This is a genomic window from Streptomyces sp. SID12501 (assembly GCF_010550245.1).
Classification (GTDB): domain Bacteria; phylum Actinomycetota; class Actinomycetes; order Streptomycetales; family Streptomycetaceae; genus Streptomyces.
In genome coordinates this window covers 57,345-115,015 of record NZ_JAAGLU010000024.1, presented here as the reverse complement: position 1 = coordinate 115,015, position 57,671 = coordinate 57,345, and the positions used below count along the sequence as shown (strand labels likewise).

42 protein-coding genes and 1 pseudogene (2 of these 43 cut by a window edge) are annotated in these 57,671 nt (G+C 70.3%); 12 read left to right on the top strand and 31 right to left on the bottom strand.

The window, feature by feature from the left end; all coding sequences use genetic code 11:
* A protein-coding gene (locus G3I71_RS27485; protein WP_164318413.1) for a DNA topoisomerase (ATP-hydrolyzing) subunit A crosses the window boundary here: on the top strand, positions 1 to 1,444 show its 3' portion. 1,013 nt of this gene lie to the left of the window's left edge; 1,444 of the gene's 2,457 nt are visible here — the last part of the coding sequence; the start codon falls outside the window, past its left edge; the stop codon is at positions 1,442 to 1,444.
* Position 1,445: 1 nt separating this feature from the next.
* Here G3I71_RS27485 and G3I71_RS27480 read toward each other — a convergent pair whose 3' ends face one another.
* The gene (locus G3I71_RS27480) at positions 1,446 to 2,573 is read right to left on the bottom strand and encodes a GTP-binding protein (RefSeq protein WP_164318411.1); all 1,128 of its coding nucleotides are present in this window, start codon (positions 2,571 to 2,573) and stop codon (positions 1,446 to 1,448) included.
* 132 nt (positions 2,574 to 2,705) lie between these two features.
* Positions 2,706 to 3,893 carry a citrate synthase/methylcitrate synthase gene (locus tag G3I71_RS27475; RefSeq protein ID WP_164318409.1) on the bottom strand — a complete coding sequence of 396 codons (1,188 nt, stop codon included), beginning with the start codon at positions 3,891 to 3,893 and terminating at the stop codon, positions 2,706 to 2,708.
* A 98-nt stretch (positions 3,894 to 3,991) separates the two neighbouring features.
* Here G3I71_RS27475 and G3I71_RS27470 point away from each other — a divergent pair, with 98 nt between their 5' ends.
* From G3I71_RS27470 to G3I71_RS27450, 5 genes are all read left to right on the top strand, one after another.
* Positions 3,992 to 5,248 carry a citrate synthase gene (locus G3I71_RS27470; RefSeq protein WP_164318407.1) on the top strand — a complete coding sequence of 419 codons (1,257 nt, stop codon included), beginning with the start codon at positions 3,992 to 3,994 and terminating at the stop codon, positions 5,246 to 5,248.
* Positions 5,249 to 5,322: 74 nt separating this feature from the next.
* Entirely contained in the window at positions 5,323 to 6,261 is a 939-nt protein-coding gene (locus G3I71_RS27465) for a sucrase ferredoxin (RefSeq protein ID WP_164318404.1), read from the top strand.
* Positions 6,262 to 6,409: 148 nt separating this feature from the next.
* Positions 6,410 to 8,149, top strand: a complete 1,740-nt coding sequence (locus G3I71_RS27460; protein ID WP_164318402.1) for a sensor histidine kinase — start codon at positions 6,410 to 6,412, stop codon at positions 8,147 to 8,149.
* Entirely contained in the window at positions 8,146 to 8,826 is a 681-nt protein-coding gene (locus G3I71_RS27455) for a response regulator (protein ID WP_164318400.1), read from the top strand. Before G3I71_RS27460 ends, G3I71_RS27455 begins: the two co-directional genes overlap by 4 nt.
* A gap of 213 nt (positions 8,827 to 9,039) precedes the next feature.
* Positions 9,040 to 9,732, top strand: coding sequence for a response regulator (locus G3I71_RS27450; protein WP_164318399.1), 693 nt, complete (start codon positions 9,040 to 9,042; stop codon positions 9,730 to 9,732).
* 48 nt (positions 9,733 to 9,780) lie between these two features.
* Here G3I71_RS27450 and G3I71_RS27445 read toward each other — a convergent pair whose 3' ends face one another.
* The 6 genes and pseudogenes from G3I71_RS27445 to G3I71_RS27420 form a co-directional block, all read right to left on the bottom strand.
* Entirely contained in the window at positions 9,781 to 11,373 is a 1,593-nt protein-coding gene (locus G3I71_RS27445) for a cation acetate symporter (RefSeq protein ID WP_164318397.1), read from the bottom strand.
* On the bottom strand, positions 11,370 to 11,936 hold the full coding sequence (locus G3I71_RS27440; RefSeq protein ID WP_203731533.1) for a DUF485 domain-containing protein: 567 nt from the start codon (positions 11,934 to 11,936) through the stop codon (positions 11,370 to 11,372). The genes G3I71_RS27445 and G3I71_RS27440 overlap by 4 nt, the downstream gene beginning before the upstream one ends.
* 69 nt (positions 11,937 to 12,005) lie before the next feature.
* Positions 12,006 to 12,689 (bottom strand): response regulator transcription factor, encoded by a 684-nt coding sequence (locus G3I71_RS27435; RefSeq protein ID WP_164318393.1) that lies wholly within the window; start codon positions 12,687 to 12,689, stop codon positions 12,006 to 12,008.
* A complete protein-coding gene (locus G3I71_RS27430) occupies positions 12,686 to 13,837 on the bottom strand; it encodes a histidine kinase (RefSeq protein ID WP_164318391.1) in 1,152 nt (383 codons plus the stop codon). Before G3I71_RS27430 ends, G3I71_RS27435 begins: the two co-directional genes overlap by 4 nt.
* Positions 13,838 to 14,016: 179 nt before the next feature.
* Positions 14,017 to 14,469 (bottom strand): annotated as a pseudogene (locus G3I71_RS27425) (DUF1453 domain-containing protein); the annotation flags it as partial.
* Positions 14,470 to 14,674: 205 nt separating this feature from the next.
* Positions 14,675 to 16,795, bottom strand: coding sequence for a DNA topoisomerase IV subunit B (locus G3I71_RS27420; RefSeq protein WP_164318387.1), 2,121 nt, complete (start codon positions 16,793 to 16,795; stop codon positions 14,675 to 14,677).
* Between the two features lie 450 nt (positions 16,796 to 17,245).
* Between G3I71_RS27420 and G3I71_RS27415 the strand changes: the two genes are divergently transcribed.
* Positions 17,246 to 17,476 carry a hypothetical protein gene (locus tag G3I71_RS27415; RefSeq protein WP_055532400.1) on the top strand — a complete coding sequence of 77 codons (231 nt, stop codon included), beginning with the start codon at positions 17,246 to 17,248 and terminating at the stop codon, positions 17,474 to 17,476.
* A 167-nt stretch (positions 17,477 to 17,643) separates the two neighbouring features.
* Here G3I71_RS27415 and G3I71_RS27410 read toward each other — a convergent pair whose 3' ends face one another.
* From G3I71_RS27410 to G3I71_RS27375, 8 genes are all read right to left on the bottom strand, one after another.
* Positions 17,644 to 18,510: a trypsin-like serine protease gene (locus tag G3I71_RS27410; protein WP_164318385.1), complete on the bottom strand. Its 867-nt coding sequence runs from the start codon at positions 18,508 to 18,510 to the stop codon at positions 17,644 to 17,646.
* Positions 18,511 to 18,733: 223 nt separating this feature from the next.
* Entirely contained in the window at positions 18,734 to 20,269 is a 1,536-nt protein-coding gene (locus G3I71_RS27405; RefSeq protein ID WP_164318383.1) for an RNA polymerase sigma factor, read from the bottom strand.
* Positions 20,270 to 20,791: 522 nt separating this feature from the next.
* On the bottom strand, positions 20,792 to 21,679 hold the full coding sequence (locus G3I71_RS27400) for an FCD domain-containing protein (protein WP_343243094.1): 888 nt from the start codon (positions 21,677 to 21,679) through the stop codon (positions 20,792 to 20,794).
* A 162-nt stretch (positions 21,680 to 21,841) separates the two neighbouring features.
* On the bottom strand, positions 21,842 to 23,944 hold the full coding sequence (locus G3I71_RS27395; RefSeq protein ID WP_164318380.1) for an ATP-binding cassette domain-containing protein: 2,103 nt from the start codon (positions 23,942 to 23,944) through the stop codon (positions 21,842 to 21,844).
* A gap of 84 nt (positions 23,945 to 24,028) precedes the next feature.
* Positions 24,029 to 24,787: an NUDIX domain-containing protein gene (locus tag G3I71_RS27390; protein ID WP_164318378.1), complete on the bottom strand. Its 759-nt coding sequence runs from the start codon at positions 24,785 to 24,787 to the stop codon at positions 24,029 to 24,031.
* A gap of 130 nt (positions 24,788 to 24,917) precedes the next feature.
* Complete coding sequence (locus tag G3I71_RS27385) at positions 24,918 to 26,834, bottom strand: glycogen debranching N-terminal domain-containing protein (RefSeq protein WP_343243096.1); 1,917 nt, start codon at positions 26,832 to 26,834, stop codon at positions 24,918 to 24,920.
* Positions 26,835 to 27,649: 815 nt separating this feature from the next.
* Positions 27,650 to 29,236, bottom strand: a complete 1,587-nt coding sequence (locus tag G3I71_RS27380) for a DUF4192 domain-containing protein (protein ID WP_164318376.1) — start codon at positions 29,234 to 29,236, stop codon at positions 27,650 to 27,652.
* A 648-nt stretch (positions 29,237 to 29,884) separates the two neighbouring features.
* A complete protein-coding gene (locus G3I71_RS27375) occupies positions 29,885 to 32,044 on the bottom strand; it encodes a RecQ family ATP-dependent DNA helicase (RefSeq protein WP_164318374.1) in 2,160 nt (719 codons plus the stop codon).
* A gap of 490 nt (positions 32,045 to 32,534) precedes the next feature.
* Here G3I71_RS27375 and G3I71_RS27370 point away from each other — a divergent pair, with 490 nt between their 5' ends.
* The gene (locus G3I71_RS27370; protein ID WP_164318372.1) at positions 32,535 to 33,176 is read left to right on the top strand and encodes a hypothetical protein; all 642 of its coding nucleotides are present in this window, start codon (positions 32,535 to 32,537) and stop codon (positions 33,174 to 33,176) included.
* Between the two features lie 378 nt (positions 33,177 to 33,554).
* Here G3I71_RS27370 and G3I71_RS27365 read toward each other — a convergent pair whose 3' ends face one another.
* The 3 genes from G3I71_RS27365 to G3I71_RS27355 form a co-directional block, all read right to left on the bottom strand.
* Positions 33,555 to 34,241: a hypothetical protein gene (locus G3I71_RS27365; RefSeq protein ID WP_164318370.1), complete on the bottom strand. Its 687-nt coding sequence runs from the start codon at positions 34,239 to 34,241 to the stop codon at positions 33,555 to 33,557.
* 68 nt (positions 34,242 to 34,309) lie between these two features.
* Positions 34,310 to 35,011, bottom strand: a complete 702-nt coding sequence (locus G3I71_RS27360; RefSeq protein ID WP_164318368.1) for a ribonuclease HII — start codon at positions 35,009 to 35,011, stop codon at positions 34,310 to 34,312.
* 105 nt (positions 35,012 to 35,116) lie between these two features.
* A complete protein-coding gene (locus tag G3I71_RS27355) occupies positions 35,117 to 35,740 on the bottom strand; it encodes a TetR/AcrR family transcriptional regulator (protein ID WP_164318366.1) in 624 nt (207 codons plus the stop codon).
* A 226-nt stretch (positions 35,741 to 35,966) separates the two neighbouring features.
* Between G3I71_RS27355 and G3I71_RS27350 the strand changes: the two genes are divergently transcribed.
* On the top strand, positions 35,967 to 37,523 hold the full coding sequence (locus G3I71_RS27350; protein WP_164318364.1) for a DHA2 family efflux MFS transporter permease subunit: 1,557 nt from the start codon (positions 35,967 to 35,969) through the stop codon (positions 37,521 to 37,523).
* A 199-nt stretch (positions 37,524 to 37,722) separates the two neighbouring features.
* Here the strand turns inward: G3I71_RS27350 and G3I71_RS27345 are convergent, their stop codons facing one another.
* From G3I71_RS27345 to G3I71_RS27335, 3 genes are all read right to left on the bottom strand, one after another.
* A complete protein-coding gene (locus G3I71_RS27345; RefSeq protein ID WP_164318362.1) occupies positions 37,723 to 38,652 on the bottom strand; it encodes an ADP-ribosylglycohydrolase family protein in 930 nt (309 codons plus the stop codon).
* Positions 38,653 to 38,664: 12 nt separating this feature from the next.
* Positions 38,665 to 39,324: a histidine phosphatase family protein gene (locus tag G3I71_RS27340; protein ID WP_164318360.1), complete on the bottom strand. Its 660-nt coding sequence runs from the start codon at positions 39,322 to 39,324 to the stop codon at positions 38,665 to 38,667.
* Between the two features lie 129 nt (positions 39,325 to 39,453).
* Complete coding sequence (locus G3I71_RS27335; RefSeq protein ID WP_164318358.1) at positions 39,454 to 40,059, bottom strand: YdbC family protein; 606 nt, start codon at positions 40,057 to 40,059, stop codon at positions 39,454 to 39,456.
* 154 nt (positions 40,060 to 40,213) lie between these two features.
* On the opposite strand from G3I71_RS27335, the gene G3I71_RS27330 reads away from it, so the two are divergent.
* A complete protein-coding gene (locus G3I71_RS27330) occupies positions 40,214 to 40,747 on the top strand; it encodes a TerD family protein (RefSeq protein WP_164318356.1) in 534 nt (177 codons plus the stop codon).
* A gap of 114 nt (positions 40,748 to 40,861) precedes the next feature.
* Here G3I71_RS27330 and G3I71_RS27325 read toward each other — a convergent pair whose 3' ends face one another.
* The 3 genes from G3I71_RS27325 to nrdR all read right to left on the bottom strand — a co-directional run bounded on the left by G3I71_RS27325 (position 40,862) and on the right by nrdR (position 45,159).
* Positions 40,862 to 41,431, bottom strand: a complete 570-nt coding sequence (locus tag G3I71_RS27325) for a hypothetical protein (RefSeq protein WP_239149387.1) — start codon at positions 41,429 to 41,431, stop codon at positions 40,862 to 40,864.
* 105 nt (positions 41,432 to 41,536) lie between these two features.
* A complete protein-coding gene (locus tag G3I71_RS27320) occupies positions 41,537 to 44,440 on the bottom strand; it encodes a vitamin B12-dependent ribonucleotide reductase (RefSeq protein ID WP_164318354.1) in 2,904 nt (967 codons plus the stop codon).
* Between the two features lie 167 nt (positions 44,441 to 44,607).
* Positions 44,608 to 45,159, bottom strand: a complete 552-nt coding sequence (gene nrdR, locus G3I71_RS27315; protein WP_164318352.1) for a transcriptional regulator NrdR — start codon at positions 45,157 to 45,159, stop codon at positions 44,608 to 44,610.
* A gap of 543 nt (positions 45,160 to 45,702) precedes the next feature.
* Here nrdR and lexA point away from each other — a divergent pair.
* On the top strand, positions 45,703 to 46,482 hold the full coding sequence (gene lexA / locus G3I71_RS27310; protein WP_164318350.1) for a transcriptional repressor LexA: 780 nt from the start codon (positions 45,703 to 45,705) through the stop codon (positions 46,480 to 46,482).
* Between the two features lie 146 nt (positions 46,483 to 46,628).
* Here lexA and G3I71_RS27305 read toward each other — a convergent pair whose 3' ends face one another.
* The 4 genes from G3I71_RS27305 to G3I71_RS27290 all read right to left on the bottom strand — a co-directional run bounded on the left by G3I71_RS27305 (position 46,629) and on the right by G3I71_RS27290 (position 53,074).
* Positions 46,629 to 48,641, bottom strand: a complete 2,013-nt coding sequence (locus tag G3I71_RS27305; RefSeq protein ID WP_164318348.1) for an ATP-dependent DNA helicase — start codon at positions 48,639 to 48,641, stop codon at positions 46,629 to 46,631.
* A gap of 84 nt (positions 48,642 to 48,725) precedes the next feature.
* Entirely contained in the window at positions 48,726 to 49,487 is a 762-nt protein-coding gene (locus tag G3I71_RS27300) for a GNAT family N-acetyltransferase (protein ID WP_164318346.1), read from the bottom strand.
* An 87-nt stretch (positions 49,488 to 49,574) separates the two neighbouring features.
* A complete protein-coding gene (locus tag G3I71_RS27295) occupies positions 49,575 to 51,497 on the bottom strand; it encodes an IucA/IucC family protein (RefSeq protein ID WP_343243093.1) in 1,923 nt (640 codons plus the stop codon).
* A 155-nt stretch (positions 51,498 to 51,652) separates the two neighbouring features.
* Entirely contained in the window at positions 51,653 to 53,074 is a 1,422-nt protein-coding gene (locus G3I71_RS27290; protein ID WP_164318514.1) for a diaminobutyrate--2-oxoglutarate transaminase family protein, read from the bottom strand.
* Between the two features lie 356 nt (positions 53,075 to 53,430).
* On the opposite strand from G3I71_RS27290, the gene G3I71_RS27285 reads away from it, so the two are divergent.
* Positions 53,431 to 54,666: a hypothetical protein gene (locus tag G3I71_RS27285; protein ID WP_164318342.1), complete on the top strand. Its 1,236-nt coding sequence runs from the start codon at positions 53,431 to 53,433 to the stop codon at positions 54,664 to 54,666.
* Between the two features lie 136 nt (positions 54,667 to 54,802).
* On the opposite strand, the gene hflX is transcribed toward G3I71_RS27285, so the two are convergent.
* Complete coding sequence (gene hflX, locus G3I71_RS27280; RefSeq protein WP_164318340.1) at positions 54,803 to 56,299, bottom strand: GTPase HflX; 1,497 nt, start codon at positions 56,297 to 56,299, stop codon at positions 54,803 to 54,805.
* 179 nt (positions 56,300 to 56,478) lie between these two features.
* Positions 56,479 to 57,671: the 3' portion of a M1 family metallopeptidase gene (locus tag G3I71_RS27275; protein WP_164318338.1), read on the bottom strand. 262 nt of this gene lie beyond the right edge of the window; 1,193 of the gene's 1,455 nt are visible here — the last part of the coding sequence; its start codon lies off the right edge, out of view — the gene reads right to left on this strand; its stop codon occupies positions 56,479 to 56,481.

Here is a 57,671-nt window from a genome sequence, read left to right as displayed (position 1 = left end):
GGAGTCCTTCGGCATCAACAACGTGGCACTGGTGGACGGTCAGCCCCTCACCCTGGGGCTCAAGGAGCTCCTCGAGGTCTATCTCGACCACCGCTTCGAGGTCGTACGGCGTCGCTCGGAGTTCCGCCGCACCAAGCGCCGCGACCGGCTGCACCTGGTCGAGGGCCTGCTCACCGCGCTGGTGGACATCGACGAGGTCATCCGGCTGATCCGTTCCAGCGACAACTCCTCGCAGGCGAAGGAACGCCTGATGGAGCGGTTCTCCCTCTCGGAGATCCAGACGCAGTACATCCTGGACACCCCGCTGCGCCGACTGACCCGGTTCGACCGCATCGAGCTGGAGTCCGAGAAGGAGCGGCTGGCCGCCGAGATCGCGGAGCTGACCCGGATCCTGGAGTCGGACGCGGAGCTCCGCAAGCTGGTGTCGAACGAACTGGCCGCGGTGGCCAAGAAGTTCGGCACCGAGCGGCGTACGGTCCTGCTGGAGTCGGCCGGCGCCGCCCCTGCGGCGGGCGTCCCGCTCCAGGTGGCCGACGACCCGTGCCGGGTCCTGCTCTCCTCGACGGACCTGCTGGCGCGTACGGCGAACGGCGAGCCGTTCCCGGCGGACGAGGACGGTCGGCGCGCGAAGCACGACCTGATCGTCTCCGCGGTCCCGGCGACGGCACGGGGCGAGGTGGGCGCGGTCACGTCGGCGGGCCGCCTGCTGCGTATCAACGTCATCGACCTCCCCCGGCTCCCCGACACGATGGCGGCGCCCAACCTCTCGGGCGGCGCCCCGCTGTCGGAGTTCCTCTCCCTGGAGGACGGCGAGACGGTGGTCTGCCTGACGACGCTCGACGAGTCGTCGCCGGGGCTCGCGATCGGCACGGAACAGGGCGTCGTCAAGCGTGTGGTCCCCGACTATCCCTCCAACAAGGGGGAGTTGGAGGTCATCACGCTCAGGGACGGCGACCGGATCGTCGGTGCCGCGGAGCTGCGCACGGGCGAGGAGGACCTGGTCTTCATCACGGACGACGCCCAGTTGCTGCGCTTCCAGGCCGCCCATGTCCGCCCTCAGGGCCGCCCGGCCGGCGGTATGGCCGGCATCAAGCTCACGGACGGCGCCAAGGTGATCTCGTTCACGGCGGTGGACCCAGCGGTGGACGCGGTCGTCTTCACGGTCGCCGGCTCGCGGGGCACGCTGGACGACTCCGTGCAGACCACTGCGAAGCTGACGCCCTTCGACCAGTACCCGCGCAAGGGCCGCGCCACCGGCGGTGTCCGCTGCCAGCGGTTCCTGAAGGGCGAGGACTGTCTGTCCCTGGCCTGGGCGGGCCCCACGCCGGCGCGGGCGTCCCAGAAGAACGGCACCCCGGCGGAGCTCCCGGAGATGGACCCGCGCCGCGACGGCTCGGGCCTCTCCTTGCCGAAGACGGTGGGGGTGGTGACGGGCCCGGTGTAGGTCAGCCGACCTCTCCCGAGCCCTCCGGGCTCCGCTCCTGTACGTACCTCAGGACGCCCCACATGCTGTGCTCGTCGGCGTGTGGGGCGTCGTGCGTGCAGGCCTCCAAGTCCTTGCCGAGGAGAGGCAGTTGGATGCCGGACCCGATGAGGACGAGCTGGCTGAGCCGCTCCTCGCCGTCGGCCCAGGGCTCGGGATAGAACCGCAGGAACCGCCCGACGGCATGCACGGCGTACCGGTTGCCCGGGTCGTGCGGTCCGAAGTCGACGTACCCCTTGATGCGGTAGAGCCCTTCGGGCCGGCTGTCGAGGAAGTCCATCAGCCGACGCGGATGGAGGGGGGTCGAGGAGCTGAAGGAGAGACTGTCGTAGGCGGCGTGCAGATGCCCGGAATGGTCTCCCGCGCCGTCCTCATGACCGTCTTCGTCGTCCCCGTGCTCGCCCTTTCCGCGACTGTCCTTCGCGTGATCGTGCAGGTCGTCGAAGGACAACTGCCCGATGCGCTCCTGGGTCGGCCGGCAGTCGAAAAGGAACTCGGGATCCACGCGCCCGTAGTCGGCGGGGACTACGGCGGCACGGTCGACCAGCCCGCGGACGGTCTCCAGGATTCGCTCACCGCCGTCCGCGACCCGCCCGACCTTGTTGACGACGACGAGATCGGCGAGGGCGAGATGCCGGTCGATCTCGGGGTGCTTCACCCGCGTGTCGTCGAACTCGACGGCGTCGACGACCTCGACGAGTCCCCCGTACACGACCCGGGGATTCTCACTGGCGAGCACCAACCGAACGAGTTCCTGCGGTTCGGCGAGCCCACTGGCCTCGATGACGATGACGTCGATCCGGGCCGAGGGTTGAGCGAGTCGATCAAGGTAGACATCGAGCTCGCTCGTATCAACAGCGCAGCACAGACATCCGTTGCCCAGCGACACCGTGGAGTCCCCCAACGCCCCCGCGACGGCCATGGCGTCGATCTCGATCGCGCCGAAGTCATTGACGATGGCCCCGATACGACTGCCACCGCCGCGGTGGAGGAGATGGTTGAGGAGGGTGGTCTTGCCGGAACCGAGGAAGCCGGCGAGGACGATGACGGGGATCTGCCGAGGGCTCTGGCTCGGACCCGGCTGACTCAATCTGCGACCTCTCTCACGCCGACGCGCACACGGGGACTCACGGCCCCGAGCGCGTACGGGAACGAATGCCGCTCCAGGATACGAGCCGGAGGAATCGTCGCCGGGTGAACGGCCGTCAGCGGCCGGTCCCTGTCAGACCATCGACGGCACCATCGACGGCACCGGCACCGGCGGTACGGGCCCCACGTACCGCGCCGCCGGACGAATGATCTTCGAGTCCTCCGCCTGTTCCAGGATGTTGGCGCTCCAGCCCACCACACGGGCCGCCGCGAACGTCGGCGTGAACATCTCGCGCGGCAGGCCGCACAGTTCCATGACCACGCCCGCGTAGAACTCGACGTTCGTGTGCAGTTCGCGGCCCGGCTTCAGTTCGGCCAGGATCGCTTCCACCCGTCGTTCGACCTCGACCGCCAGATCGACCAGCGGACCGCCGAACTGCTCGGCGATGCCCCGGAGCATGCGGGAGCGGGGGTCCTCGGTGCGGTAGACCGGGTGGCCGAAGCCCATGATGCGGTCGCCGGCGAGAACCCGTTCGCGGATCCAGGTGTCGATGCGGTCCGGCGTCCCGATCGCGTCCAGGGTGTCCAGTGCGCGGCTCGGAGCGCCGCCGTGCAACGGGCCCGACAGTGCTCCGACGGCTCCGACGAGACAGGCCGCCACGTCCGCCCCTGTGGACGCGATGACCCGCGCCGTGAAGGTTGACGCATTGAATCCGTGATCAATGGTTGAGATCAAGTATTGCTCGATCGCCCTGGCGTGCAGCGGGTCCGGCTCCGACCCGGTCAACATGTACAGGTAGTTGGCCGCATACGGGAGGTCGTCCCGCGGCTCCACCGGATCAAGGCCCCTGCCCAGCCGATGCAGCGCCGTCAGCACGGTCGGCACGGCAGCCGAAGCGACCAGGGCGTCCGCGCGCCGTTCCTCCGCGTCGATGTCGTACACGGGACGGAAGCCCTTCGCCGCACCGAGCAGCGACAGCGCCGTGCGCATGCCGGCCAGCGGTCCGGACCGTCCGCTCGCCGCCGCGATCGCCGGCAGTGCCGCGCGCACCTCGTCCGGCAGCCGCCGCAGCGCCGCGGTCTGCGCGGTGAAGGCGGCGAGACGGTGCGCGTCCGGCACCTCGGCGTGGACCAGGAGGTGCCAGACATCCTCGAAGCCGCGGGTCTGCGCGAGTTCGACGGCGGAGTACTGGCGGTAGTGGTAAAAGCCCTCGCGCCCTCTGACGTCACCAATTCGGGTGTCGGTGACGACGACGCCCGCGAGCCCTCGCGGTACGTCGACAACGGTGGTTACGGCTGTTGAGGCCCGATTGTTCGGCATGTTTCCTCCCTGAACTTGATTCGACTGTCCATGATTGACTGAAGCGATGTCAATATTGATTGAATCAATGCACAGTCCACACGGATACGGTGATCTCCATGCGCGATCAGGAACCCTCCCCCGACCACACCAGCCGCCGGCTGAGCACCAAGGAGACCGCCGAACTGCTCGGCGTGAAGCCCGAGACCGTGTACGCGTACGTGAGTCGCGGTCAGCTCAGCAGCCGACGCGACCCCGGGGGCCGAGGCAGCACCTTCGACGCCACGGAGGTGGAGGCGCTCGCCCGCCGCAACAAGCGGGAGAGCGGCGGGAGTTCACCCTCTGGCGGCGAGCTGTCCGTACGGACCCGGCTCACCCTCATCGACAAGGATCGGTACTACTACCGGGGCGTCGACGCCGCCGAGCTGGCCGCACGCCACTCCTACGAAGAAGTCGCCGAATGGCTGTGGACCGGCACCCTGCGCCCCGGGGCCACCTTCACCGCGCCCAGGGCCTCCGTCGCCGCCGCCCGCCGCTCCGTCAACGCGCTGCCGGAGCACAGCGACCCGGTCGACCGGCTCCGGGTCGCCGCCATCGCCGCGGCAGCGGTCGATCCGCTCCGCTTCGACCTCTCCGAGGGCACCGTGCTGGGCACCGCCCGCACCCTCATCCCCACCCTCGTCGCCGCCCTGCCGCCACGTGCGTCCGGCCACCGTGAGGACGGCCCGCTGGCCCACCGCCTCTGGGCCCGGCTCACCGTCCGGATCGCCGACGAGGCGTCACTGCACGCCCTGGACACGGCACTCGGCCTCCTCGTCGACCACGACCTGGCCGCCTCGACCCTCGCCGCACGCGTCGCCGCGTCCGCCCGCGCGCACCCCTACGCAGCCGTCTCGGCGGGACTCGGCGTCCTCGAGGGCCCCCTCCACGGCGCTGCGAGCGGCCTGGCCCACCGGATGCTCCTCGACGTGCTCGACGAGGGCGACGCGGCTCCCGTGGTCGCGGACGAGCTGCGCGCGGGCCGCCGCGTCCCCGGGCTCGGCCACCGTCTCTACCCCGGCGAGGATCCGCGCGCGCGCGCCCTCTTCGCCCTCCTCGACGAGATGCCGCACGCCGCACCCGCCCTCGCCGCGGCCCGGGACGTCGTGACGACCAGTGCCCGCCACACCCCCCTGCACGCCAATGTGGATCTTGCCATCGCCGTGTTCACCGTCGCCTGCGGCATGGGAGCGTCGGCAGGGGAGACGATCTTCGCCGTCGCCCGTACGGCCGGCTGGATCGCACACGCCCTGGAGGAGTACGGCGAGCGTCCGCTGCGGATGCGCCCGTCCGGAACCTACGTGGGTGAGCGACCTCCGCAACCACTCCCGGAGTAGCCCGACAATGCCGGAACCAACCGTTCCGCGCGGCTGGAAGTCACCTTGCGGCGAGTCAGGTTAGGCTCACCTCTGTGAGTAGGTGCGCAACCGTCTCCAGGGACCTCGACGAGCCCATCGCGGGAACCGCGGCGACCGCGAGGACGTGGCTGCTGCTGGAGCAGCCGGGCCCGTGGGGTGCCCAGGCGCTCACCATGAGCCACCTGGAGCCCGCACTCGGCCGCGCCCTGGAGAAGGCCGCGGAGGGCACCGGCGTACGGATCGCACTGATCCGCCGCCCCGGCCGCCACGCCGACTTCGGGCCACCCGCCGCACGACAGGTGTACGCGGCCCACACCACGCCCGGGAACGTCTGGCTGCACAGCGCCACGACCCGCGCCCCCGAACAGCTGCTCGACCTCGACTTCGGCGCGCTCGGCAAGGGCGCTCCCCAGACCTTCGACGCCGCACTCCAGGGGCGCCCCCACACCGGGGACCCCCTCGCGCTCGTCTGCACCAACGGCAAGCGCGACCGCTGCTGCGCGTTGCTCGGCCGTCCCCTCGCCGCCGAACTGGCCGCCTCCGGGGTCGAGGGCGCCTGGGAGGTCACACACCTCGGCGGACATCGATTCTCCCCGACGCTGCTCGTCCTGCCGTACGGATACGCGTACGGCCGCGTCCAGGCCCCGCACGTCAAGGAGGTCCTCCAGGGCGTGCGCGAAGGGCGTGTCGTCGTGGAGGGCTGTCGCGGCGGATCCGCCTGGGAGCGGCCCGGACAGGCCGCGGAACTGGCCGTCCGCTCGGCGGCGCGCGAGTACGCGGCGGACACGCTGAGCGTCATGCGGACGGACGGCTCGGCACCGCACTGGGAGGTGACCGTCGCTCACACGGACGGGCGCCGGTGGAGTGTCTCGGTGGTCCAGGGCGCCTCGCTGCCGCCTCGCCCGGAAAGCTGCGGATCGGCGTTGGGTTCGCCTGCGCGGATGGATGTGGTGGCGGTGCGCGAAGTGGTGTCCACGGCTCCGCCGCGCTGACCGCACGACATCATCCCGTCCATACGGACCGTGGCCCACCCTTCAAGCACCCCGTACACGCCCAGGCACGCCTGTACACACATTGATCAAGAGATCCGCGTAGCACCCCACTACGGCACAGGCACCTCATCCCCGTACCGTCATGGGTATGAGCCCCACTCCCCCTGGACGCCGCCTGCGCCTCGGTCTGCCGCGGCGGATGTTCTCGCAGGTGCTGCTGATGCAGGTGGCGATCGCCGCGGGAGTCGCGGTGCTCGCGACCGGGCTGTTCCTCGCCCCGCTCAGCGATCAGCTGGACGACCAGGCGATGCGCCGGGCGCTGGCGATCGCGCAGACCACCGCGGCCCAGCCGCAGATCGCCGAGGACCTGCAGGGCACCAGGCCGTCGGTCGACGGGCCGGTGCAGGTCGAGGCGGAGCGGATCCGGAAGGCCAGCGGGGCCGAGTACGTCGTGGTGATGGACATGCGAGGCGTTCGCTGGTCGCACACGGATCCGAAGGAGATCGGCCGGGTCGTCTCCACCGACCCCCGCCAGGCCCTGGCGGGCAAGGAGGTCATGGAGATCGACAGCGGCACCCTGGGCCGCTCGGCCCGCGGCAAGGTGCCACTGCGCGACACCGGCGGCAGGGTCGTCGGGGCGGTCTCGGTCGGCATCGAGTACGACAGTGTGCGCGCCCTGCTGTTCCACGCGATTCCAGGGCTGCTCGCGTACGCGGGCGGAGCCATGGCCGTCGGTGCCCTGGCCGCCTGGCTGATCTCCCGGCGGGTGCAGCGGCAGACCCGGGACCTGGCCTTCTCGGACATCGCGGCGTTGCTCGCGGAGCGCGAGGCCGTGCTGCACGGCATCCGCGAGGGTGTCGTCGCCCTGGACCGCGCGGGCCGCATCCGGCTCCTCAACGACGAGGCACAGCGCCTGCTGGGCATCGGCGAGGAGGCTGTCGGCCGTTCCCCGGACGAGGCGCTCGGTGCCGGACGTACGACCGATGTGCTGGCCGGACGCGTGACCGGAACCGACCTGCTCACCGTGCGCGGCCAGCGTGTCCTGGTCGCCAACCGCATGCCCACCGACGACGGCGGTGCCGTCGCCACCCTGCGCGACCGCACCGAGCTGGAGCAGCTCGGCCGCGAACTCGACTCCACACACGGTCTGCTCGACGCCCTGCGCGCCCAGGACCACGAGCACGCCAACCGCATGCACACGCTCCTGGGGCTGCTCGAACTGGAGATGTACGAGGACGCCGCGGAGTTCATCGGCGAGGTGGTGGGCGACCATCGGGCCACCGCGGAACAGGTCGCCGAGAAGATCCGCGATCCACTGCTCGCCGCACTGCTGGTCGGCAAGGCCACCGTGGCGGCGGAGCGCGGTGTCGCCCTGTGGGTCTCGGACCGGACCCTGCTCCCGGACCGGCTGATCGATCCCAGAGGGCTCGTCACGGTCGTCGGCAACCTGGTCGACAACGCGCTGGACGCCGTCGCCGGCACCGCGCACGCGCGCGTAGAGGTCGAACTGCGCGCGGAGGGCCGGACCGCGGTCCTCAGGGTGTGCGACACGGGACCCGGAATCCCGGTGGAACAGCGCGAGTTGGTCTTCACGGAGGGGTGGTCCACGAAGAAGCCCCCGGCGCACGGCAAGCGCGGAATCGGTCTCCCCCTGGTACGTCGGCTCGCGGAGCGGCAGGGTGGCAGCGCGCGCGTGGACGAGGCCGAGGGCGGGGGCGCGGAGTTCACGGTCGTACTGCCGGAGGCACTCGCGGAACCGGACCCGGCGGTGGAACCCCGGCACACCCACGGCCCGGAGACGGAACACGTGCGTATCCCGGACACGGAACCGACCCCGACCCCCGCCCCGGCCACCGGCGCGCGCCCCGCACAGGAGGAGTCGAGATGATCGAGGTCCTGGTCGTGGACGACGACATCCGGGTGGCGCGCGTCAACGCCGCCTATGTGGAGAAGGTGCCCGGTTTCCATGTCGCGGGAGCGGCGCACAGCGCGGCCGAGGCACTGCGGCAGTTGGAGGCGCTGCCGCATCTCGATCTCGTCCTCATGGACCACTACCTGCCCGACGGCACGGGCCTCTCGGTCGTCCAGGAGATGCGCCAGCGCGGCCACGAGACCGACGTGATCATGGTGACGGCGGCCCGGGACGTGTCGACCGTACAGGCGGCGATGCGGCAGGGAGCGCTGCAGTATCTGGTCAAGCCGTTCGCCTTCGCGGGGCTGCGCGCCAAGCTGGAGGCGTACGCGGAGCTGCGCCGCACCCTCGACGGCGGCGGCGAGGCCGAACAGGCCGAGGTGGACCGGATCTTCGGCGCCCTGTCCTCCGGGCCCGAGCCCGAACTGCCCAAGGGGCACTCCCCCACCACCTCGGAACTCGTGCGGCGGGCCCTGGTGAACGCCGAAGGCCCCCTCTCCGCCCAGGAGATCGCCGAGCGGACCGGGGTGAGCCGCCAGACCGCCCAGCGCTATCTGAAGCTGCTGGAGCGCACGGGACGGGCCAGGCTGACCCTCAAGTACGGTGACGCGGGCCGCCCGGAGCACCGTTACGTGTGGGCGACCCGCCCCTGAGAGTGGGCACGGCGGAGTTGTGAAGATCTTGCTCGCGCCCCGCTGTTCGATGGCGGGAGACATGGCACATGCCACAACATCGGACTTCGGCGCGCAAGCCGTTCTTCTGCTTGCGAAAATCTGTTCTGCTTGTTCCGCGCGCCAACGCAGCGGAGCCGCAACACGGGTTCACCGCACGGGCTTGCCGCTCGTCGGCCCTGAGGGAGAGGCCCGATGATTGACGTCCTGGTAGTGGACGACGACTTCCGTGTGGCAGAGATCAACGCCAGGTACGTGGGCAGGGTTCCCGGATTCAGGGTCGCCTCCCGCGCGCACAACGCAGCTCAGGCCCTGGCCGCCGTGCAGCAGGGCACCATCGACCTGGTCCTGCTCGACCACTACCTGCCCGACCAGACGGGAGTCGAACTCGTTCACCGTATGCGGGAACAGGGCCACTGCACCGACGTCATCATGATCACGGCGGCGAGCGACGTGGTGACCGTACAGGCCGCGATGCGCGTGGGCGCGCTGCACTACCTGGTCAAACCGTTCACCTTCGCCGCGCTGCGCACCCGTCTGGACTCCTACGCCGCCCTGCGCCGCACCGTCGACCACGTCGGGGACCGGAGCCACGCCGGGCAGGAGCAGGTCGACCGGATCTTCAGTGCTCTGCGCACGCCGCCCGCCCCCTCGTCCCCCGGGCTGCCGAGCGGCCACTCGGAACCGACCACAGACCTCATCTGCGGCGTGCTCCACCGCGCCGGCCACCCGCTCTCGGCTCACGAAGTGGCAGCCGAGACGGGCCTGAGCCGCTCCACGGCCCAGCGCTACCTCCGCCATCTGGAACAGGCGGGCCGCCTCCGCCTCTCCCTCAAGTACGGCGACACGGGCCGTCCCGAACACCGGTACGCATGGGTGGCCCCCTGAGTCACTGCCTTGCCCGTCAAGGTCGTACGACAGTGAAATCGCCGCCCGCTAGACGGCCCCCGCCCCCGTGAGCGACCGCACCTCGGTCTCCGCGTGCTTGGCCTCGTCCGGGTCCTCCGCCGAGGTGACCGTGCCGAGCCAGCCCGCGAGGAATCCCAGCGGGATCGAGACGATCCCGGGGTTCTGCAACGGGAAGTACTGGAAGTCCACTCCCGGGAACAGCGATTCGGGGCTGCCCGACACCACGGGCGACAGCAGTACGAGGACCACTGACGGAATCAGCCCCCCGTACACCGACCACACCGCGCCCCGGGTGGTGAAGCCGCCCCAGAACAGCGAGTAGAGCAGCACCGGCAGGTTCGCGGACGCCGCGACAGCGAAGGCGAGACCCACCAGGAAGGCGACATTGAGGTCACGGGCCAGCAGGCCGAGGGCGATCGCGACCACGCCGATGCCGACCGCGGCGGTGCGGGCCACGGCCACCTCGCTGCGCGGCTTGGCGCGCGGACGCCGCAGCGACGCGTACAGGTCGTGGGCCACGGACGCCGAGGACGCGAGGGTGATACCTGCGACCACCGCGAGAATCGTTGCGAACGCGATGGCGGCGACGATCGCGAACAGAACCGTTCCGCCTGTGGAGTCCGCTCCGCCGCCCAGATCGAGGGCGAGCAGCGGGACCGCCGTGTTCCCGGCCGCGTTCGACCCACGGACCGCCTGCGGTCCGACGATCGCCGCCGCGCCGAAGCCGAGGACGATCGTCATCAGGTAGAAGCCGCCGATGAGCCCGATCGACCAGACGACCGATCGGCGCGCGGCCCTGGCGGTGGGCACGGTGTAGAAGCGGGAGAGGATGTGCGGCAGTCCTGCCGTACCCAGTACGAGGGCGAGCCCCAGGCTCATGAAGTCGAAACGCGAGGTCCAGTCGCCGCCGTACCTCAGGCCGGGGGCGAGAAACGCGTCACCGTGACCACTGCGCCCGGCCGCCGTGCGCAACAGCTGGTCGAAGTCGCCGTGGAAACGCACCAGCACCAGCACGGTCAGCGTGATCGCCCCGCCCATCAGCAGGACCGCCTTGACGATCTGGATCCAGGTAGTGGCCCGCATCCCTCCCAACGACACATAGATCACCATGAGCGCGCCGACCGCGATCACCGTCCAGGACTGCGCCGCCTCGCTCGACCCGCCCAGCAGCAACGCGACCAGGCTGCCCGCGCCCACCATTTGCGCCACCAAATACAGAACGGACACGGTGACCGAGGAAGTTCCCGCGGCGATCCGTACCGGCCGCTCCCGCATCCGCGACGCGACGACATCGGCCAGCGTGAACCGCCCGCAGTTGCGCACCAGTTCGGCGACCAGGAACAGCACGACGAGCCAGGCCACCAGAAAGCCCACCGAATACAGCAGCCCGTCGTAGCCGAAGAGCGCGATGAGACCGGAGATGCCGAGGAAGGACGCGGCCGACATGTAGTCGCCCGCGATGGCAAAACCATTCTCCATCGGGGAGAAGAGCCGACCGCCCGCGTAGAACTCCTCCGCCGAGCCCTGCCGGTGCCGACTCACCCAGGTGGTGATGGCCAGCGTGACGGCCACGAACGCGCTGAACAGCACCAGCGCCAGCATCTGATGGTTGCCGGTCATGATCCACCGCCTCTGAGGCCACGCGTCAGTTCCTGGGTGTCCCAGCGCAGATCGAGCGCGGCCCGGTCCCTGCGCAGCCGTGCGTGCCGCGCGTACGCCCAGGTGAACAGGAACGTCGTGAGGAACTGTCCGAGTCCCGCCAGCATCGCCACGTTCACCGCGCCCATCACGGGCCGGGCCATGAATCCGGGCGCGGTGGTCGCGGTCACCACGTAGCCCACGTACCAGGAGAAGAAGATGGCGACGCCGGGGATCACGAACCTCCGGTACCGACTGCGCACCTCCTGGAAGGCAGCGCTGCGCTGCACCTCCAGATAGACGTCGGCCGCGCCACCACCCCGGCCCTCCTGCTCCCGGCGCGCGGGCGGGACGACGGGCGCGGGCGCACCCGTGCCGTCCAACTCGCCCCAGCCGGAGGCGAGCGCGTCGTACCAGGGGTCTTCGAACCGCGGGTCCTCACCCACCCCCGCGTGGGTCGGGGCGGTGTCACGGCCTTCGGAGGGCTCGGCCGAACTCTCAGGGCCGCCCCCGCGTCTGTTGGGGCGACCGGTGCTTGACTGCATGCCCAAGGATGGACAGAACGGGAAGATCCCCGACTCTTCTTCTCCGCAGTCTTCACCCCATTAGGTGACTCACCCCGTGGGGGGCCGTACCAATCCCCTCCCATAGGCGTAACGCACCGCCTGCGCACGGTCCTTGATTCCCGTCTTGGCGAAGAGGTTGTTGATGTGGGTCTTCACGGTCGCCGTGGAGACATGCAGTTGGTGCGCGATCTCCTGATTGCTGAGGCCGTCCGCGATCAGCACCAGCACCTCGGTCTCCCTCGTGGTGAGCCCGTCGGGCGGCTCGGCGGGTGCGGCAGGCTTCTTCTCCGGCTCTGTCAGCCGCTCCAGGAGCCGCCGCTGGATGCTCGGCGCCAGCCCCGCGTCCCCGGACAGCACGCTGTGCACCGCTCTGACAATCTCTTCGCCGTCCGCGTCCTTGGTGAGATAGCCGCGCGCGCCTGCCCGCAGCGCACGGAACAGTGACTCGTCGTCCGCGAAGGTCGTGAGCACCACGACCTGTGTCCCTGGGTACTCCGCCCTGATCCGCCGGGTCGCCTCGACACCGTCGCACCGCGGCATGCGCAGGTCCATCAACACCACGTCCGGCGCGAGTTCACCGGCGAGCCTCACGGCCTCGTCCCCGTCTCCGGCCGCTCCGACGACCTCGATCCCGGGCAACAGGCCGAGCAGCATCACGATGCCTTCCCGTACGACGGTCTGGTCGTCCGCGACCACGACCCGCGCGGGCCTCAGGCCGGCCTCCCGCGTCATGTCGGCACCCTCAGCGTCACCACGAACCCCTTCTCGCCCGGCCCGGCATCCAGCGAACCGCCCAGCAGCTCGGCACGTTCCCGCATGCCCAGCAGACCGTACCCGCCGCCCATGCCGGTGAGTTCGCCCGGCGAGCCGCCCGAGTCCCGTACGTCCAGCCTCACTTGATGCTCGCTGTAGTCCAGCCGCACCTGGACCTTGGCGCCCGGGGCGTGCTTGCGGACATTCGTCAGAGCCTCCTGGGCCACCCGGCGCACGGCCTGCGACGCCTCCGCCGGCAGTGGTCTGCGCTCACCCGTAATGGTGACGCCCACGTCGTCGGTCACGCCGACGAGTTCACTCAGGTAGTCCTCCAGCGGGGACATCTCGCCCCTCAAGGCGGACAGGGCCTGTCCCGTCTCGGCCAGACCGTCGCGGGCCATCCCCCGCGCCGCCACCACCCGTTCGAGGATCCGGTCCCGGTCGGCGCCCCGCTCGATCAGCAGTCGGGCCGCTTCCAGGTGAACCAACTGCGCCGAGAGACTGTGCGCCAGTACGTCGTGGATCTCCCGCGCTATCCGGGCGCGCTCCGCGAGCGCCGACGACTCCGCTTCGGCGGCCCGCGCGGCCCGCTCCTGGGCGAGGAGCCGCTGGGCGTTGCCTCGCGCTTCGGCGTCGAGCCGCAGGACGTATCCGGCGAGTGCGAGACCGATGCTGGTGACGGTCGTGGTGAGCAAGGGGTCGTCATTGACCACCGCGTACGAGCCGAGGGCCACGGTGCTCATGGGCAGAGCGGCTGACAGGGGCATTCTCTCCAGGGCCGTGATCGCGCACCCGCACCACAGGACGAGAGCCGGCACCCGGAAGCCCGCGGCCTGGCCAGCGACCGCGAGGCCTTGGAGCAGCAGGAGGAGGGCAAGGGAGGGCCACAGTCGGTGCTGGAACGTCGTCCGGTAGAGCGCCCAGGCGAGGAGCGCGGCGGCCAGGACTCCCCCGACCGCCAGGGCCGAGTCCCAGCCCCGGGGCGGATTGCTGCTGAGGGCTCCCCACAGCAGCATGCCGAGGACCAGCATCCGGGTGGCCCAGGCGAGCCGACGGCGGTTGCGTGAGATTCCCTCGCGGCCGAGCGCCTCCCGGAAGGGCCAGCGCAACCAGTCGTTCTTCGTCACACGTGCTCCTTCCGCAACCGCACGCCGTCACCGTAAGCCGTGGCCTGCGGGCGTGCCGAGGGCGTGGACGCCGGACGCAGCGGCTGCGGCTGCGGCTGCGGCTGCGGCTGCGGCTGCGGCTGCGGCTGCGGCTGCGGCTGCGGCTGCGGCTGCGGCTGCGGCTGCGAGCCTGTCAGGCGCAGGGACTGTGTCCGCCAGTGCAGGATTCCGGCGCGGAGCAGCAGGGTCGCCGCGAGGGCGAGGAGAAGGGCCGAGGTGTCCTGGTGGACGCCGAGTGCCGCGCCCAGGGCGAAGAGGCCGGCGCGGAGGCCGACCCCGATGATCCACACGGCGACGCTCGCCTTGGTGCTCCGGCTCCACACCACACCGTCCGCCTCCGCCCAGAGGCGTGTCGTCCAGGCCCAGCCGGCGCCGGTGACGAGGCCGATGAGCAGTTCGACCGCGAGCAGGGTGATCGACGCCGTGCGGTGGTGGATGTCGACAAGTCCGGGCTCGCGCAGCGCCACGACGGCCAGGATCACGGGCACGACCCACCAGCGCCGGTCCGCGTCCATCCGACGTGTGCGGAACTGTCGTACGACCACCAGGGTGACGACGGCGACGATCAGCGAGGCATCAACGAGCCCGGACATCAGGCCTCCGTGGGCGAGGGAGGAGCGGGTGTCGGCAGCGGGTGCTGTCGACGCCTTCGACACTACGGAAATCGGCAGGTCACAGGATCGGAGCAGGGGTGGAGCAAGGGTGGATCCACAACCGGTCGGGGGTCCACCCCAGGGTGGAGAGACGGTGCCGGGGCAGCACTCGGGAGTGCTGCCCCGGCACCGGAACAAGGACGGGTCACGCGTCGATTCGCGACCTGTCGAGCGTTGCCGCCGAGTTGGAGATGAATTCCTTGCGAGGAGCGACGTCGTTGCCCATCAGCAGGTCGAAGACCTGCTCGGCGGACTCCAGATCGGACACGTTGATCCGGCGGAGCGTGCGATGGCGCGGATCCATCGTGGTCTCGGCAAGCTGGTCGGCGTCCATCTCGCCAAGACCCTTGTAGCGCTGGATCGAGTCCTTGTGGCGGACACCCTTGCTCTGGAACTCCTGAAGCTTCTCGCGCAGCTCGCGGTCCGAGTAGGTGTAGACGTACTTGTCCTGTCCCTTCTTCGGCTGGATGAGCTCGATGCGGTGCAGCGGCGGCACCGCGGCGAACACCCGGCCCGCTTCGACCATGGGCCGCATGTAGCGGTGGAACAGGGTCAGGAGCAGGGTGCGGATGTGGGAGCCGTCGACGTCGGCGTCGGTCATCATGATGATCTTGCCGTAGCGTGCCGCGTCAATATCGAACGTACGGCCGGACCCGGCCCCTATGACCTGGATGATCGCCCCGCACTCGGCGTTCTTCAGCATGTCGGTCACGGACGACTTCTGGACGTTGAGGATCTTGCCGCGGATCGGCAGCAGTGCCTGGAACTCCGAGTTCCGGGCGAGCTTGGCCGTACCGAGCGCGGAGTCGCCCTCCACGATGAACAGTTCGCTGCGCTCGACATCGTCACTGCGGCAGTCTGCGAGCTTGGCGGGCAGCGAGGAGGACTCCAGGGCCGTCTTCCGGCGCTGCGCGTCCTTGTGCTGACGGGCCGCGATGCGCGTACGCGCCGCGGCCACAGCCTTCTCCATGACCACACGGGCCTGCGCGGCGGCATCCCGCTTGGTGGAGGTCAGGAAGTCCTTGAGCTCCTTGGACACCACGTTCGTGACGATGCGGCGGGCCGCCGAGGTACCGAGCACCTCCTTGGTCTGCCCCTCGAACTGCGGCTCGGCGAGACGCACGGTGACGACCGCGGTGAGGCCCTCCAGGGCGTCGTCCTTGACGATGTCGTCCTCGGCCACGCGCAGCAGCTTCTTGGTGCGCAGCACCTCGTTCATCGTCTTCGCGACGGCCTGTTCGAACCCCGCCATATGGGTGCCGCCCTTGGGCGTGGCGATGATGTTCACGAACGACTTGAGGTTCACGTCGTAACCCGTGCCCCAGCGCAGCGCCACATCGACACCCAGCTCGCGGGTGACCTCGGTGGGAGTCATCTGGCCGTGGTCGTCGAGGACCGGGACCGTCTCCTTGAAGGATCCCTGCCCGGAGAAGCGGAGGACGTCGCAGACCGGCTTGTCGGTGGCCAGGTACTCGCAGAACTCGCTGATACCTCCGTCGAAGCGGAAGGACTCCTCGCCCTTGCTGCCGCCTTCACCGAGCCCTACCTCGTCGCGGACGACGATGGTGAGGCCCGGCACCAGGAACGCGGTCTGCCGAGCACGCTGGTGGAGGTTCTCCAGTGAGAGCTTGGCGTCCTTGAGGAAGATCTGACGGTCGGCCCAGTACCGAACGCGCGTACCGGTGCGGGTCCTGGGGACCCGCTTGGTCTTGCGCAGGCCCCCTGTCTCGAACGTGGCGTCCGGGCCGACGTCGGAGAAGGAGCCGGGCACGCCCCGCCGGAAGCTGATCGCATGGGTGTTCCCCACGCGGTCGACCTCGACGTCCAGGCGCGCCGAGAGTGCGTTCACCACGGACGCGCCCACGCCGTGCAGACCACCGGAGGCGGCGTACGAGCCGCCGCCGAACTTGCCGCCGGCGTGCAGCTTGGTCATGACGACCTCGACACCGGAGAGGCCGGTTTTGGGCTCGACGTCCACGGGGATGCCGCGGCCGTTGTCCCGCACCTCGACGGAGCCGTCGTCGTGCAGGACGACGTCGATGTGGTCGCAGTAGCCCCCAAGGGCCTCGTCCACGGAGTTGTCGATGATCTCCCAGAGGCAGTGCATCAGGCCACGACTGTCGGTGGACCCGATGTACATGCCCGGGCGCTTTCGCACGGCCTCGAGGCCCTCAAGGACGAGCAGGTGCCGCGCGGTGTAGTTGGAACCGTCCCGGTCTGCTCCTGCCAGCAGCGCTGTGGACGGCACGGACGTATCGGCGGTCACGCGGTTCGCTCCTCGCTGAATTTCAGTTGGGGCCCTGATGGGTAAGGGCCTGGCTTCGGTCGCCGCTCAGAGGGTACCGAGGCCTGGTAGAGCCGATGTAACACCACCCTCGGCGAAACTCACACTAATCCAGAGTCGCATGCCTGTTCGATCCCTCGATGGAGTGAAGTACATATCACGTTCCCTTCCAGGCATGAACCATTTAGGCTCCGGGCACGTCCTCATGGACAACCGGCAATCCAGCCGGGAGGACCAACACCCCTACAGACGACCGACAGCGCGAACCCGTACAGACACAAAGACACGCAATACGGCACATTCGCCGCCAACCGGAAGCAGACAGCCACCTCGAAAAGATTTTTTCGAGGAAAGGCCACGAGCGGGAACGTTTTCGGCCTGGTTGGATGTTGACCCTGGTACGACAGCTCGTCGAGCTAGAGAAGAGGCGACGTGACTACTGTTCTGACCCCCGCGAGCCCGCTGACGGCCGCTGATCGCTGCGACCGCTGCGGCGCCCAGGCATACCTTCGCGTTGTCTTGGCGAGCGGCGGAGAACTGCTCTTCTGCGCCCACCACGGTCGCAAGTTCGAGCCGGAACTCAAGAAGATCGCCGCTGAGATACAGGACGAGACGGAGCGACTGACTACCGTTCCTGCCAGCTCCAACGAAGAAGAACGCTGATACTGCGCGTCGACGACGAGCCAGCCCCGACACAGGTCGGTTGATTCGGGCGGCCACTCCTGCAATCAGGAGTGGCCGCCCGCTTCACTCAAGCCGCCCAGGGGCCCTCGGGCGCCGGCTATGAGGGTGGACCTCGAAAACCCCCTCACGTCGCCGCACACACGCCCTCAGCCGCCGCTCCCGGCAGCGTCGGCGGTACCCCACCCCATCGTCCGTACGACGTCCGAGACTCTCGTGTAGACGCCCGGGCTACCGGGCCGTCCACAGCCGCTCCCCCAGGACACGAGCCCCACCAGCCGCCCATGGGCGACCAGCGGCCCTCCGCTGTCCCCCTGGCAGGCGTCAGGCCCCCCTGCGGCCTCGCCCGCACACAACATGCTGCCGGCGCGGTACTTCCCGTCGGCGCTGCCCGGATACGCCCGCTCGCAGAGCGCGTCGGACAGCACGTGCACCCGCGCGGCCCGCAGACTGCGCGCGTAGTCGCCGCCGCCCGTGATATCGCCCCAGCCGTAGACCGTGGCGCTCGTACCGGGCTGGTAGGCCGGGTCGCCGGCGGCCGCCATCCCGATGACCGAGACCTCCGGGAGTGCCTCGGTGAGGGTGAGCACGGCAAAGTCCCCGGCATTGCTGATCTTGTCGTAGCCCGGATTGACCCAGGCGTCGCGTACAGCGATCTCCTTGCCCTGGGCCGACGTCAGGTCCGTACGCCCGGTGATGATCTTGAGGTCCCGTGCACGGTTGGGCGGCGCCCCCAGGACGTCTTCGCCCATGCAGTGGGCCGCGGTCAGTACGGTGGTCCGGCCGACGGCCACGCCGCCGCAGAACTGCCCGGCGCGCGTACCCCCGAACCGGTCACGGCTGGACAGCGCCACCGTCCACGGGCTCTCGGACACGTCGACCGGGAATCCACCGACGACGATGCCGTCGGCAGCCACAGGGGCGGCTGACGCCAGCGGTATCACGGCCGCCGCGGCCGCCAGAACCAGCGACCGGGTCAGCGTCCGGGACAGGGCCCGGACAAAGGGATGGCGCATGCGCGCTCCTCACTCTGGGGTGATCACGAGAAACCCAGAGTGATCCAACGGGCACCGCCTCGCACGCTCGCGCCACGAAAGAGGGACGCCGCGGACTGGAGCACCCCCTCCACACGCGCCGGGCCGCGCTCCCCGCACGCCGGTGCGACGACCCACGCCCGTTCAGCACGAAGGCCCGGCTCCCCTGGGGGAGACCGGGCCTTCCGTGTCGTACGACCGCGACTCAGTCGAGGTAGTCGCGCAGCACCTGGGAACGCGACGGGTGGCGCAGCTTCGACATGGTCTTCGACTCGATCTGGCGGATGCGCTCGCGGGTGACGCCGTACACCTTGCCGATCTCGTCGAGGGTCTTCGGCTGACCGTCGGTGAGACCGAAGCGCATCGAGACGACGCCCGCCTCGCGCTCGGAGAGGGTGTCGAGGACGGAGTGCAGTTGCTCCTGAAGGAGCGTGAAGCTGACCGCGTCGGCCGGGACGACCGCCTCGGAGTCCTCGATGAGGTCACCGAACTCGCTGTCGCCGTCCTCACCCAGGGGGGTGTGGAGGGAGATCGGCTCGCGGCCGTACTTCTGGACCTCGATGACCTTCTCCGGGGTCATGTCGAGTTCCTTGGCCAGCTCCTCCGGGGTGGGCTCGCGACCCAGGTCCTGGAGCATCTGGCGCTGCACGCGCGCGAGCTTGTTGATGACCTCGACCATGTGCACCGGGATACGGATGGTGCGGGCTTGGTCTGCCATCGCGCGGGTGATCGCCTGACGGATCCACCAGGTGGCGTACGTGGAGAACTTGTAGCCCTTGGTGTAGTCGAACTTCTCGACCGCGCGGATCAGACCGAGGTTGCCCTCCTGGATGAGGTCCAGGAACAGCATGCCGCGGCCGGTGTAACGCTTGGCCAGGGAGACCACCAGGCGGAGGTTGGCCTCCAGGAGGTGGTTCTTGGCGCGGCGTCCGTCCTCGGCGATGATCTCCAGCTCGCGCTTGAGCTTCGGGGCCAGCTTGTCGGCGTTGGCCAGCTTGTCCTCGGCGAAGAGGCCCGCCTCGATGCGCTTGGCGAGCTCGACCTCCTGCTCGGCGTTGAGCAGCGGGACCTTGCCGATCTGCTTGAGGTAGTCCTTGACCGGGTCGGCGGTGGCACCGGCGACGGCGACCTGCTGGGCCGGCGCGTCGTCCTCGTCGTCGTCGGAGAGGACGAAGCCCTTGTTCTCGGCCCCTTCCTCTTCCTCTTCGCCGGGCTTGACGTCCTCGAGTGCCTCGTCCTCGACGGCCTCGGCGTCGTCCTTGCCGGCGGTCGTCTTCTTGGCCGCCGTCTTCTTGGCGACGGTCTTCTTCGCGACCGCCTTCTTGGCCGTCGTCGTCTTCTTGGCGGCGACCTTCTTCGCAGGCGCCTCGTCGTCGGCGGAGGGCTCGCCGGAGGGGGCCGCAGGGGTGGCGGTGGCGGTGGCCTTCTTCGTGGTCACCGTCTTCGCCGCGACCGTCTTGGTGGCGGTGCGCTTGGCCGGACTCTTCGCTGCGACGCTCTTTCGGGTGCGCTTGGGCTCCGTGGCACTGACCATCAGCGTCACACCCTCTTCCTCGAGGATCTGGTTGAGGCTGCGCAGTACGTTCTTCCACTGAGTGGCCGGAATCTGGTCAGCTTCGAAGGCCCGACGCACGTCGTCGCCGGCGATCTGCCCCTCAGCCTTTCCCCGCTCGATGAGCGCCATGACAGAGACGGACTCGGCGATCTCCGACGGGAGCGTACGGGATGTGCTGGCCGACACGAACAACCTCTCGAACGTTGGAAAACGGCTTCCGGCCCCGTCCACTACGGACAGGAGCCGACGACCGCCGACTGGGGATGGGCCGACGGCGCGGGCGGGGGCCGGGAAGATACACAGCGCCTTGAACGGCGTCCGTATTCCCTCCGCGGCTGTCACCTCTTAGGTCATCGCGCTGCTTCCGCAAGCGTTACGCCCAATCTGCGTGGCCCGAGTCACACCCCGTAAGTGCCCAGAAGCGGTCAAATGTGACTAGAGGTGGTCAGTCGTGCCGACGGCCAGGCCGTCCCGACGGCTCCGCGCCCTCATCGGCAAGGGTACTCGCAGCCCTGACAGGCGCTTCAGGACGGTCCGCCGCCTCTTCCTCGCACCACTCAACCACTCACCACTCGGTCGCCTCGTCTCACCGCCGGACCCCGCCGAGCCCTCTCGGGGTACGGCGGGGCCCGGCAGCGAGGGCTCGCGAGCCGAGCGATGTTTCCGGACGGCGAGGCGGCCTCCGCCCGCGCCGCCCTCGGCGCGCGGTCAGTGCTCGCGCGGGGCCGGGACCACGCGCTCCACCTCGGGGTGCACCATGAGGAGCTGCCGCATGGCCGCCTCCGCGCCCGCGCCGTCGCCGGCCCCGAGGGCCTCGACGATCCGGGCATGGTGCGCCAAGGACGCCTCGGTGGGCCGGTCACAACCGGTGATCGGTCCGCCGGACACCTGGAGGGCGGAGGACACGATCCCGGAGAGGTGCTCCAGCATGCGGTTGCCGGCGAGCTGGATGAGCAGCGAGTGGTACTCGGAGTCGGCGCGCGAGAACGTCAGCGCATCACCCTGGCTCATGGCGTGGCCCATGATCTCGACCATGTCGACGAGCCGCTGCTGGACCTCCTCGCGCCCGTGCCCGGCGGCGAGGCGAGCGGCGAGCGGCTCGATCGTCCAGCGCAGCTCGCTGAGCTCGCGGCGCTGGTTGTCGCGCTGTGGCCCAAAGGCACGCCACTCGATGATGTCAGGGTCGAGGAGGTTCCAGTCGCTGACGGGACGCACGCGCGTGCCCACGTTCGGCCGGGCGCTCACCAGGCCCTTGGCCTCCAGCACCCGGAGCGACTCACGGACTACGGTGCGGGACACCTCGAAACGCTGGCCGATCTCCTCGGGCACAAGGGGGCGGTCCGCGCCCAGGTCGCCGGAGACGATCATCTGGCCCAGCTGCTGGACGAGTTGACCGTGCAGCCCGCGACCGCGGCTGCCCGCGGTGCGGCGGCCGACACGGCCCAGCTCCGAGTCCGTGGCGTCCCAGGAGGGGACTCCCACCCGGTCGACACCGGGAGCCTCGGCATAGGGGTAGCGGTCAAATCCGCCCGGGCCGACGAGACCGGAGTCTGCGGAGCGGGCGGAGGTCATCATGGACTGCGCAAGGGTACTCACGGATCCTTTGTCGGCTCGGTCTACAACTCCCTTGAGGTCTTTGGTGAAAAGCACACGAAAGGGTGATCGCTCACCCCGTCGCAATTGACGCCTTATCGGAAAGAAACGGGCGTTCCCCGGGGAGTTGTGCGCAGGGCAGGACCGGAAGGGCGCGGACGATCGTCATCGGACCCTGCTTCGCAGGGTCGTGAGCAGATACGCACAGAGCAGACCAGCCAGCGACAACGTCAGCGCGCCTCCGACGGGTTGGGCGATCATCCGCGCTCCGGCGGCCAGATACCGCTCGCCCCCGAAGGGCCACTCCGCCAGGAGCAGTTCCCGCAGACGCAGGGAGAAGCCGGCCGCGCTCCGCACGGATGAACCCTCCAGGACCTTCTGTACGAGGGGCACCACGAGGACCGGTACGGCGACCACCGCCGCGAGCCCGGCGGTGGTGGACCGGAAGATGCCCGCGGCCAGCACCCCGGCCCACGCACAGCCGATCACGAGGCCGATCCAACTCGCTGTCAGCCCGAGCCAGTCCGCGGGAACTCGCGCCAGCTCCCGTCCGTAGACGAGGTAGAGCACTTCGGCGTCGCAGCCCACGGTGAGGAAGGCCAGCAGCAGCCCGGTGGCCGCGGCGACGAGGAGCTTGGCGAGGAGCAGTCCCAGTCGGCGGGGCACGGTGCCCCGGTCGACCGCCAGCGCGGGGTGGCGGAACTCGTCACCGAAGGCGATGGCGCCCAGCAGCCCGGCGCCGAGTGCCGCGGGCGGCAGCGGCAGCTCCTGAGGCCAGGCGGCCAGCAGGCGGTGCTGCGGAGTGTGGCCGACGCGGGCCAGGAGTACGGCGACGAGCGCGGACGAGACGAGTACGGCGGCCCCGGTCAGAAACCCGGTGCCGACACCGCCGGCCCGGCGCAGCTCGTAACGGAGGGGACGCAGCGGACTCGGAGCGGGGCGGACGGAGATGGGGGGTGGGAGCGGGGGCTGGCTGTCGGAGGTGAGGGCGTCGGAGGAGCGCGGGCGGGCATCGTGGGGGCGTGCGAGCGCGGATGTCACTGAGGCACGGTCGGCTGTCGGCTCGGAGACACGGGTGGCTGCCGGCAAGCGGCTGGGGGGTACGTTCGGCTCGGGGAGACGGGCTGCCGGGGTGGCTCCGGTTGACGCGGCAGTGGCTCTGCGGGGGCTTTGCCCGGCGGAGCCGTGCCATGCGGAAAGGCCCGGAGGCGTGGCAGAAACCTGAGGCAGGTCGGCGTCTGCCGGCGTGGCTCCGGCAGCCTTCTGTCCTGCTGCGCCGTCGATCTCTCCGGTCATACGGGTTGCTCTGACCTCACCGAGCTCAATTGTCCCGTCGGTCGTGCAGGCCTCACCGCGCGCCGACGGCCCGCCCTGGCGGGTCGAGCCGGCTCCGGGACCCATGTCACCGACCTCGTCGGCGAGTTGGTGTACGAGGATGCCGTGCCGGAACGCGGTCTCGCCGATGTCCGCGCAGGTACTGCCGTAAACCGAGAGCCGATTACCCGCCTCCGGGACGACCTCTACAGAGCGCTGCGCTGTCCGGGCCTCTTTGGTCAGCAGGGCCGCGAGACGGGTGGCCTGCGGGCTGCGCACGGCGACGCGGGGGCGCAGCCTGGTGCGGGAGAAGTCCGCGGCCTCCTGGTCGGCGACGAGTCGTCCCTGATCCAGGGTGATGATCCGGTCGGCGGTGCGGGCCGCCTCCTTGGGGTCGGTGGTGGTACACAGGACGGTGCCGCCCTGGGTCGCGTGTGCGCGCAGCATGCCGTGCAGCCAATGGCGTTCGCGGGCGGACAGACCGTCGGTGAGCGCGTCGAGCACGAGGGTGTGCGGGTCGGTCAGCAGGGCGCAGGCCAGGCCGAGACGACGGTCCATGCCGCGGGACAGTGTGCCCAGGCGTTCGTCGCGCAGGCTGACGAGGCCGACGACCTCGAGGACTTCGTCGGCACGGCGGACCGGGACACCTGCCGCCGCGCACAGCATGCGGAGTTGGCCCCGGACGGTGCGCGCGGGATGCCCCGGCACATCACCCAGAAGCACGCCGACCTCACGTGACGGATGGGCGATGCGGTGCAGTGGGCGGCCTCTGAAGTAGGTGGTCCCACGGCCCTGTTGGAGTTCGAGCATGAGCCTGAGCACCGTTGTCTTGCCGGCGCCCGGGGCACCGAGGAGCGTGGTGACGCGGCCCGCGCATGCCTCGAAGGAGACGTCGTCGACGGCGGGCGGGAGCTCCTTGCGGGGGTTGCTGGTCAGTCCGAAGGCCTGGATCACCCGTAGCAAGTTAGCGCGTTATGTCCGTTTTATCGGGTACGGCGGGGCCCATTGACGGCAGGCGTTGCCCAACCTGGTTCGGTGTCAGACCTCGGGGCGCAGCATCGGAGGGTTGAGCAGGGTGGCGCCGCCGGCTCGGAAGAGCTGGGCCGGACGACCGCCCTGCCGGGTGGTCGTACCTCCGGTGGGGACGAGGAAGCCCGGGGTGCCCGTGACCTTGCGGTGGAAGTTGCGCGGGTCGAGGGCGACGCCCCACACCGCCTCGTACACACGGCGCAACTCGCCGACGGTGAACTCGGTCGGGCAGAACGCCGTGGCCAGCGACGAGTACTCGATCTTGGAGCGGGCGCGCTCCACCCCGTCCGACAGGATCTGGGCGTGGTCGAAGGCGAGTGGTGCCGCCTGTTCGCCGTCTCGGCCGTAGCCACCCTGCTGCAGCAGTTCCTCGACGGGCGCCCAGCGGGCACTGTTGGCGTCACCGCCCGCCCTGGGAGCGGGCAGGTCGGGGGCGAGCGCGAGATGGGCGACACTCACCACCCGCATCCGGGGATCACGCTTGGGGTCACCGTATGTCGCGAGCTGTTCCAGGTGAGCGCCGTTGTCCTGAGCAGGGGCGTCCGGGTCGTGGGCGCGCAGGCCGGTCTCCTCGGCCAGTTCACGCGCTGCGGCCTGTGACAGATCCTCGTCGGCCCGTACGAAGCCGCCCGGGAGCGCCCAACGCCCCTGAAAGGGCGACTCACCCCTGCGTACCGCCAGCGCGCACAGGGCGTGACGACGCACGGTCAGCACGACCAGATCCACGGTGACGGCGAAGGGCGGGAAGGCTGACGGGTCGTAGGACATGCCGCGATCATAGTCGTCTGCCTGACGATAAACACTCTCTCCCAGGCCGCACACACGACTGGCCCACGGTGGTCGGGCACCGGTCTCACAGACCGCTTCAGGTCGTCCGTCCGAGACATGTCGTACGAGGTCACGCTCCCAGTTGGAGTCCCGCGGCAGCCTCCTCGACCATGGCGACGCCGAGACGGCCGACCCGTACGGAAAAGGGGGCGCCCGCGATCCGCAGCCCCGTCAGGCCGATCTCGCCGAGCGGCACGCTGCGTACCGGACGGAGCATGACCGTGCCCGCCGGGGCGTCCGGACGGATACCGGCAAGGGTCGCGAGGAGCAGCACCCCGGAGGCGGCAGCGGTGGCCGACGGCCGACAGGCCGCCGGGTGGGGCAACGGGGCTCCTCCTTCCGCACGCTGCTCCCCCGCGTACATCTCGGGCAGCCGGTACTCGAAGGCCTCGGCCGCCGCCAGGAGGCCGCGCAGCAGCGAACTCGCCTCCTTCTCGTACCCGGCGGTGGCAAGGCCCGCGACGGCCACCGCGGTCTCCTGGACCCGCACGGCGCCGCTCCGGTGGCCGAACGGGTTGTACCCCGCCTCCTTGACACCCAGGCCGCGCAATCCCCAGCCGGAGTCCATGGCCGGACCGCCGAACAGCCGGGCGAGTTGTCCGGTCTGCACCTTGTCGAGCAGGCCGGGGGCCGGCTCGCCCGCGCCCAGCAGGCCTGTGTCGAGAAGATGAGCGGCGATCGCACCGAAGTGCGGCACGTTGCGCCCGTCCGGCGTACGGGCGGCCGCCGGTCTGCCGCCGCCCCGGTCCTCGACCCAGAAGTCCTCCCTGAACGCGGTACGCAACTCCTGAGCCCACTGCCGCAGCCCGGCACCGCCCGGCCGGCCGTACGCGTCGAGGAGATCGGCGCCGAGGAGGGCGGCGCGGTGTGCGTGGGCCTGCGTCTCGCAGCGCAGCGGGCCGCCCGGTTGTGGATCGGGCAGGTAGGTTCCGTCGCCCACGGTCGCGCGCAGCCAGGTCAGACAGCGCTCAGCGGTCGGGAGCAGTTCCTCGGTCACCTGTTCCGGGAGCCCCCAGCGGCGGGCCTCGGCGAGGAGCACGGGGAAGAGCAGGGTGGCCTCCGTGCCCGTACAGCCCGGCGGCAGGTGGGGGCCCGCGTCCCGGAGCGGCCCGGGGAGCATGCCGGTTCTCGGACCCGGCCCCGGGAGCTGGGTGCGGGCGAGGGTTCGCAGCGTGCCCGCCGCGAGCACGGTTCCGAGGGGAAGCGTCATCCGGGCGGCGGCAAGAGCATCGGCCGGGGCCATGCCGCAGCGCCACGGCGCGCCTGCCGCGAGGTGGGTGTCGGAGGGATGCGCGGAGTCACGAAGGAGCAGGGCCTGGAGGTCTTCGATGCTCGTCCGCAGGAGTGCCTCCGCGCGTGGATCGTCACCGGCGGCCCGTGCTGGGGCGAGGGGGCTCGTAGGCACGTGACCGACGGCTCGGACCGGTCCCGCGCCGTCCTGCCGTATACGCAACTCCAGGGTCATGGAACCGCCCGGCGGAAGTTCGAGCTCCCAGCGCAGCAGGCCGGCGGAGGCCAGCGCGTCGGCGGGTGGCGGGTCTGCGGTGACGGCGGCGCTGCCGGTGGCGCAGGACCAGCGCAGGCCGGAGGCGTGAACGCTGGCGGGCAGTTCGGGACCCGCGGTGCCGGAGGCGATCATGCCCAGGTCCGCCAGGTCGGTACCGAGTGATACCTCGACCGGCAGACGAAGCGGGCGCGGCGCCGAGCTGTGCAGGGTGATCCGCTCCGTGCCGTCCGCGTGGCGGATGCGCTCGACGACGACGTCCGGGTCCGGCCCGCCGTCGGGAGAGACGCGCAACGTCCCCACGAAACGAGCACGGTCGGCGGCTGTCATCCGGGCCTGCACCGCTAGCGGTTCACGGCCGGCCACGCGGACCTGGCACCGGGCGAGAACGCGCCTGCCCCCGCGGTAGAAGCCCTCCAGTCCCCGGCCGGTGAGCTGCCCCTGGTCCGTGGAGATCGCGAGCCCGGGGAGGGCGACGCAGATCAGAGTGGTGTGGGTCGGGGGCAGCTGAGCGGGACGGCGGGCGGTGGAGGGTGGGCCAAGCGACGGCCGAGGAGAGGCAGGCGGCGCGAGCGATGGCGGCGTTCCCCTTGCCGGGGGCGCGGGAGGGCGCCCGGTGCCCGGAAAACGAGGCTCCGAGCCTCGAGGGTCCCCTGCGTTCCCGGGGACTCCGCCACCTCCCCGCAAGGGCGGTGTGGGTGTGCCTGCGGCACGACGGTCGTCGTCGGCGGCCGAGGGCGGGGTCGGCGGATACATGGGCGACTTCTTCTGCGCTCTGGGCGCCGAGGGCGCGCTCGGCGCCCGGTAGGGGGCTTCGGCAGGACAGGGGTGATGCGGCGGCTCGGCCTGTCCAAGGATTCCGCCACTCAGGTGAACGGACCAGGGCTTCCCCGAGTCACGCCTCCGGCGGGACAAGCCGACCGAATGGCGGTGAGGCGGAGCATACGTCCGGCTGGTGCCGGGACGACTGCACCGGCCGTCCGCTGTGGTCGGGAGCGTGAGGTGTCCGTGAGCTGTCCTGGCGCCGGTCGGTTGTACGTGGGACGCACTGCCGTTGCTCAATCGCCGGTCGCTAGTTCCGACGCTGCCGAACCGTCCGCCGACCGGCACGCGGTCGCCCGGACGCCGGTCAGTCGTCCCGGCACTGCCGAGGCGCTCCTCAGGCCCCCCACCGCCGCTCGGTCGTCGGTCGCCTCCCCCGCTGCCGTTCGGTCGCCCGTCGGCTGTCGCGCCCTCGCCGATCCGTCCGGCTGTCATGCGACCGCCACCGGGGTGCCCGTGAACTGCCCCACCCCAGTTCACGCTTCGCGCCCCTTCGTCCGGTGGCGGCGAGGCGCGGCCTCCCCGGTGCCCGGGCTGCGCCGGCGCACGACGGGCTTGTCCACGGGCTGTGGGCGGTTTCCACCCGTCCTCCTGGCGCGGGGGCGTGTGTCGCCGTCATCTGCCGGGCCTACCCGACGTCGACGCCTCGTGGCCGACTCCAGCGCCCGGGTGGCGCCGGTGATCGACGTCGAGCAGGACGGGGGACTCGCGACGTCGCCGAGGGAGGTCGTGCGTCCGGCGTCGTCGATCCAGCCGTCACTCTCGAACCCCTCCACGCAGTCGGCATCGCTCGCTCCCCCGAACCCCTCCGCCCCCTCGAACCTTTCCGTGGCCGCGAACCCCTCCGGATCCTCACCCCAGCCGATGCCCCCGTCCTCGTCGGCGTCGCCGGCCCCGATCCGCGCGGTGTCCGGCGTGGTTCCGGGCGGCCCGGCAGCCACGCGAGGCCGGTCGCCGCGCTCCGCGCGCAGACAGCGCCGGATCGACTCCGGGTCCAGGCCCTCGTTGCAGGCCTGGTGCAGCAGGCGGGCGAACAGGTAACCGGGGTCCGCGCCGAGTGCCATGGCCAGGGCTTCCCGGGCCTCGAGTTCATCGCCGGTCGACCAGGCGACCCAGCCGGCGAGCGTCAGAGGAGCTGCGGCGTGCTCGCGGTACGGCCCGACACAGCGGCGGGCGAGGGCCCGCCAGAGGCGCAGCGCCGGTGCCGCCTCGTCGCCCTCCATCCACTCCGCCGCGCGATCTCGGGTCGTACGATCCTGCAGGCCCAGAATCAGCGTGGCGGCCTCGTCGTGTGCGAGCAGTTCGTCGTCGTGAAGGTCTGCCAGAAGCGTGCCGGAGGTGGCGGGTGTGCCGGCGAATCGGCTCGTGACGCGGCGTGCCTGTCGCAGGGTCTCCTCGGCCACGTCCGCGCGGCTCGCGTCGTCGAGCATCCGCGGGACCAGGCGGGCATTCGCGGTGTCGAGCGCGTGTTCCTGGTCCAGCGCGGCAGCGGTCTCCCAGGCGTGGAACCTGGCCCGCAACTCACGCAGTGTGCCTCGCACTTGCAGACCGGCGTAGGTCGCGGCGGCAGCCAGCACCGAGGTGCCGGGCAGGCCCATGGGCACGCCGTCGTCCGGACAGCACTCGGGCGTCACGCAGCAGTAGGACCAGAAGCGGTTGTCGGCGATGCACAGGGCCTCGACCACGGGTACGTCGAGACGGCCGCATTCGGTGCGCAGCAACTGGGCGAGCGGGCGCAGACGTTCCTTCACCTGATGCCGTGCTTCGCCCTCCCTCGGTTCCTGGCAGAGGTACACCACCATGCTCTCGGGCCGTGCGCCTCTGCGCTCGCTTCCGGTCACCAGACCGTGTGTCAGCTGCTGCGCCACGGCAGGCCAGTCGTCCGGGTTCGCGGGAATTCCGAGCCGGGCGCGGCCTCCGAACCGGCCGCGCCCGTCCCGGTCGTGCAGCGCGACCAGGACGATGCTGTCCTCGGGGTGGTAGCCGAGCAAATACGGCAGGGCGTCGGCCAGTTCGGCCGGGGTACGCAGGGTGACCTGATGCGTTTCGCTGTGATTCGTCATGCGTTGACGATCTCGTGGTTTCCGGGATCCCGCTTGGGCCTGTGGATAACCTCAACCAGGGACACGTCAAGGGCAGAGCCGGACTCACACGCCACCCGGTACACCCGCGGAGCGGCGTGACACCGCCTCGAATCGGCACCCGCCGAGACTGCTCGCTTTCGCCACGGTGATCCTCGCCTTCGGACGCCGCTGTCCCGAGCGTTGAACGCCACAATGATGCCGGCCTTGTGGAGCATCGGTCTCGGGTCTCGACGCCTCGGCGAGCAACCAGATGCGCATCGCGCAACTCGCCGCCATCCGTCTCGGCGCGACCGTGCTGTTCCTGATCGCCCCGGACACACTGAGCGCTCCGCTTTTGTCCTCGCCCCCACGCTGGTCGGCGCGGTGGCCTGAGGCTTCGTCGGCGCCCACCTCGCCCGGCGTCTCCCCGCGCGGCTGCTGCGGGACGTCATTCCGACCACCGCCGCGATCATGGCCGCCATGCACTTCCTTCGTGGCTGGCCACGAAGGAAGCCTCATTCCTCAGCCCCCGCCGTCGGAGCTGAAACTGACCGACCTGACCGAACCGCCCACCTGCCGCCGTACCGGCGACATGCACGCGCACGTGCCGCCGTCCCGATGCTCTCCAGCCCCCTCAGCGAGGCTCCTTCACCCGGCCACGGCAAGGGTGAGTGGAAGGACCGCGGCGGCTCCGGTCCGGCGCAGGAGGCGTGCGCCCACGGCCAGGGTCCAGCCGGAGTCGGTGTAGTCGTCGACGAGCAGAACCGGGCCGGGAGTGGCGGCCAGGGCTGCGGCGAGTTCGTCGGGCACCGCGAACGAGGCGGCCAGGGCGCGCAGCCGCTGGGCGGAGTTGCTGCGGTGCGCCGCGTACTCGTCGGCCTGCTCGGTGTAGGCCAGGCTGCCCAGCAGGGGAAGCCTGCCGACCCGGGCCAGTCCCGCGGCCAGCGAGGCGACCAGCTGCGGGCGGGTGCGGGAGGGCATGGCGACGATCCCCACCGGCCGCGCCGCCGCGTCAGGACCGCCGCCGGCCCAGCCGCCCGGCGAGCGGGCCCAGTCGGTCACCACCGTCACGACGGCGGCCAGCACGTCGTCCGGGACCGTCCCGTCCACAGCCTGCGCCGACAGCAGCGGACGCAGGCGGTTGCCCCAGCCGATGTCCGACAGCCTGCCCAGCGCCCGTCCGGTGGCCGCCTGCTGGCCTACGGGGATACGGCCCTTGAGGTCGACCCCGACCGCCGGCATGCCCGAGGGCCACATCCGGCGCGGCTCGACCTCGACCCCGGGGCGGTCCAGTTCGCCCGCGGCGCCCGTCAGAGCGCCGGGCGACACGGAGGGATCGAGCCAGGGCCCGGCGCAGGAGTCGCAGCGGCCGCACGGGACCGCCTTCTCGTCGTCGAGCTGCCGCTGGAGGAACTCCATCCGGCACCCGGTGGTCGCCACGTAGTCCCTCATGGCCTGCTGCTCGGTGGCGCGCTGTTTGGCGACCCAGGCGTAGCGCTCGGTGTCGTACGCCCATGGCCGGCCCGTTGCCGCCCAGCCCCCCTTCACGCGCTTGACCGCCCCGTCCACGTCCAGGACCTTCAGCATCGTCTCCAGCCGGGAGCGCCGAAGATCCACCAACGGCTCCAGCGCCGGCAGCGACAGCGGACGTCCCGCATCCTCCAGAACGGCCAGCGTGCGTCGTACCTGTTCCTCGGGAGGGAAGCCCACCGAAGCGAAGTACGCCCAGATCGCCTCGTCCTCCCGCCCCGGCAGCAGCAGCACATCCGCATGATCCACACCGCGGCCGGCACGCCCCACCTGCTGGTAGTAGGCGATCGGGGACGAGGGCGACCCCAGGTGCACCACGAACCCCAGGTCCGGCTTGTCGAAGCCCATCCCCAGCGCCGAGGTCGCCACCAGCGCCTTCACCCGGTTCGCCAGCAGGTCCTCCTCCGCCTGCAGCCGGTCGGCGTTCTCCGTCTTCCCCGTGTACGAGGACACCGGATACCCGCGCTGCCGCAGGAACGCCGCGACCTCCTCCGCCGCCGCCACCGTCAGCGTGTAGATGATCCCCGAACCCGGCAGATCACCCAGCCGCTCCCCCAGCCACGCCAGCCGATGCGCCGCGTCCGGCAGCTCCAGCACGCCCAGCCGCAGGCTCTCCCGGTCCAGCGGCCCCCGCAGCACCAGAGCGTCCCCGCCCCCCGTGCCCAGTTGCTCGGCCACGTCCGCCGTCACCCGCGCGTTCGCGGTCGCCGTCGTGGCCAGCACCGGCACCCCCGCCGGCAACTCCGCGAGCATGGTGCGCAACCGGCGGTAGTCGGGGCGGAAATCGTGTCCCCAGTCGGAGATGCAGTGCGCCTCGTCGACCACCAGCAGGCCGGTGGTGGCCGCGAGCCTGGGCAACACCTGGTCACGGAAATCGACGGAGTTGAGGCGCTCCGGACTCACGAGGAGAACGTCGGTCTCGCCGCGCTCGACCTCCCCGTAGATGGTGTCCCACTCCTCCGGGTTGGCCGAGTTGATCGTGCGCGCCTGAATGCCGGCCCGTGCCGCCGACTCGACCTGGTTACGCATCAGCGCCAGCAGCGGCGAGATGATCACCGTAGGGCCGGAGCCACGCCTGCGCAGCAGAGCCGTGGCGACGAAGTACACCGCCGACTTGCCCCAGCCGGTGCGCTGTACCACCAGGGCACGCCGGCGCTCCTCCACCAGGGCCGCCACCGCCTGCCACTGATCCTCCCGCAACCGCGCCGAACCCCCAGGGGCACCGACCAGCTCGGCGAGGATGGCGTCGGCTTCGTCACGTAGCTCCTGGTTGCTCATGCCCCCATGCAACCCCACGCCACTGACAACGGCCCAATCCTCGGCCGTGACGACGTGCGTACGGCTCCCCCCAGCCGCTCGGACAGCGGGCCGGTCCTCCTTTCGGACGACTTCACGGTGACCGGGTGGACCCTGGCGGCGGCGACCCAGGGACGATGACGGACCGGTGCGCAGGGGGCATCGCCACTGGTCCTCGCCCTGCGTCGTCGATGACGAGAACGTGAACCAAACCGAACAAGCGGACTAACGGAACGTTCCCGGCCACCCCAGCCATCTACAAATGACACACCTGGCAGGGATATAATCCACAGATCACCAGAAGCCGGTCGGTGGCCCCATTTGCTCGTTGCCGCAACCCAGTTCGACAGCGAGAATTGGAGTCCGCTCCCCGCACGGCGTGTCCGTGGTCCGGCAGGGCTCCGCCGCGGTGTGCGCTCCCCCAAGTCCGATCTCCCGCCCGTAGTGTGGGCGCGTAGCCGAAGGGAGGACCGTGACCTTCGGATTCACTCCGTCCCCCGCGGCATCCATGTCGACGTCTGCCGACCTGTCCGCCGCTTCCACCAACTCAGCAGCCCGCATGCTCGAACCCGCGGAGTGGGCCGCAGCCGGGATTCCCCTGCTGCGCAATCCCCGCGAGGTCGTCAGCGGACTGCACGCGCGACACCTCCCCGGGCCCGCTACCGCGATCGTGGCAGTCCTCGATCCGGACGAGCGGCTGCGGGCGAGCGCCTCGTTCACCCGCCGCTCGGCTCCGGCCGACGGCTGGATGTTCCGCAACTCCCTGCTCGCGCAGCTGCGTCGGGTCATCCCCCACGACCTTCGTCGCCGTACTCCGGTGCGCACCGCCGTCCTGCTCTACTGCCGTGACGGCGACGCGCGCTGGACGGAGGAGGACGGTGCGTGGATGTGGGGTCTGCGTGACGCCTGCACCCTGCACGGTCTGCGCTGCGGCGCGTACATCACGCTGACCCGCGACGGCTGGCAGGTGCTCGGCGAAGGGCGCGGCGGGCGGCGCCCTAACGCGGACTCACCCCCGGAGCCCTTCGCCATGTCCGAGGCACCACCCCTGCTGCCGATGCCCCGCACCGGAGGCACCGCCTCGGACATCCTGCGCCGCGCGGCAGCCCGCTGACACAGACGCCCAGCGGCCGACGCACCTCAGCCGTACAGAGAACGGCCACCGCGGACAACGACGTCCGCCGGTAGGACGTACACCGGCGAGAAGCCCGTCCATGGGCAACACGAGTCGCCCGGACGGTATCCAGTACGCACAACGACGGGGGCACGCGCACGCGTACCCCCGTCGCCCATGACGATGCGCCCTCATGATTCCGTTTCCCGCCGCCCGGGCCAGGGCACGGCAGGCGACCGTACGGCGGCCGCCGACATCCCGGCGCGTCCGCGTCGGGGAACGTCGGATCGCCCGCCGTACGGTCGCCGATTCAGCGGCCCTGCGTCGGCCGGTCCGGTGTCGCCGGACCGGTCGACCCGGAACGGTTCACGAAGCTGCTCAGACCCCCGCGCCCAGCGCCGAGTTGATCTGCTCCGAGTCGCCGCAGCAGATCAGCAGGGCACCGGCCCGGCCGAGGGCCAGGGGAAGGGCCGCGGCGGTCGTCGTTTCGGCGCCGCCGTTGACGGCGACCACGACCACGGGACGGGAAGCGGCACGGCTCAGAGCGGCTGCGTCGGCGTAGAAGACGTCGTCGCCCGCGTCGTGCTGCGCCCAGTACGGGCCCTCACCGAAGGACAGCTCGTGCGCGGCCCACGGGTGCGGATCGCCGGTGGTGATCACCAGCACCTCGCCAGGGGCCCGACCCGACTCCAGGAGCAGGTCGACGGCTTCCTCGGCAGCGTCCAGCGCACCCTCGGCCGAGGCCGGGATCAGCTGGACCTTCGGGGCCGCCGGGGCCTCGGAGGCAGGCGCGGAAGGGGTGGAAGGGACAGGGGCGGCCGGAGCCGCGGACGGCCCGGGCTTGACCGCAGGAGCGGTCGAAGCCACGGCCGCCGGCGCGTCGTGCGGTGCACGCTGGGCCGGTGCGGTGGGCCGGAAGGGACCCGGACGGCCGGGACGCGGCGAAGCCGCGGGGCGCGGGCCGGGTACGGGACGGGGGGTCGGCGCGCTGTGGCCACTGGCCGGAGCGACACGGGGACCCTGGGCACTCTCGTGAATCTGAGGCTCCTCGGGAATGAGAGGCATGACTTGATATTTATCAAACGCCGGTGCGACTCGCGTCAGCGGGTGGCACATGAGTGCGAACGGAACTGTCAGAAGTCGAAGCCGAGCTGGCCCTCGATCTCCGGAGCGTTCCCGTTCGCCCAACTGCGGGCCTTCTTGAGGTGCCGCCACTGGGGCAGCGCATCAAGATACGCCCACGACAGCCGGTGGTAGGGAGTGGGACCCCGCTCCTCCAGCGCGGCCTTGTGCACGGGCGACGGATACCCTGCATTGGCCGCAAACCCGAAGTCTGCATGGTCGGTACCCAGTTCGGCCATCATTTTGTCGCGTTGAACCTTGGCGATCACGGACGCCGCCGCGACCGCCACGCACGACTGGTCACCCTTGATCACCGTACGGACCTGCCACGGCGACCCCAGGTAGTCGTGCTTCCCGTCGAGGATGACCGCGTCGGGGCGGACCGGCAAGGCCTCGAGAGCGCGCTCCGCGGCGAGCCGCAGTGCTGCCGTCATCCCAAGGTCGTCGATCTCCTCCGGCGAGGCGTGCCCCAACGCGTACGACGTGACCCATTCCCGCAGTACTTCCGCGAGTTGGGTACGCCGCTTGACCGCGATGAGCTTGGAGTCGGTGAGTCCCTCGGGGGGCTGCCGGAGACCGGTGACCGCCGCGCAGACGGTGACGGGGCCGGCCCACGCGCCCCGCCCTACCTCGTCGACGCCGGCGATGACCTTCGCTCCGGTCGTGGCGCGCAAAGAGCGCTCGACGGTGTGGGTGGGTGCTTCGTACGGCATGGCGGTCTCAGCCTACGCCGCCCGGAACCCCACACGACACCCCGGCTCCCCCAAGCCACTTGAGGCTCACCGCGGAGCACACCCGGGCGGCCTTCGGGGCGGACCTCAGACGCGGCCCGCCCGCAGCAGCGGAACCATCAACTGGTCGATCATCTCCTCGATGTCCCGCTCCTCCCATTCACTCCCGCACATCTTGGAGCGATACATCATCATCGCCGGAATGGCGTCGAGGACATAGCCGTTGGCAGCGTCGGGACGCGTCTCCCCCCGCCTGATTCCTCGGTCGAGGATCTCCCGGAGGAGCTCTACTGTCGGCTCGACGAGCCCTCCGAAGATCACGCTCTGGAAGCGCTCCGCCTGCGGGTTGTCGCATTCGTGAATCACCGAGCGCAGGGCGAATCCGGAGCGCGAGAACAGCGCCTCACGCACCTGCCGGCACAGTTCGAGAAGGTCGTCCCGGACGTTCCCGAGGTCGGGCGCCCGGTCGAAGCGCGGCAACCCGGCCTGGAGCGCGTCCGCGACGAGGTCCTCCTTGGAGGGCCAGCGGCGGTAGACCGCGGCCTTGCCGGTCTGAGCGCCGGCGGCGACACCCTCCATCGTGAGTCCGTTCCAGCCGACCGTACTGAGCTGCTCCAGCGCGGCATCGAGGATCGCGCGTTCGAGCACGGCGCCGCGCCGGCGGGGGGAGGCCGCCCGGGCGGGGGCAGCCGTCCAGCGCGAAGTAACCATCTGAGTGTCTCCAGCGGGCAGGAGGGAGCGGAGGGTGCAAGCATTTATGAGGATTGTCGGTATTGAGGTGATCGCCGACGAGGTGAATCGCCGAGATTACCCGGGCAACCGGTGAACGACACGGCGGCGACTTCAGTGAACGCTTGCGTTCACTGTCGGGGACTCACTACCGTTCGACGCGACAGTGAACGCAAGCGTTCACTAGTGCTCTTATGGGGGACCCATAGTGACTACCTCTTCGTTGATGAAAGACCAGAAACCAGGTGCGGCCCGCCGGGAGGGGCATCCCGGCATAGCGCTCACCGTCATCGCGGCCTGCCAGCTCATGGTGGTACTCGACGCGACGATTGTGAACATCGCGCTGCCGCACATTCAAGGCGCTCTCAAGTTCAGCACGACCGACCTCACCTGGGTGGTCAGCGCCTACACGCTCACCTTCGGCGGCCTGCTGCTCCTCGGCGGCAGGGCCGGTGACATCCTCGGCCGCCGCCGGGTCTTCATGACCGGCATCCTGGTGTTCATCGCCGCCTCCTTGCTGGGCGGACTCGCCCAGGAACCCTGGCAGTTGCTGGCCGCGCGGGCGCTGCAGGGCGTGGGCGGCGCGATCGCCTCGCCCACCTCGCTGGCGCTCATCACCACCACGTTCCCCGAAGGCCCCGAGCGCAACCGGGCGTTCGGGGTCTTCGCCGCCGTCTCGGCCGGCGGCGGCGCCGTCGGTCTGCTCGCCGGCGGCATGCTCACGGAGTGGCTCGACTGGCGCTGGGTGCTCTTCGTCAACGTACCGATCGGTCTGCTGATCGCCGTGCTCACGCCGATCTACATCGGCGAGTCCGAACGCCACCCGGGCCGCTTCGACATCCTGGGCGCGCTGACCTCGACGCTGGGCATGGCGTCCCTCGTCTACGGCTTCATCCGCGCGGCGGAGAAGGGCTGGCGGGACAGCCTGACCCTCGCGTCCTTCGCCACGGCGGTGGTCCTGCTGGTCGCCTTCGCCTTTGTGGAGATGCGCGCCAAGGAACCGATCACCCCGCTGAGGATGTTCGCCGACCGCAACCGCTCGGGCACGTACGTGATCATGCTGAGCCTGGCCGCCGCGATGTTCGGCATGTTCTTCTTCATCGTCCTCTTCGTGCAGAACGTCCTGCTGTACACGCCGATCGAGGCGGGCCTCGCCTTCCTGCCGGTGACCTTCGCGATCGCCACGGGCGCGGGCCTGTCGCAGCGGTTCCTGCCGGTCCTGGGGCCCAAACCGTTCATGGTGGCCGGCTCGGCACTGGCCACGCTCGGCCTCGCCTGGCAGGCCTTCATCACCCCTGACAGCTCGTACGTCGGCGGGGTGCTCGGCCCGATGCTGGTGTTCGGGTTCGGCATGGGCCTGAACTTCGTGACGCTGACCCTGACGGCGGTCTCCGGGGTCGCCGCGCACGAGGCGGGCGCCGCGTCCGGGCTGCTCAACGTCACGCAGCAGGTCGGCGGTTCGCTCGGCCTCTCCATCCTGACGACGGTGTTCGGCTCCTCGAGCCGTGACGAGGCGGCGAAACAGGTGCCCGAGTTCCTCGCCCAGGCCACGGCGGAGCAGAAGGCGGAGTTTACCAAGACCGGGCAACTCCCCGCCCCCTGGAGCCACGAGGTACTCGCCCACGGAATCTCCACGGCGTTCATCCCCGCCGCCGCGATGGCAGTTTTGGCCCTCGCCACCGCCTGGTTCGTCATCCGCGTCCGCAAGAGCGACCTGGAGGCCCTGGCAGGCACGGCGAGCACCACGGGCCCGGCCGGCGGCTGATCTCCCGGCAGCGGGCCCGCAGGGGCACTGCCGAAGGGGTCACGCCGGGCGCCGTACGTCGCCCGGGGCACCGGAGCGGCGTCCGGCGTCCGGTGATTGAGGAACCGCGCGAGGAGGGCGTCCGGCGCCCATCCCCCAGCAACCCGAGTCGACAGCGTTCAAGGCGCACCGCGCCGCACGGTGCGGTGCGCCGCACACGCTAGGACCGCGCGGGCGCCCACTCCGGCAACGCTTCCGTCCGCTCCAGCCACGCCGACGGCGGCACCCCCGCCTTGCCCGCGGCGAGTACGCCACCCACGATGGCGCAGTTGGTGTCCACGTCGCCGCCCACCTGGGCCGTCGCCCAGAACGCGTCCTCGTAGTCACCGAGGGCGCGCGCGGCGGACCAGAGCGCGAACGGCACAGTGTCGTGCGCCGACGTACGCCGGCCACAGCCCAGTACGGCCGCGACCGTGCCCGCGTCGGCGTAGTCGAGCATGTCCCGGGCACGCCGCAGCCCGGCGGAGACGGCGCTCCTCGGAACGAGCGCGATGACACCGTCGAGGAGCGCACCGGGGCTCGGCGGGCCGCCCGGGGCTCCCACCAGGGCTGCGGCCGCGGCGACGGCCATGGCGCCGACCACGGCCTCGCGGTGCTGGTGCGTGGGGTAGGCCGAGATCTCGGCCTGATGGGTGGCCTGCTCCGGATCGTCCACGTACCAGGCGCCCAGGGGAGCGATCCGCATGGCCGCGCCGTTGCCCCAGGACCCCTGGCCGTTGAACAGGGCGGACGCCAGCTCGCGCCAGTCGCCGCCCTCCCGGACCAGCCGCAGGAGCCGGTTCACCGCGGGACCGTACCCGCGGTCGAAGTCGTGGTGCCGCGCGAAGGAAAGGGCCAGTGCGTCCTGGTCGATGCGTTGGTGGGCGGCCAGCACGGCCACCACGGAGCACGCCATCTCCGTGTCGTCGGTCCACTGCCAGGGGCCGGGCGGCAGCTCGCGGAGCCCCAGCAGCGAATGGTTCACGGGCACGAAGAACTGCGACCCGAGCGCGTCCCCCACCGCAAGCCCGCGCAGGCTGGCCAGGGCGCGCTCCAGGCGCTCGTGAGGTGAGGCCTGAGCAGAGGATTGAGGAGAGGAATCAACGGTCATCGCCCTGCCACTCTATCCGGTGATTCCATACGATTCCGGATCACGCCAGCGCTCGAACGGCCGGTCAAGGGTGTACCTGCCGTCGCTTCCGAGAACGAGCATCCGCATCTCCGCGTTCCCCGGATTCGACAGCGACTCGAACTCCGCGACCGTCCAGTGGAACCAGCGCATGCAGAACAGCCGCATGGCCAGCCCGTGGGTCACCAGCAGCACGTTGGGCGGATGGTCGGGCGCCTCGAAGCTGCGGTAGAGGCTCTCCAGGAAGCCGCCGACCCTGTCGTACACGTCGGCGCCGGACTCCCCCTGGGCGAAGCGGTAGAAGAAGTGCCCGTACGCGTCCCGGTACGCCTTCTGCAGCTGTACGTCGTCCCGGTCCTGCCAGTTGCCCCAGTCCTGCTCGCGCAGCCGGGGCTCCTCGCGTACGCGCATGAGGTCGGAGTTCAGGCCGAACGCGCGCAGGGTCTCGTGCGTACGGCGATAGGGGGAGACATAGACGCTCACCTGCTCCTGCCCGAACACCTCGCGCAGCCGCTTGCCGGTCTCCTCCGCCTGTCGCCAGCCGCGTTCGGTGAGGGCGAGGGCATGATCCGGCTCGCGCTCATAGACGGTGTCATCGGCATTGCCCATTGACTCGCCGTGCCGGACAAGGACGATGCGCCGTGGTCTTACCATGCCAAAACCCTAGATCGGGTCGGCGCCGACCGGGCACTCACACGGCCTCTATACGGCGTATGTCACACATGTCGTGCGCCCTGGAGCACACGAGGCGGAACACAAGGTCCGGAACCCAGGGTCCGGACCTCAGACTATCCAGCTGGGTTCCAGTTCGACGATGTCTCCGGCGAGTGCCGCGACGTCCGCCTCCAGCTGGGCCCGCAGTGCCAGCCGCTCCACACGTTCGGCCCGGTACTTGCCGTGCTCGGCGGCCGAGCGCCACATCGACAGGATCAGGAACTCGTGCCCCGGCGCCTCGCCGAACAACCCCCGCAGCATGCCGGGCGAACCCGCCATCGCGGGGTTCCAGACCTTCTCCTGCATCAGCGCGAAGTGCTCGGCGCGCTCCTCGTGGACGCGGCAGTGCGCCACCCGTACCACGTCGGAGTCCGTGAAGCGCGGCTCGAAGCCGGTCTTCACGTCGAAACGGTGGTCGAACAGCTTGACCTGCTGATCCTTGAAGGTGCCCGACTGCGTGGTGGCGAGCCGGTCATGGGACCGGGCCATGAAGGAGTCGTAGAAGGCGCGGCTCTCCCAGAAGGCGAAGACGTGTGCCACGCCGGGACGCCCCCGGCTCCAGCCCCCGCCCTGCCCCCGGAATCCCGGCTCCCCCAGAAGTCCCGCCCACTTTCGCTGCCCGCGTTCGAAACCGCGGCGGTCCACCACGGTGCAGCGAATCCACTTGACCAGCACCGCGCCATCGTAAGGCCCCGCGGCGTGGCGCCGGTCACGCTCGGGCGCAGTACGACCGCGCGAGCGCCCCCGCGCGCGTGACACGATGGACAACCAGCTGTGATGTACGGGCAGTTGGAGCGACAGCACACGGCGAACGGGGAAGGAAAGTCTGGTGAAGGCCCTCAACAAGGGGATCCGCAAGGCCGAAGTCTCACTGAAGTGGGATCCGAGTCCAACGGGTCAGCCGCCAACCGATCTCGACATCGTTGCCGCCACCTACCCGGCGACCGATCCGTACGGCGATCCCGCCTATGTGGTGCACTTCGACAGCCGCTCTCCGGACGGCACGATCACCCTCAACCGGGACAGCAAGGACGGCAAGGGCTTCGGCTGGGACGAGGTCATGACGCTGGAGTTCGACCGGCTGGGCGCCCAGTACGCGCGCGTGGTGGTCGGCGTCATCATCCAGCAGCGCTCCACGCACCGGACGTTCGTCAGCGTCCGGGGGCCGGGCCTGCGCATTCGCGAGGGCTACACCGTCCTGGCCGAGGACGACTTCGGCGGTGTTCTGGGGTCTACGGCGGCCACGGTCGCGGAGTTCGTCCGCGACGAGGCCGGGTCGTGGGACTTCCACTCCGGCGTCCAGGGCTTCGAGGACGACCCCTCGACGTTCAGCAGGGAGATGGGCCGCACACGTCAGACCTGATCCCTCCCGAAGGGGAGGGCAGGTAGGGGGTGATGATCGTGAGGGTGGCGGCCAGGGCATCGAGCACGGCCTCCGTTTGAGGGACCGTGCTCGGCGGGCCGTCCCCTCCCGGTGTCAGCAGTCCGCGGTCCACCAGCAGGTAGAACACGCGCAGTGTGCGCATGGTGTTGGGGGCCCAGGGGGAACCGGGGGCTCCGGCTCTCCCATCCGGAACGCCGCCGAGACGGCGTCCAGCCGTCCCACCGACCAGTCGGCCCCGAGACCGGGCCGGCACAGGACCCGAGCCGGCCCACGGGCGTTCCGGTCGTCCTCCCGGGCGTCGAAGACATGCCCGGGGTCGTACACGGGCAGATCGGTCTCACCGGGACGCCACCCGGCGAACGCCTCCCACCACTCCTGCCGCCAGTCCCCCGCGTCGGCGATCCGGGCCACGACAAGGGACGCGAACGCGCGCGCCTGAGTGCCGGGATCGTCGAACAGCCCGGCCGTACGCTCCCCGAGCCACCGCCGTTCCGCCGCGTCGAGGCCGGGTATCCAGCGGACGGCCGTGCCATACGCGCGCTCGTCACGCACCACGGGATCCGGGGAACGGAGACCCGCGACCGGCGCGTCGAGAGCGGCGGCCCGGGCAGCCCCCGAGAGTTCACCGATGTCTCCGTCGTGCTGCCACGACGGGTCGTCCATGGACGGAGATTGCGCGACCACCGGCACGACGAAGGAGGGGCACCGGCACATGGCCGGCGCCCCTCCTCCCTCACTCGCTCAACGGTCAGAGACCGTCCGTCGAGGTCAGCTGCAACCGCTGGTCGACCCGCATCCCTCGCAGATGTAGCAGGACCCGGCCCGCTGCATCTTCGTACCGCAGGAGAAGCACAGCGGGGCGTCCGCCTGGATGCCCAACTGCATCTCCACCAGTTCGGCGCTGGTGTGGACCTGCGCCAGCGCGGGCTCCGGCGTCGGAGCGACGGCGATCTTCGGGGCCGCGACGGCCTTCAGTTCCTGCGTGCGGGGCGCCGACTGGGCGAGGCCCTCGAACTCGATGCCGACCTCTTCGTCGGTCGGCTCGTAGGACCCCGTCTCCAGGTGACGCTGGCGCTCGTCGGCGGAGTGGATGCCGAGGGCGGAACGCGTTTCGAAGGGGAGGAAGTCCAGTGCGAGGCGACGGAAGATGTAGTCGACGATCGACTGGGCCATGCGGACATCGGGGTCGTCCGTCATACCGGCCGGCTCGAAGCGCATGTTCGTGAACTTCGAGACGTACGTCTCCAGGGGCACGCCGTACTGCAGACCCACCGAGATGGCGATCGAGAAGGCGTCCATCATGCCCGCGAGGGTGGAACCCTGCTTGGACATCTTCAGGAAGACCTCGCCGAGACCGTCGTCCGGGTAGGAGTTGGCGGTCATGTAGCCCTCGGCGCCGCCGACCGTGAACGACGTGGTGATGCCGGGGCGGCCCTTGGGGAGGCGCTTGCGGACCGGGCGGTACTCGACGACCTTCTCGACGGCCTCACGGATCGTCGCCTCGGTCTTCGCGGTCACCGCGGTCTTCTCGTTCTCCTTCTTCTTGACGGAGAGCGGCTGGCCGACCTTGCAGTTGTCACGGTAGATCGCGAGCGCCTTGACGCCCATCTTCCAGGCCTCGAAGTAGATCTCCTCGACCTCCTCGACGGTCGCCGTCTCCGGCATGTTGACCGTCTTGGACAGGGCGCCGGAGATCCAGGGCTGGATCGCGGCCATCATGCGGACGTGGCCCATCGCGGAGATGGTCCGCTCGCCCATGGCGCAGTCGAACACCTCGTAGTGCTCGTGCTTGAGGCTCGGGGCGTCGATCACATGGCCGTGCTCGGCGATGTGGGCGACGATCGCCTCGATCTGCTCCTCCTGGTAGCCCAGGCGGCGCAGGGCCTGCGGGACGGTGCCGTTGACGATCTGCATCGAGCCGCCGCCGACGAGCTTCTTGAACTTGACCAGCGCGAGGTCGGGCTCAAGACCCGTGGTGTCGCAGGACATCGCGAGACCGATGGTGCCGGTCGGGGCGATGACGGACGCCTGCGCGTTGCGGAAGCCGTTCTTCTCGCCGATGCGGACGACGTCCTGCCAGGCCTCCGTGGCGGCGGCCCAGATCGGGGTGTCCAGGTCGTCGATACGGACGGCCTTGCCGTTCTCGTCGGCGTGCTGCTTCATGACCCGCAGGTGCGGCTGCTCGTTGCGGGCGTAGCCGTCGTACGGGCCGACGACCGCGGCGAGTTCGGCGGAGCGGCGGTACGACGTACCGGTCATCAGGGAGGTGATGGCACCGGCCAGGGCGCGGCCGCCCACGGAGTCGTACGCGTGACCGGTCGCCATCAGCAGGGCGCCGAGGTTGGCGTAGCCGATGCCGAGCTGGCGGAACGCGCGCGTGTTCTCGCCGATCTTCTCGGTCGGGAAGTCGGCGAAGCAGATGGAGATGTCCATCGCGGTGATGACGAGCTCGACGACCTTCGCGAAGCGGTCGATCTCGAAGGACTGGCGGCCCTTGCCGTCGTCCTTCAGGAACTTCATCAGGTTCAGCGAGGCGAGGTTGCAGGACGTGTTGTCCAGGTGCATGTACTCGCTGCACGGGTTCGAGCCGTTGATACGGCCGGACTCCGGGCACGTGTGCCACTGGTTGATCGTGTCGTCGTACTGGATGCCCGGGTCGGCGCAGGCCCAGGCCGCCTCGGCCAGCTTACGGAAGAGCGTCTTGGCGTCGACCTCCTCGATGACCTCGCCGGTCATCCGGGAGGTGAGCCCGAACTTGCCGCCGGTCTCGACCGCCTTCATGAACGTGTCGTTCACGCGGACCGAGTTGTTGGCGTTCTGGTACTGGACGGACGTGATGTCGTCGCCGCCCAGGTCCATGTCGAAGCCCGCGTCGCGCAGGGCGCGGATCTTCTCCTCTTCCTTCACCTTGGTCTCGATGAAGTTCTCGATGTCGGGGTGGTCGACGTCGAGGATGACCATCTTGGCCGCGCGGCGGGTGGCGCCGCCCGACTTGATGGTTCCCGCCGACGCGTCCGCGCCGCGCATGAAGGAGACCGGACCCGAGGCGTTGCCGCCGGAGGAGAGCAGTTCCTTGGAGGAGCGGATCCGGGAGAGGTTCAGGCCTGCGCCCGAGCCGCCCTTGAAGATCATGCCCTCTTCCTTGTACCAGTCGAGGATCGACTCCATGGAGTCGTCGACGGACAGGATGAAGCAGGCCGAGACCTGCTGGGGCTGCGGGGTCCCGACGTTGAACCAGACGGGGCTGTTGAAGCTGAAGATCTGGTGCAGGAGGGCGTACGCCAGCTCGTGCTCGAAGATCTCGGCGTCGGCCGGGGAGGCGAAGTACTTGTAGTCCTCGCCGGCCTTCGTGTACGTCTTCACGATGCGGTCGATGAGCTGCCTGAGGCTCACCTCGCGCTGCGGCGTGCCGACAGCGCCGCGGAAGTACTTGCTGGTGACGATGTTGACCGCGTTCACCGACCAGAAGTCGGGGAACTCGACGCCACGCTGCTCGAAGTTGATCGAGCCGTCGCGCCAGTTGGTCATGACGACGTCACGGCTCGCCCACTCGACCTCGTCGTACGGGTGCACGCCGGGGGTGGTGTGGATCCGCTCGATGCGCAGTCCCCTGACCGCCTTCGTCCCCTTGGCGCGGGAACTCCGTGCCGGACCGCTCGCCGTCTCTGTCATGCCGCCTCCCAGTATCGGGCAAAACGCCCAGAAGTGTCACGTTGTTCCCATGACACGATGTGATTTCTTGCGCTGCGGGCAGCCTCTTGATGCCGTCCGCAGCAGGTCTTTGGATCGCCGCCGGCCGGGGCCGGGTCCGAACGCGCGGTCCGGGTCCGGCCCGCCGGTCAGTCGGCGGCGTTGGCGGGCACGGGGACCTGAGCAGTCCCCTCGGACCCGCGATCATGCTGCCGGCGCCCCACGTCCGGGTCTTCGTCGTCCACGGCGGGGCCGCGCGGCGCTTCCCTGAGCTCCGCGATGGCAGCCTCGAAGTCGTCCAGCGAGTCGAACGCCCGGTAGACGGACGCGAATCGCAGGTAGGCGACGAGGTCGAGTTCCTGCAAGGGACCGAGTATGGCCAGCCCCACGTCGTGGGTGGTCAGCTCGGCGCTTCCGGTGGCGCGCACCGCTTCCTCGACCCGCTGGCCGAGTTGGGCGAGAGCGTCCTCGGTGACAGGCCGCCCCTGACATGCCTTGCGCACGCCGTTGATGACCTTCGTACGACTGAACGGTTCGGTGACTCCGGACCGCTTGACCACCATGAGCGAGCACGTCTCGACGGTCGTGAACCGGCGGGAGCAGTCAGGACACTGGCGGCGCCTGCGGATCGACGTGCCGTCGTCGGTCGTACGACTGTCGACCACGCGGCTGTCGGGGTGCCTGCAGAAGGGGCAGTGCATGTTCTCCAACCCTCCCTCACAGCAGACTCAATAGCCTCGCAAGGGCCCTTGAACCCCTCGAAGCAGCCCCCAGCATAGGTGATGCCCGAGGGACCGAAGACCCGGGGGACCACAACTTCTGGGCTACAGCCGCAATCCAACCACTAGATGTGGGGATTGGCCCGTACATCCATCGCCTAGCGCGTGTCGCACCAGTATTGGCATGTGCCGTAGGGCCATACCGCCACGGGAGACCGGATCCGGCCCGGCCGTATCGCTCGGAACCGTGCGGAGATACGGTGAGGAACGCGCACCGCGAAGGTCGATTCCCGGCTCGCGGGGTTCCGGGTGGCAGACTTCGGACACCGGCCCACGAGGTCGCCGCCCCGGCGGTGAAGGGTACAACAAAGAGCCCTTTTGTCCGCCCGGCACGGCGGGAGTCATACACCCAGACATCTGATCGTGGCAGGCCATCGGCAATTTTTCACTCGAACGTGTGTTTGGCGCAACCTTTCGAAAGCAACTACCGTTGCACTGCACGGGAGACCATCGAGAGGGGCCGACGTGACCACCACCGCAGACAGTGCCACCATCACTGCCCAGGACCGCTCCCAGAGCCGACTCGAGCCGGTGCATGCGATGAACGAAGCCACGAATCCTGAGGGACCCAAGCGGTCCCTACCTGGACGACCTCCAGGAATCCGAGCGGACAGCTCGGGACTCACCGACCGGCAACGGCGCGTGATCGAGGTCATCAGGGACTCCGTGCAACGACGCGGTTACCCGCCGTCGATGCGCGAGATCGGGCAGGCAGTCGGCCTCTCGAGTACTTCATCGGTCGCACATCAGCTCATGGCTCTGGAGCGCAAGGGATTCCTGCGCCGCGATCCGCATCGCCCGCGCGCCTATGAAGTACGCGGTTCCGACCAAGGGGCTTCCGTGCAGCCCACGGACACCGCGGGCAAGCCCGCCGCGTCGTACGTCCCCCTTGTGGGCCGTATCGCCGCCGGCGGACCCATCCTCGCCGAGGAATCGGTCGAGGACGTGTTCCCCCTCCCCCGCCAACTGGTGGGTGACGGAGAGCTCTTCGTCCTGAAGGTCGTCGGTGACTCGATGACCGAGGCCGCGATCGTCGACGGCGACTGGGTCACGGTGCGCCGCCAGCCGGTCGCCGAGAACGGCGACATCGTGGCCGCGATGCTGGACGGCGAAGCCACCGTCAAGCGCTTCAAGCGCGAGGACGGCCACGTCTGGCTCCTCCCGCACAACTCCGCGTACCAGCCGATCCCCGGTGACGAGGCGACGATCCTCGGCAAGGTGGTGGCGGTTCTCCGCCGCGTGTGAGAGCTGCGGGAGGCGGGGCCTTACGGCCCCGTCCCCTGACCGGGCCCCGGAACCCCTGCGCCGGTTCCGGGGCCCTGCGTTGTCCCGTGTACAGGTGCGCCGACGTGCCGGCCACCGACTTCGGTCGGTGGCCGGCACGTCGGTGTCTACGCCTCTTCCGCCTGCTCGGCCTCCTCGACCGCCGGAGCTTCCTCCGTCTGCTTTGCCGTCGCGTCGATCGCGGCCAGCGAGCGCCGGACCACGTTGGGGTCCGTGGTGTACCAGAAGTCCGGCAGGGACGCCTTCAGATAGCTCCCGTAGCGAGCGGTGGCGAGCCGCTGGTCCAGGATGGCGACCACGCCGCGGTCGCCCGTCGCCCGTACGAGGCGGCCGGCGCCCTGGGCCATGAGAAGCGCCGCATGGGTGGCGGCGACGGCCATGAAGCCGTTGCCCCCGGCATCCTCGACGGCCTTCTGGCGGGCGCTCATCAGCGGGTCGTCCGGGCGCGGGAACGGGATCTTGTCCATGACGACCAGCTGACAGCTGGCGCCCGGGACGTCGACGCCCTGCCAGAGCGACAACGTGCCGAACAGACAGGTCTGCGGGTCGGCCGCGAAGTTCTTGATCAGCTCGCCGAGCGTCTCCTCGCCCTGAAGGAGGATCGGGAACTCGGGGATGCGGGACCGTAGTTCCTCCGCGGCGAGCTGGGCCGCCCGCATCGAGGAGAACAGGCCGAGGGTGCGGCCCCCCGCCGCCTGGATCAGCTCCGTGAGTTCGTCGAGCATGTCGCCGCGGTCGCCGTCACGCGCGGGGCGCGCAAGGTGCTTTGCGACGTACAGGATGCCCTGCTTCGGGTAGTCGAAGGGTGAGCCGACGTCGACGCCCTTCCACTGCGGGAGGTCGTCGCCCGCCGTACCCTCCGGGGCCAGGCCCAGGGAGGCCCCGACACCGTTGAAGTCGCCGCCCAGTTTGAGCGTCGCCGAGGTCAGGACCACGGAACGGTCCGTGAAGAGCTTCTCCCTGAGGAGGCCCGACACCGACATCGGGGCGACGCGCAGGGAGGCTCCGAAGCGGTCGTGCCGCTCGTACCAGACGACGTCCCACTCGGAGCCGTTCGCGATCCGCTCCGCGACGTCGTGCACGGACTCCACCGAGGCCAGGGCCTGCTTGCGAACCGCGTCCTCGTCCTGGACGGACTTGTCGCGGGTCGCGCCGATCCCGGAGATCACCTGTCGGGCGGCGTCCCTCAGCGCCATCAGCGCGTACCCGAGGTCTTCCGGAACCTCTTCCAGGCGGCCCGGCAGGGCCAGTTCCATCACCCGCTCGAAGCCCTCGGCCGCGGTCTGGAGCTGGTCGGCGGCCTTCTCGTTCACCAGCTTCGCCGCACGGCGCACGGCACGGTTGACCTGGCCGGGAGTGAGCTCACCTGTGGCCACTCCGGTGACCCGCGAGACCAGTTCGTGCGCCTCGTCGACGATCAGGACCTCGTGCTGCGGGAGGACGGGCGCGCCCTCGATGGCGTCGATCGCGAGCAGCGCGTGGTTCGTGACGATGACCTCGGCGAGTTTGGCGCGCTCGCGGGCCATCTCGGCGAAGCACTCGGCTCCGTACGCGCACTTCGTGGCGCCCAGGCACTCGCGGGAGGAGACGGAGACCTGCGCCCAGGCCCGGTCGGAGACACCGGGGGTGAGGCCGTCGCGGTCGCCGGTCTCGGTCCCGTCCGACCATTCGCGCAGGCGGAGCAGGTCCTGGCCCAGCTTGCTGGTGGGCGCAGCCGACTCGAACTGGTCGAAGAGGCCATCGTCCTCGTCCTGCGGCACGCCCTCGTGGAGGCGGTGCAGGCACAGGTAGTTCGATCTGCCCTTGAGCATCGCGAACTCGGGGCGGCGGCGCAGCACCGGGTGCAGTGCGTCGACCGTACGCGGCAGGTCGCGTTCCACGAGCTGGCGCTGGAGCGCGAGGGTCGCGGTCGCGACCACGACCCGCTCCCCGTGCGCGAGCGCGGGTACGAGGTAGCCGAGCGACTTTCCGGTGCCGGTGCCTGCCTGGACCAGCAGATGGGAACCGTCGTCGATCGCCGCCGCGACGGCTTCGGCCATGGTCACCTGGCCGGGGCGCTCCGTACCGCCGACGGCGGTGACGGCAGCATGCAGGAGTTCGGGGAGTGAGGGCTTCGTCATAGCGCGACCACCCTACGGGGCGGCACTGACAATCGGGTGATCAAGGCAGGAGCGCACGGTGGGACCAGGAGTGGCGCAGGGGGTCTACAGCGCATCGCGCAGGCCCCGGTCCCGGATCATGAGTGCGGCCCGCTTGGCGGGCAGGTCGACCTCGGCACCGAACCGGAAGCCGGCGCTCAGGAAGGCCGACACGGAGGGTGTGTTGCGCAGGTCGGGTTCCGCGACGACGCGCGCACAGCGGGGACGGTGGTCGAGCACGAGGTCGGCGACCGCTCTGAGCAGGATGCTGCCCAGTCCGCGCCCGCGATCGGCGACACCGCCGAGCAGGAGGTGCAGTCCGGTGTCGTGAGGAAGGGCGGGATAGTGCCGGGCCAGTGGGTCGAGGTCGGCGCGGTAGATCTCCCAGTAGCTCATCGGGGTGCCCTCCAGCACGCCGAGACAGGGGACGCTGCGTCCGTCTCCGTCGAGCTGGGACCGCAGATGCGCTTCGGTCACGCACTCGGTTCCGGCGAGCTCCCAGAAGGTGGCGACGGTGGGGTCGTTCATCCAGCGCCCGATGAGAGGCACATCGCGCTCGATCTGTACGGGGAGGAGGTGGAACGAGCCTGCGGGCGTGAGGCTCGGCCCCCAGTCCCCGATGCTGTCGAGGAGATCGCCGTCGGGCGCCGGGGGGACGGTGTCCGCTGCCTTGCCCTGGTCGGCGTACTTCGCGAGGAACTCGTCGGGCAGACGCAGCTCCAGCGTGTCCTCGCTGTCGCCGCCGGTGCGGAAGCCGACGTCGCTCTCGGGGGTCGAGGCGGTTCGGATGTCGCTACGGGCGTCGGTGCGCGCGTCGATGGGAGGCACGGGACGCTCCTCTCAGGAGATGGGGTGTGTGGTGGTGTTCCTCGGGGGTGAAAGGGAGTTGGGGGCGTCAGGGGGAGGTCAGTGACGTCAGGAACGCAGGGGGTTGGCGATGCTGACGTAGACGGACTGGGTGTCGACCGGGCCGACGAGCTCGTCGAGGCCGTGCAGCCGGGTGAGCAGGTTGGCCTTGCAGCGCAGGACGGGCGAGTCCAGCAGACGGCCGGGCAGGGACGTACGCAGTCGGGTGGGGCCGGTGGCGATGGCTCCGAGAAAGCGACGGAAGGCGGCCAGCAGGAGTTGTTCGTCGGCGAGGCGCTGGGAGCCGAACGCGCCGATGAGGCCGAGGACGTTGTTGATGCCGAGGTAGTAGGCGAATCGTTCGTCGGTGACCTCGTCGGAGACGAACGTGTCGCTCTGCTCTCCGATGCCCGGCAGCCGGGCATCGAGTTCGGCACGCCGGGACTCGCGGAAGTAGTACCCCTGGTTGTCGCGATATCGGCCTCCCCGGGGCCAGCCGTCGGCGTCCAGCAGGACCAGGGTGTTCTGCTGGTGGGCCTCCAGGGCGATGCCCGCCTCGCTGTCCAGCCAGAGCACGGGGCGTACGACCTGCTCCAGGTAGCGCAGGAACCACTCGGCGGCGACGGCGGCGCGGGGGCGGCCGGTTCGTCCGGCGAGCCGTGTGACGACCTCGGCGAGTCGGGACCGCAGGATCGGGCCCTCCCGTTCCGGGTCGGCCGTACTGCCCAGGTGGGCGTGGGGGCGGGGCGAGACGAGTCCCGCGATGCAGGACACGTCGTCCGCCGGGTGGAACGGGTTGTGCCGGATCATCACGTCGAGGCCGGGGACGGGGCGGCCGTCCGGGTCGTCGACGGCGAGCCAGGCCGGGTCGCGGACGATGTCGAAGCCCGGGTGCGCGGCCTGCCACCGCTTGGCCAGTCCGCAGCGCAGCAGTCGGTGCACCTCGACGCCCCGGTGGAGTTCCTTGCGGAGGTTCTCGCGCCGGGAGTTGGTGATGCGCAGTCCCAGCGAGAGTTTCAGCATCGCGGGGGCGCCCGAGCGGTGGACGGTGCGTACGGAGGAGGTGGGGTGCCAGGGGGAGCCGTGGGTGCAGAGGTCGCGGAGCAGTCCGGCCTCGAACAGGGCCGCGATCTCCGGGCGGTGGCGGGTCTCACGGATCTGCCAGGGGTGCAGCGGGAGGGCCGCGTAGCCGTCGGGCAGCGGCAGTTCGGCGCCGATGAGCTGCTCGGTGAGCTGCTCGGCGCGGACAGGGCGGCCACGCTCGGTCCAGGCCGAGTCCGTGGCGAGCACGGAGGGGGCCACCGCCAGCCAGTGGAGGGGGAAGGAGCCGCGCAACTCCGGTGAGTAGAGGCGGGCTTCGGCCTCGGCGAGCCCTTCGCGGCTCTTCGGGGTCGGATGCAGCGGGTGGCCGAGCAGCAACGACTGCTCGGCGGCGAGGAAGAGGTCCGGCCCGTCGACCGGCTGCGCACGACGGTCACTGATGAAGGCGGCGGTCCGGCGGACGGAGTCGGCGACACGTGCGACCAGGTCGACCGCGTCGGGGGGCAGGACCGAGGACACCGGCCGGGTCGGGGCATCGACCGCCGCTGACGTGCCGCGCACGTCCGCCGGGCGCGTCTCGGTCACCGGGCCGGCTCCGGCCGCGTTCGGGCCGTCGTACGCCTCCCTCGCGAGCAGGGTCGCGACGGTGACCGCGTCGGCTGCCGGGGCTCCCGCGGGCGCGTCGGCCAGGTGGGGGAGGCCGAAGCGGTGCCAGCCGGTCGGGGACCAGTAGTGGACCGGGGCCAGCAGGGCGGTGCCGCTGGTCGGGAGGGAGATCCGGAGGGTGCCGTCATCGGGGGCGGTGAGGTTGTTCTCCCGTACCCAGCAGCGCAGCAGGTTCTCGGTGGCGGCGGCCTGCGCCGCGGTGTGGGGGTCGAGGTGTTCCAGGAGGTCGGCCGTGGCACCGCGCGCCCACCCGGCGCCGCCGGCCGCTCCCTTCTGGCGGGGCACCGTGTCTCTCCCGGTCCGGGAGCCGCGCGCGGGGGTGGGGTGGGAACGGCCTTCGGGTACGGGGGTGCTGTTCAAGACCAATCCTCGTGACGTTGTTCGAGTGCGCGTAAGGAGGGGAGGCGAACCGGGTCGCTACGGGCCTGCGTCGGACCTGGCTACCCCGCTCGCTCGGCGTGGGTGGCGTGCGGGCGGCCGGAGCCGGTGTGGCCGCGTGCCACCGCCGCCACCGCGTCGGCCAGCCGGTCGAGTACCGCGGCGGCCTGTTCGTCGCTGATGGTCAGCGGCGGCAGCAGGCGGACGACGCTCGCCCGGCGTCCGCCGAGTTCGACGATCAGGCCCCGGCGCAGGCACTCCCGCTGTACGGCGGCGGCCAGTTCGGGCGCCGCCGGACGCGGCCCACCGTCGGCCGGGGCGGGGAAGACCTCCGGATCGGTGTACCGGTCATCGTCGGCGGAGTCCGCGGCGGCTCCCGCGCCCGGTTCGACCAGTTCGACGCCGATCATCAGACCCCGGCCGCGCACATCACCGACGATCGGGAACTCCGCTGCCAGCTGCCGGAGTTGGGAGAGCATGCGGGTGCCCAGGGTGGCCGCGCGTTCGGCGAGTCCGTGTTCGCGGACGTACGTCAGGGTGGCCGTGCCGGCGGCCATCGCGAGCTGGTTGCCGCGGAACGTGCCCGCGTGGGCGCCGGGTTCCCAGACGTCGAGGTCGTCGCGGTAGACCACGACGGCCAGCGGCAGGCTGCCGCCGATCGCCTTGGACAGCACCATCACGTCGGGGGTGACCCCACTGTGCTCCACCGCCCAGAACGTGCCGGTGCGGCCGACTCCCGTCTGGATCTCGTCGGCGATCAGCGGGATCGAGCGGGACTCGGTTATCCGTCGCATGCGCCGCATCCAGGCGTCCGGCGCGGGAATCACCCCGCCTTCGCCCTGGACGGGTTCGAGGATCATCCCGGCGGGCAACGGCACGCCCGACCTGGGGTCGTCGAGGACCGACTCGGTCCAGCGGGCGGCGAGTTCGGCGCCCTGGGCGCCACCCGTACCGAAGGGGCAGCGGTAGTCCTGGGGGAAGGGCAGCCGGGCGACCCGTACGTCGGTCACGTGGTCGGAGGCGCCGAGCGAAGCTGCGGTCATGCCGTGACAGGCGCCCGTGAAGGCGAGCATGCCGGTGCGGCCGGTCGCGGCGCGCACGAGCTTGAACGCGGCCTCGACCGCGTCCGTCCCGGCCGGTCCGCAGAACTGCACGCGCGCGTGGCCGGCGAGCCCGGGCGGCAGGGTGCGGAACAGTTCGGTGATGAAGGCGTCCTTGACGGGGGTCGCCAGGTCGAGGACGTGCAGCGGCGCCCCCGAGTCGAGGACCTTGCGGATCGCCTCCAGCACGACTGGGTGGTTGTGGCCGAGTGCCAGTGTCCCCGCACCCGAGAGGCAGTCGAGGTAGCGGCGGCCGTCGGCGCCCTCGATCGTCAGCCCACGGGCCCGTACGGGGACGACCGGCAGGGCGCGCGCGTAGGTGCGTGCCGCCGATTCACGCGCCGACTGGCGCCGCAGAATCCCCTCGTGCGCCCCCGTCTCCATGGACTCCCGCAGCCCCAATGCCCCAACTCCCCGCTGTTCCACTGCTCTGCCGTCCCGCCAAGCACCAACTCGCCGATAGACCCCTCCCGTTACCAACACCCTGCGCACCACAGGAGTCACGGGTCGGCTCAAGATCCTTGCCGGGACGGCGCCGTCGCCTCAGCACTCCGGGAACAGCACTCCGGGAACAGCCGTGACAAGGCGTCACATCGACGGCCCGGCGGGAGGATCGGCGGACCGGACCGCCCGTAGCGAAACCGTTGCCGTTCCGGCGGATGCGCCCCACAGCGACCGCATAGTGTGTGATGCCGAGCGGGGACAGCACACGGTTCGACCACGCCAGGGGGAGTCAGATCATGCGACCCAAACGCCCACCCTTCATCGCCCGGGACGAGAGGGGCGCGCGCCGCGGAACCTCCCCCCTGCCGGCCGTCGTAGGCCTGGCCGTGGCGCTCGCGCTCACCGCCACCGCCTGCGGGTCCGGCTCCGACTCCGGGGGTTCCGACGCGAGCGGGCAGTCCTCCGCCTCCGCGACCGACGACGGCGCCGGAAAGATCACGATCCCGGACGGGCTCAGGGACAAGCTCAAAGAGCACGGGATAGACATCGACAAGTGGAAGAACGGCGCCTGGAAGAACTGGGACAAGGACGACTGGCTGCGCGAGGCCGAGGACTACGTCAACCCGATCATCGAGGGCCTCTGGGACACGGACCGGATGCGGGACGCCGACGACCCGGAGAAGAGTGTCGACGCGAACGACCTCTCGGGCGACCAGGGCGTCACCGACCCGACGCCGCGGGCGGTGAAGGCCAGGGCCGTGCCGCCCGCGTACCACGCCAACGCACCCGAGGCGGGCAAGGTGTTCTTCGACGCCCCCGAAGGCACGATGGTCTGCTCGGCGACCGTGGTGGAGGACCCCGCTCACCCCGGTAAGTCGAACCTCGTCTGGACGGCGGGCCACTGCGTGCACGCGGGCAAGAAGGGCGGCTGGTACCGCAACATCGCCTTCGTGCCGTCGTACAACAACGCGGGCAGGTCGAGCGCCGAGCTGGAGAACACTCCTCGCGCGGAGGTCGCGCCCTACGGCGTCTGGTGGGGTGACTGGACACAGACCTCGGACCAGTGGATCGCGCAGGGCGGTTCGACGGGCGGCGACGGGGCGCCGTACGACTTCGCGGTCATCCATGTGACACCCGAGAAGGGCGGCAGCGGCAAGTCGCTGGAGGAGACGGTCGGTTCAGCTCTCCCGGTGGACTTCGACGCGCCTGCCGTGTCTCAGGTGGAGAGCATCACCGCGACCGGGTATCCGGCGGCGGCGCCGTTCGACGGCGAGACGATGTACCAGTGCCAGGACGAGCCGGGCCGGCTGTCGATCCTCAGGTCGGATCCGACGATGTACCGGATCGGATGCACGATGACCGGCGGTTCCTCCGGCGGCGGCTGGGTCGCAACGGGCTCGGACGGCAACCCGGCCCTCGTCTCCAACACCTCGATCGGCCCGGTGAGTTCGGGCTGGCTGGCAGGCCCGAGGCTGGGCAAGGTCGCCAAGAGCGTGTACGACGAGGTGAGCGGCAAGTTCGCCGCCCAGTGAGGAAATGGGCCCCCATGCCGAAGGCATTGGGGGCCCATTTCAGGGGCGCGGGGCTCTGACATTTGCGGCTCCGCCGCGTGGGCGCGACCAGCCACGACGCACCCGCAGACAAGCAACTCACCCGACCCGGCGGAGCCTAAAGCGCTGCTGCCGCCGGAACGTACGGTGCCAGTTCCGCCGCCAGTTCCTCATGCACCCGCGCCTTGAGCAGCGTGCCCTCCCCGGTGTGCTCCTCGGAGATCACCTCGCCCTCGGTGTGGGCACGGGCGATCAGGCTGCCGTGGGTGTACGGCACGAGCGCCTCGATCTCCACCGAAGGCCGGGGCAGCTCGTTGTCGATCAGGGCGAGCAGTTCGTCGATGCCCTGGCCGGTGCGGGCGGACACGGCGATCGAACGCGTCTCCATCCGCATCAGCCGCTGGAGCGTCAGCGGGTCGGCCGCGTCCGCCTTGTTGATCACGACGATCTCGGGTACGCCGGTGGCGCCGACGTCCCTGATGACCTCGCGCACGGCGGCCAGCTGCTCCTCCGGCGTCGGGTGCGAACCGTCGACCACGTGCAGGATCAGGTCGGCGTCGCCGACCTCCTCCATGGTGGAGCGGAACGCCTCGACCAGGTGGTGCGGCAGGTGCCGTACAAAACCGACGGTGTCGGTCAGTGTGTGCAGCCGTCCGCTCGGGGTCTCGGCCCGGCGCACGGTCGGGTCGAGGGTCGCGAACAGGGAGTTCTCGACCAGTACGCCCGCGCCCGTGAGGCGGTTGAGCAGCGAGGACTTGCCTGCGTTGGTGTAACCGGCGATGGCGACCGAGGGCACCTTGTTGCGGCGGCGCTCCTGGCGCTTGATCTCGCGGCCGGTCTTCATCTCCGCGATCTCCCGGCGCATCTTCGCCATCTTCTCGCGGATCCGGCGCCGGTCCGTCTCGATCTTGGTCTCACCGGGACCACGTGTGGCGAGGCCGCCGCCCTTGCCGCCGCCCATCTGACGAGACAGCGACTGACCCCAGCCTCGAAGCCTCGGCAGCATGTACTGCATCTGCGCGAGCGCGACCTGCGCCTTGCCCTCACGGGACTTGGCGTGCTGGGCGAAGATGTCGAGGATCAGGGCCGTACGGTCGATGACCTTGACCTTGACGACGTCTTCGAGGTGGATCAGCTGGCCCGGGCTCAGCTCACCGTCGCAGATGACGGTGTCCGCGCCCGTTTCGATGACGATGTCCCGCAGCTCGTTGGCCTTGCCGGAGCCGATGTAGGTGGCCGCGTCGGGCTTGTCGCGGCGCTGGACGACGCCGTCGAGCACGAGCGCGCCCGCGGTCTCCGCGAGGGCGGCGAGCTCGGCGAGCGAGTTGTCCGCGTCCCGGACGGTCCCCGTGGTCCAGACGCCGACGAGCACGACCCGCTCCAGACGGAGCTGGCGGTACTCGACCTCGGTGACGTCCTCGAGTTCGGTGGAGAGGCCCGCCACGCGGCGCAGGGCCGCGCGCTCGGAGCGGTCCAGCTGGTCGCCGTCCCGCTCTCCGTCGATCTCGTGGCTCCAGGCGACGTCCTCTTCCATCAGGGCATCGGCCCGAAGACCTTCGGGGTAGGTGTGCGCGAGGCGCTCAGTGTCCTGGGAAGGGGAAGAAGAGGAGGTCATTGGATCCTTACGTCGATGGGGTCGCGTGTGCGGCGACGGAGCGTGCCCCGTCACTGACCACAACGCACGAGCGTCCCGGGAGATTCCCGGAATCCGTCCCGCGAGGCCGGGGGCAGTGCCGCCGACCTGAAGATGGTCGCACGGCACGCCCCGTCTCGTCACGGTGTTATTCCGTGGCGCTATGACGTGGGCGCGACGGACTTCCAGTCCGGGTGCCCGGGCATCGGCGGTGTCTTCTCCGCGTACAGCCACGCCCGGAAGAACGCGCTCAGATCGCGCCCGGCGATGCCGGAGGCGAGGCGCTCGAAGTCGGCGGTGCCCGCGACGCCGTCCTTGTGGAGACCGACCCAGGCCTCCTCCACCCGCTCGAACGCCGGGCGGCCGATCTCCTGACGCAGGGCGTAGAGGGCGAGGGCGGCCCCGTCGTAGACGTTCGGGCGGAAGATGCCGATCTTCTGGCCGGGCTTGGGGGGCTTGGGGGCGGCGGGTGGTCCGCCGGCGGCCCGCCAGCGGTCGGAGGCGCCGTACGCCGCCTTCATGCGGTCCACCAGCTTCCGGCCCGCCTTCTCCTCCGCGTACAGGGCCTCGTACCAGGTGGCATGTCCTTCGTTGAGCCACAGGTCGGACCAGGTGCGCGGGCTGACGCTGTCGCCGAACCACTGGTGGGACAGTTCGTGCACCATGATCGAGTCGACGTACCACTCGGGGTACGCGGGCTCGGTGAACAGGTCTCTCTCGAAGAGAGAGAGTGTCTGCGTCTCCAGCTCGAAGCCGGTCGACGCCTCGGCCATGAGCAGCCCGTACGTCTCGAACGGGTAGCGGCCGACCTTGCTCTCCATCCACTCGATCTGCGCGGGCGTCTTCTTCAGCCACGGCTCGAGCAGCGCCCGGTCCTTGGTGGGCACGACATCGCGCAGTGGCAGTCCGTGCGGCCCGGTGCGGTGCACCACGGTGGAGCGGCCGATGGACACCTGGGCCAGTTCGGTGGCCATGGGGTGCTGGGTACGGTACGTCCAGGTCGTGGCGCCGCCGACCCGGTCGACGCCCGTCGGCAGACCGTTGGCCACGGCCGTGTAGCCGTTCGGGGCGGTGACCCTGATGGTGAACATCGCCTTGTCCGACGGGTGGTCGTTGCACGGGAACACCAGGTGCGCGACATCGGCCTGGTTGGCCATCGCGAGCCCGTCGTTCGTCCGCACCCAGCCGCCGTCCCGGCCGGCCGGGGACACGGGGTCGCTGGTGTGCCGCACGGTGATCCGCGTCCAGCTCCCGGCGGGCAGCGGTTCCCGGGGTGTCACCACCAGGTCCTCGCCCGCACCGGTGAACGACGCCGGCTCACCGTCGACCTCGACCGACCCGACGGTGCCATGGG

Bases quoted from the DNA above. Each gene is read 5' to 3' on its own strand.
- G3I71_RS27290 (WP_164318514.1), bottom strand. From the start codon at position 53,074: ATGGAGACGGGGGCGCACGAGGGGATTCTGCGGCGCCAGTCGGCGCGT.
- G3I71_RS27360 (WP_164318368.1), bottom strand. From the start codon at position 35,011: ATGCCGTACGAAGCACCCACCCACACCGTCGAGCGCTCTTTGCGCGCC.
- G3I71_RS27325 (WP_239149387.1), bottom strand. From the start codon at position 41,431: ATGGACGACCCGTCGTGGCAGCACGACGGAGACATCGGTGAACTCTCG.
- G3I71_RS27475 (WP_164318409.1), bottom strand. From the start codon at position 3,893: ATGCCGAACAATCGGGCCTCAACAGCCGTAACCACCGTTGTCGACGTA.
- G3I71_RS27365 (WP_164318370.1), bottom strand. From the start codon at position 34,241: ATGCCTCTCATTCCCGAGGAGCCTCAGATTCACGAGAGTGCCCAGGGT.
- G3I71_RS27320 (WP_164318354.1), bottom strand. From the start codon at position 44,440: ATGACAGAGACGGCGAGCGGTCCGGCACGGAGTTCCCGCGCCAAGGGG.
- G3I71_RS27345 (WP_164318362.1), bottom strand. From the start codon at position 38,652: ATGACCGTTGATTCCTCTCCTCAATCCTCTGCTCAGGCCTCACCTCAC.
- hflX (WP_164318340.1), bottom strand. From the start codon at position 56,299: ATGACCTCCTCTTCTTCCCCTTCCCAGGACACTGAGCGCCTCGCGCAC.
- nrdR (WP_164318352.1), bottom strand. From the start codon at position 45,159: ATGCACTGCCCCTTCTGCAGGCACCCCGACAGCCGCGTGGTCGACAGT.
- G3I71_RS27380 (WP_164318376.1), bottom strand. From the start codon at position 29,236: ATGACGAATCACAGCGAAACGCATCAGGTCACCCTGCGTACCCCGGCC.
- G3I71_RS27450 (WP_164318399.1), top strand. From the start codon at position 9,040: ATGATTGACGTCCTGGTAGTGGACGACGACTTCCGTGTGGCAGAGATC.
- G3I71_RS27460 (WP_164318402.1), top strand. From the start codon at position 6,410: ATGAGCCCCACTCCCCCTGGACGCCGCCTGCGCCTCGGTCTGCCGCGG.
- G3I71_RS27305 (WP_164318348.1), bottom strand. From the start codon at position 48,641: ATGACGAAGCCCTCACTCCCCGAACTCCTGCATGCTGCCGTCACCGCC.
- G3I71_RS27375 (WP_164318374.1), bottom strand. From the start codon at position 32,044: ATGAGCAACCAGGAGCTACGTGACGAAGCCGACGCCATCCTCGCCGAG.
- G3I71_RS27410 (WP_164318385.1), bottom strand. From the start codon at position 18,510: ATGCGCCATCCCTTTGTCCGGGCCCTGTCCCGGACGCTGACCCGGTCG.
- G3I71_RS27435 (WP_164318393.1), bottom strand. From the start codon at position 12,689: ATGACGCGGGAGGCCGGCCTGAGGCCCGCGCGGGTCGTGGTCGCGGAC.
- G3I71_RS27440 (WP_203731533.1), bottom strand. From the start codon at position 11,936: ATGCAGTCAAGCACCGGTCGCCCCAACAGACGCGGGGGCGGCCCTGAG.
- G3I71_RS27390 (WP_164318378.1), bottom strand. From the start codon at position 24,787: ATGTCCTACGACCCGTCAGCCTTCCCGCCCTTCGCCGTCACCGTGGAT.
- G3I71_RS27445 (WP_164318397.1), bottom strand. From the start codon at position 11,373: ATGACCGGCAACCATCAGATGCTGGCGCTGGTGCTGTTCAGCGCGTTC.
- G3I71_RS27455 (WP_164318400.1), top strand. From the start codon at position 8,146: ATGATCGAGGTCCTGGTCGTGGACGACGACATCCGGGTGGCGCGCGTC.
- G3I71_RS27285 (WP_164318342.1), top strand. From the start codon at position 53,431: ATGCGACCCAAACGCCCACCCTTCATCGCCCGGGACGAGAGGGGCGCG.
- G3I71_RS27340 (WP_164318360.1), bottom strand. From the start codon at position 39,324: ATGGTAAGACCACGGCGCATCGTCCTTGTCCGGCACGGCGAGTCAATG.
- G3I71_RS27355 (WP_164318366.1), bottom strand. From the start codon at position 35,740: ATGGTTACTTCGCGCTGGACGGCTGCCCCCGCCCGGGCGGCCTCCCCC.
- G3I71_RS27470 (WP_164318407.1), top strand. From the start codon at position 3,992: ATGCGCGATCAGGAACCCTCCCCCGACCACACCAGCCGCCGGCTGAGC.